Source organism: Nocardia sp. NPDC057353 (assembly GCF_042667085.1).
In the GTDB taxonomy this organism is placed as follows: domain Bacteria; phylum Actinomycetota; class Actinomycetes; order Mycobacteriales; family Mycobacteriaceae; genus Nocardia.
Map to the genome: position 1 here is coordinate 55,413 of NZ_JBHVAK010000009.1, position 54,852 is coordinate 110,264.

Genomic DNA, 54,852 nt, shown 5'->3' on the forward strand with positions numbered 1-54,852 from the left:
GCGGGACGGGTCATCGGGGCACCGCGGCCATCGACCAAGAACTCCTTCACTCCGCCGACGCCGCGGCGACAGCGGTCCTGCACGGCCCCGCGCAGAACCGACTTCAGTACGGGAAAGGTCAGGGTATGCGGCCCGGAAGTTCGGCGCATGCCGACCGTAAGGCCGGCGCGGGCGCGGCGCTCGCTAGGTGGTCGACATCACCGGTGTGCGGCGCCGCTTGAACCTGCGGGTAACCCGCCACATGAGGTAGAGGAGAGCGGCCAGCAGAACGGGGATGACTACCGGCAGCACCATGGCGAGCAGCGCCGTCCAGAAGGTCAGGACGTTCTCCACGATCGAGACGACGGGGTTGGTCAGGCCGCCGGTCGTCGCGGTGCTGGCTGCGCGCACGCCGGTCTGGGTGGCGCTGAAGGTGAGCGCGGTCGGGGCGCCGACGATGATCCCGGCGAGCGCGGCGGTGGCGGGGTCCGCGGCCTGGAACACCGAGCCGGCGGCGATGGCGCCCGCGATCGGCCCCGTGATATTTCCCACGATCGACAGCAGGTTGTCCACGTAGGGGATGAGATCCGCGAGCAGCTCGGCACCGGTCGCGATCGTGAGCGCGACCAGCGCGCCGGTCGAGCCGATCCAGGCGAAGGACTCGTTGAGGTCGAGGCCGAACAGGTCGAAACGCGCGGCGGCGCTGAGCATCAGCAGCGGAAGGAAGGCGCGGAAGCCGCAGGCGGCCGCCAGGCCCAGCCCGAGGAACAGCGGAAGCACCCAGCTACTCATGATTGCGAGTGTAGGTGCGGGTTTCGGGTGGTTGTCCGGATCGTTACTCCGGTGCCTCCGCCCGCCGGGCCCTGGCCCGGCGCTTGCCCTCGTGCATGGCGGCCACCCTGGCCACCGGGATGGTCCGGCCGTGCTCGATCAGCTCGGCGGGCAGCCGCTGCGGCGCGGGCATGGCGGCCGCCCAGGGGTCGCGCCCGGCCAGCGCGTCGAGCGCGCTGCGCACGGTGAAGTCGGCCGGGGTGACCCGGTCCAGGTCGGACCAGTCCAGGGGGAAGGAGACCGGGGTGCCCGCCCGGAAGCGGGGGCTGTAGGCGGCGACCACGGTCGCGCCGCCCGCCCGCGTCGAATCGACGAAGACCTTGCCCTTGCGGTCCTCGACGATGAAGGCCGTGGTGGCGAGCTCGGGGTCGAGCGCCTCGGCCCTGGCCGCGAGCGCCCTGGTCGCGGCCGCGACGTCGTCGACGGGTGCGCCGTCGTCGACCGGGACGAAGACGTGCACGCCCTTGGCGCCGCTGGTCTTCACCGCGCCCGCCAGCCCGCAGTCCGCCAGCGCCCGCCGGACCAGGTGCGCGACGGCGACGACGGCGGCGAAATCGCTGCCCGGCGGCGGGTCCAGATCGAGGATCAGGTGGGTGGGGCGGTAGATGTCGGCGGCCAGGCCGAGCGTGGGGTGGTACTCGATGGCGCGCTGGTTGGCGAACCAGAGCAGGGTGCGCCGGTCGTCGCAGAGGGCGTAGCGCACCTCGCGGTGCGAGGACTCGGCCCACATCGACACCGTGCGCACCCACTCCGGGGTGTACTTGGGGACGTTCTTCTGCATGAACGGCGCGCGCCCGCGCAGCACCCGGAGCACGGTGAGCGGGCGGTCGGCGAGGCCGGGGAGGATGCGGTCGGCGACGGCGTCCAGGTAGTCGATCAGGTCGCGCTTGGTCGCGCCCGCGTCCGCGCTCAGCGGCTGGTCCAGATTGGTCAGCTCGACCCCGTCGCGCTGTTCACCGGCGCCCATGCGCTCACCCTACCGTCACAATTCCCGCGCACCGGGCAGGTACCCCGTCACAAAGCCACCCGTTTCCGATGCCAATGCCGGGCGCGCGACATTCGTGAACCGTCCAGACAAGGGCACATTCGGCGCTCGCCGCGGTTCTGCCGCTCGACCATGGACGCATTCGTGCACGCGCTGACCCAGGGGAATTCCGTGGCCGGTAAACATCGCTCGCCCGCACCCCGTTCCCGGCGTCGGGTGGGCGGCGCACTGCTCGGGCTGGCCGCGGTATTCGCCGTTCCGGCCACCGCTTCCGCCGACAACGCGCCGGAATCGCTGCTCGCGGGGCTGATTCCGGCCGGGGCGACGGCGGTGGCCGGGCCGCCCGCGGTGCGCGGGCCGGAGACCGCGGTGGTCGTCCTCGGCTACGGCCTCCTTCCGGACGGAAGCATGCGGCCGGAATTGCTGGATCGGCTGCGGGCCGGTTATGTCCAGGCGCTGCTCGCGCCCGCCTCGCCGGTGATCGTCACCGGCGGAAATCCGCGGCAGGGCGTCACCGAGGCGGCGGTGATGGCGGAATGGCTGATCGCGCACGGAATCGCGCCTGGCCGCGTGCACATCGAATCGCGGGCCGGGTCCACGGTGCAGAATGCCGAATTCACCGCGCTGATCCTGCGCGACATCGGCGTCAGGGACGCCGTCGTGGTGACCTCGGCGGACCACATGGCCAGGGCCCGGCTGCAGTTCGACGCCGCGGGCATCGTGGTGATCGCCGGGCTGACCCCCGAGCAGCTCCCGGCCCTGGTCCGGCAGTTCGGCCCGTAGGACTCGGTGCGCGGCCCGCCCGCGTACGGTGGACCGGTGGCGCTGCGTGCGGTGATCTTCGACTTCGACGGCCTGATCCTGGATACCGAGACCCCCGCCTACACCTCGTGGCAGGAGACCTACCGCGGGCACGGGGCGGCGCTGGACCGGGAGCTCTGGACCGCGAACATCGGAACCCACGGGTGGGACGCCGCCCGGCACCTGGAGGAGCTGCTCGGGAGGCCCATCGATCACGCGGAGCTGCGTGCCGCCCGGCTGACCAGGCACTACGCGCTCATCGATGCGGAGGTGGTCCGGCCCGGTGTGGTCGGGTGGCTGAACGAGGCGAAGGAGCTCGGGCTCGCGGTCGGGCTGGCCTCCAGCTCCGGCGAGCAGTGGGTGGGGCCGCACCTGGAGCGGCTCGGGCTGCGCGAGCACTTCGCCGTGCTCGCCACCGGGGACCGGGTGCAGCGGGTCAAGCCCGATCCCGCCCTCTACCGGCTCGCCCTGGACAGCCTCGGTGTCGACCCGGGCGACGCCATCGCCGTCGAGGACTCCGCCAACGGCATCGCCGCGGCCAAGGCGGCCGGGCTGCCCGCCGTCGCGGTGCCGAACGCCATGACCGTCGAGCTCGACTTCTCCCGCGCCGACCTCGTGCTCGACTCGCTCACCGACGCCGGGATCGCCGAGGTCGCGGCCCGGCTCGGGCTCTAGCGGAGGGCCCGGCTCAGCCGGATCGCGCCGAGCAGGAAGGCGGCCTGGCCCGCGGTGTTGGTGAGCTGCTCGATCCACTGCAGCGTGACGGTCTGATCCGCCCTGGCGCCGAGCGGGCCGAGCACGAAGAACACCGCGATCTGGGCGCCGAACAGCACCGCGGCGAGCGTGTCGCCGCGGGCCCTGGCCAGGTTGATGAGCCGGACGGCGGTGAGCGTCGCGAAGATGGTGGTGCTCACCAGCATGGGCAGCACGTCGGCGACGAGCAGCGCGGTCGCGGCGCAGGCGCCGATGACCGCGGCGGTGATCGCTGCGCGGGTGCGCGAGATCCCCGGATTGCGGGTCAGTTCCAGGTAGAGCAGGGCGAAGCCGAGCGTCAGCAGCGGGAACAGCGCCGAGCGCAGCCAGATCAGGTCGGGGCCGTCGAGCGCGACCACGAGCTTCGCGGTGGCCTTCGCGAAGCCGCCCGCGCCGATCAGCGCGGCCGCCGCGATCGTCCCCGGCGTGCCGGTGACCCGGCGCAGGAAGAGCACGCCGACGGTGGTGCAGACGACCGGGACGAAATCCTCGACGGCCAGGGAGACGGGGTAGTCCAGCGCGGCGGTCATCGAGCGCGCGCCGCGGAGTCCGATCCGATGTGCTGCAACGAGCGCTCCTGTCCGTCCGGCGCCCGCGGGTGCGCTGGGCCGCGACCAGGGTAGCCAGCGGTGTGCCCGGAGATGAAGCGGAGGATGGATCCGTACGCTGAGAGGGGTGTTCCTCCTCTTCGGCTACGGCCGCAAGCAGAAGCTCCTCGGCCCCGGCGGCACCCGGACCTGCCCGCGCTGCCACAACACCACCCAGTGGACCCGCTTGAAGGAGTACACCCAACTCACCGTCTTCTTCATCCCGGTGCTGCGCTGGGGTCGCAAGCAGTTCGAGACCTGCGGGATCTGCGGCGCCGCCATCGCGGCCTGATGGGCGGCCCCGGCCGTCGGCATGGGTACACTCCTGCACCACGCCGACGACCGCTCGCGGTCCGGCTCGATCCACCTATCAGGTTCTGCCGCGTAGAGGGGTTCGGAGCATGAAGTTCGGAAAGACCACCGCCGCCGTCTTCGTGACGGCATCGGCCATGGCCGTCACCGCGGCCACCGCCAACGCGGAACCGGCAGCGGCCGGACCCGGGGAAGCGACGACGGTTTCGGGCGTCGATCACGGCATCGGCTACCGCATCGCCGTCGCACCGGTCGACGACGCCGTCACCGCCACCGTCGAGAACGGCAGGTTCGAGGCCGCGGGCGACGGCGCGGTCCTGCTGGCGACGAACGACGGCGCGTCGGTGCTCGAGGTGCCGCGCTGGTACGCGGCCGACGGCCGCTCGATCACCATGGCGCACACCATCGCCGACGACGGCCGCACCCTCATCCTGACCCCGCCCCCGCCCCCGGCCGCGGCCGAGGTCACCGCCGCGCGGGACATCAGCTCCTACGACCGGCTGGTGGACCAGATCAACAGGAACCTGCCCGGCGTCGTCGGCGGCGCCATCGTCGGCGGCCTGCTCGGCGCCTGCCTGTTCCTGATCTGGGGCGTCAGCATCCCGCTCGGCGTGCTGATCGGCGGGACCGTCGGCGGCTCGATCATGGGCGGCCCCGAGTTCCTCGCCGCCGTCCAGGCGTTCGTCACCGGTCAGCCCTGATCCACCAGCGCGCCGCGGCGCCACTCGGTCGGGCTCATGGCGTAGGCGGCGCGGAAGCGGCGGGCGAAGTGGGTGGCGTCGGTGAAGCCGTGCCGGTGCGCGACGGCGGCGACGGTGAGGTGGCGGTGGGTGCGCAGGGTCTCCCTGGCGCGGGCGAGGCGGAGCGCGATGATGTGGTCCGCGAGGCCGGTCCCGGTACCCGCCCACACCTTGTAGAGCTGCCGGACCGAGATATTGGCGGCGGCGGCGATGGTCTCGGCGCCGAGCGCGGGGTCGTCGAGGTGCTCGGCGATGTAGTCGCGGATCCGCCTGCTCGGGTCGGCGACGTCGGCGGCCGGGTCACCGGCGGCACCGAGCAGCAGGGCGCGGACCAGCTCCATCGTGCCGACGTGCAGTTCGGGCAGCAGCTCGGGGTCGGTGCTCGCGACGGTCGCGAGCTGCAGCAGGTACGCCCGCACCACCTCGGCGAGCGCGTCGCCGGGCCGGAGCCTGCGCACCGCCCGGTGCGGGACGTCGCGCGGCAGCGCCAGCCGTACCACGTCGACCTGTAGCAGCAGGACCGTCCCCGAGCCGGTTCTGCGGAAATCCAGCGGTGCGGTGCCGTCGATCAGGACCAGGGTCGGCTCGTCGGACGTCGGGGTGAGCACCCGGTGGTGCGCGAGCGTCCACTCGCCGGGCGAGAACACCGCGACCGCGATGCGCGCGACCGCCGCGGTGTCCGGCCTGGCCCGCACGGCGATCCCGGTGCTCTCCAGCCGGGCGAGCGCGGCGCCGTCGCCGAGGCGCCAGCGGTGCAGCCGCAGCCGAGGGGCGGTGCGGGGGAGCGGCGAGAGCGTGACGGTCGGGGGCAGCCCGGCGCGCCGCAGCGCCGACCGCAGCGCGGCCGGGTCGTGCGGCCGCGCCGGGGAGACGTCCAGGAGTAGTGCCATGTCGCGCTCCGCTCACCGTGATCGCGGAGTTCGGACTCTACTCCCGGCGCCGCGTTTCAGTCGGCCGCAGGCACCGGCCGCCCGGCCTGCGCGAGCGCCCACTCCAGCGCGTGGTCGGCGACCTCCTGCCAGCCCGGCTCCGCGCAGATCCAGTGCGAGCGGCCCTCGAACTCGTGGTACTCGGTCACCGCCTTCGACTTGTGGTAGAGCTTCGCGTTCGACTTGTTCACCGAGGGCGGCATGATGTGGTCCTCGGAGCCGCCGATGAAGAGCAGCGGCGCCCGGTCGTCGCGCGAGTAGTCGACCCAGGTCTCGTGGTGGCCCGGCCGGAAGTTCTCGAAGACGCCGTAGGTCCACACCCAGTTGCCCGGCGCCGGGATGTGGTAGCGCTCCCAGGCCGCGCGCGAGGCCGCCTCGTCGATCGTGTTGGTGAAGGCGTAGTGAAATTCCTCCGCCGTGAAGCCGACCGCCCTGTGCCGGTTCGAGATGCTCTTGAGCACCGGGAACAGCGACTTGGCCTGCGAGGGCGGCGTCACTCGCACCCCCTCGGTCGGCGCCGAGTCGATCGCCACCGCCGCAACGCCGAGCCCCCGGTCGACCAGCAGCTGGGTCAGCGTGCCGCCGAAGGAGTGGCCCATGATGATCGGCGCGCTCGGCAGCGCCTCGATCACCGCGGCCAGGTGGTCGACGGTCTCGCGGACGGTGAGCTCGGCGATCAGCGCCGGGTTCTCCCGCAGCGCCTCCACCTCGATCTCGAATCCCGGGTAGCCGGGGGTGACGACGGTGAAGCCCTTGGCTCCGTAGTACTCCACCCAGTGTTCCCAGCTGCGCGGGGTCATCCAGAGGCCGTGGACGAGGACGATGGTGTCGGGGCTGTTGCTCATGGCGCGTTCTCCGGTTCCGAGGGGTTCGACGGCGCAACGCTATGCCCGCTCGGACGCCCCGAACTGGCTCGCCGTGCACGGTTCTGTGCTCTGCGCGTTGCTCGCGGCCCGCCGCGCCTCGCGCGGCGAGAGCCCGTACGCCGCCCGGAAGCGCCTGCTGAAATGCGCGTGGTTGACGAACCCCCAGCGCCGGGCGACGGCGGCGACCGGGGCATCCCGGTCGCGGAGCAGTTCGTCGCGGGCCCCGGTCAGCCGCTCCTCGATGATCCACTGCTCCAGGCTGAACCCGGCCTCCGCGCAGAGCTGGAACAGCTTGCGCACCGAGATGTCGTGCGCCCGCGCGATCCGGGCCGGGGTGAGGTCGGGGTCGCCGAGGTGCCCGCGGACGTACCCGCGGATGCGCGGCAGCAGCACCTCCGCCATCAGCCCGCGCGCGTACTGCATGTCGTAGGCGGAGGCGAGCAGCGTGCGGACCAGGTCGGTCGCGGTGTTGCCGAGCGCGGCGGCGGACGGGTCGGCGGAGAGCTCCTCCGCGCGCCGGGTCAGCTCACCGATGTGGGTCATCATGAGCGTGTAGAGCGGGCTCGCGGTCAGCCGGGTCGCGGCATCGCGCACCACCTCGTGCGGCAGCCCGAGCGATTCGATCGGCACCTGCAGGCAGGCCGAGCTTCCGTAGGTCGGCTGCCCGTAGTCGTAGGGCGAGTTCAGGTCGGTGAGGAACAGCTCGCCGGGGCGCAGGACCTGCTGGTTCCCGTACTGCCCGAGCAGCCCGTTGCTCGCCTCCTGCACGGTCACCGACAGCATCTCGGCGGGCCCGCTGCGCACCTGCCGCGGCGAGCGCAGCAGCCGGAACGCGGTCATCTCGGCCCGGAAGATGCACGCCTGCCCGTACATCCAGACCTCCATCAGCGAGTCCACCGCGTCCGGGTCGGGGAGCACCACCCAGGACGGCACCGACTGCTCCTGCATCGCGACCCGCGTCGCGTCCGCCCGATCCTGCGGCGCGTAATCACTCGACCGGAATACGACGACCATCGCGGCCTCCTCACCTTTCCCAACCGTTCGGTTCTCGAATTTAAGGGGTCGCGGGGCGCCCGACGGCGCATCTGCAGTGTGAGCACAGACCGTGCAGCCTCATCCGGTTTGCTGCGGTTTCGCCCGCATGGTTGACACGTCTCGTGTTCCCGGTCACACTTCTCGAGTTGACATGACTGTCACGTCACACATCGCGATGCGGCGACCGTCCCGCCGCACCGGAATCTGCTTGGAGCGACTATGAAACGAACCCTCGCCGTCACCCTGGCCGCGCTCTGCGCCTCCGCCGTCCTCACCGCGTGCGCGGGCCGCGACACCGGCGCCGCGGCGGGCGGCTGCGATCCCGGCATCACCGACACCGAGATCCGCTTCGGCACCAGCCTGATCCAGTCCACCGCGGGGCCGCAGGCGGTCGCGACGCAGAAGCTGTTCGACGAGATCAACGCCGCGGGCGGGGTGCGGATGGGCGACGGCAAGTCCCGCACGATCACCTACACCGCGCTGGACGACGGCTACGACCCGGCGCGCACCGTCGGCAATGTGCGCAGGCTGGTCGAGCAGGACCAGGTCTTCGCCATCCAGAACCTGATCGGCACCCCCTCCACGCTCGCGGTCGTCGACTACCTGACCCAGAAGGACGTGCCCCTGGTCTTCCCGATGACCGGCACCGACGAACTGCTCGCCACGCTGGACGAGCGGCCGGTGGTGGCGGGCGCGGTGAACCCGCAGACCAGCTGGGAGGTCGAGGAGCGGGCGAAGCAGATCATCCGGGACCACCCGCAGGCCAGGATCGCCGTGCTCTACCCGAACGACAGCCTCGGCTTCGGCAGCATCACCGCGCTGAAGAAGGCGCTGGAGGGCAGCGACACCAGGATCGTCGCCGAGCAGTCCTACGAGCAGACCGCGCCGTCGGCGGACTCGCAGATCGTCAACCTCGCGAACTCCGGCGCCGACGTCTTCGTCAACTTCAGCACCGCGCGCTTCGTCACCCAGGCGCTGAAGAAGACCAACGAGCTGAACTGGAAGCCCGCCACCTACATCTACTCCAGCGCCACCGACACCAACTTCGTCCTGCTTCCCGCGGGGCCCGGCGCCGCCGAGGGCATCAAGTCCTTCTACTGGATCTACGACATCAGCAGCTCGGCGCACGACGCCCAGCCCGGCGTGCAGAAGTGGCGCGCCTTCGCCGCCAGGCACGCCGACGCCATCAAGTCCACCGACACCATCGCCGCCACCGGCTACAACACCGCCCAGCTGCTGGTCACCGCGCTGGAGCAGATGCAGGGGTGCACCCGCGCCGACCTGCTCGACGCCGTCCGCAACCTGCAGGGGGTGCGCACCGACCTCGCGCTCGACGGCGTCACCTTCAACAGCAGCCCGGACTACCCGTACCTGATCACCTCGATGGCGCCGATGACCTTCCGCGACGGTCGTTGGCAGTACGACGCCGTGGTCTCGCGCAGCGCGGGGGAGTGACGGCGCCGGGCGCGCGGGTCACCGCGCGGGTGGCCGGGAGGCGTCGAGGGCGCGCAGCTGGGCGGGTTCGACCGCGCGCAGCACCGCCAGCGAGGCGGTGACGGCGAGATCGCAGGCGACGCCGATATCGGCGCCGCCGACGATGACCGCGCGGTAGGCGATGTCGAGGCTGATGCCGAGCAGCATGGTGGCGAGCGTGTCGGCGCCGCCGTCGATGGGGGTGCCGCGCTCGGCGTAGTTGGCGCGCAGGCGCTCCGCGATCCGCGGTTCCAGGGTCGCGGAGAGCCTGCGCCCGGGATGGGTGTCGTCGTAGCGGTTGTCGAGCAGGACGCGGAAGCCGCGGGGGTGGCGGCGCGCGTAGTCGAACAGCGACTCGATCGAGTACTCGGCGCGCGGGCCGTAGTGCATCGTCTCGCCGTGGTCGTAGATCTCGAACATCCAGGTGGTGAGCTTGTCGAGCTCGCGTTCGATCACCGCGTCGACCAGGGCGTCCCTGGAGCCGAAGTGGGCGTAGAGCGTCACCCGCGAGGTGTCGGCGCGCTGGGCGATGGTGTCCATGGTGGCGCGGTCGACGCCGACCTCGGCCATCACCGCGCACGCCGCGTCGAGCAGCTGGGTGTCGGTGGGGCGGTTGCGGGTGCTGCGCCGCCTCGACTCGCGGCGCCCGCGCTGGCCGGTCTCGGTCACGCGCCCCTCCCTCGTTGCGTCGACGACTGACTCCGTTCCTGTCGTACCGGGCGGGTCGCGCCGCCCGGTACGACCGTCGGTGTCAGCCTCCGGCCGGGCTCGCCGCGTTGTCCTCGAGGGTACCGAAGTACGCCGCCTCCACCTTGTCGCGACGCCCGCGCAGCTCGGCCGCCGAGCCGGTGAGCGCGGCCCGCCCGTGGTGCAGCACCAGCGCCGAGTCGGCGATCGAGAGCGCCAGCTCGATGTGCTGCTCCACCAGGACGACGGCCATGTGCTGGTCGTCGGCGACCTCGCGGAGGCGGGGAAGCAGCTCCTCCACCGCGATGGGGGCGAGCCCGAGGCTGAGCTCGTCGATCAGCAGCACCTTCGGCGCGCAGAGCAGCGCCTTGGCCAGGGCCAGCATCTGCTGTTCCCCGCCGGAGAGGGTGCCGCAGCCGCGCGAGCGCATCGAGCGCAGCTTCGGGAAGTAGTCGAGGACGTCGTCGAGCGGCGGGCTGTTCCTGCGCCGCGCCAGCCGCAGGTTGTCCTCGACCGAGAGCCGGTGGAACACGCCGCGGCTGTCCGGGACGAGGACCACGCCGCGGCGGGCATTGCGCTCCACCCGCCGATCCAGCGGCGCCCCCAGCGCCGTGATGCTCCCCGCGATCAGCGGGAGCGCGCCGACGGCGGCCAGCAGCGTGGTGGTCTTGCCCGCGCCGTTCGGGCCGAGCAGCGCGAGGATCTCGCCGGGCCGCGCCTGCAGGTGCAGGTCGCGCACCGCGGGGACACCGCCGTAGCCGACGGTGATCGCCTGGATGTCCAGTGCGGGGGACGTGGTCACCGCCGGGCCGGTCATGCGCTCTCTCCTGCCGGTCGGGCGGCGGTCGCCGGGGGTTGCGCGTCGTCGCCGTGCGCGGTCGTACCCAGGTAGGCGGCGATCACCTCGGGGTCCTCCCGGATGACCGCGGGTTCGCCGCCCGCGATGACGACGCCGAAGTCCAGCACGTACAGCCGCGCGCAGATGTCGAGCACCAGCTGCATGTCGTGGTCGATCAGCAGGACCCCGATGCCGGAGGCCGCCACCCGGCGCAGGTGCTGCCCGAATTCGACGCTCTCGTGGGTGTCGAGGCCCGCGGCCGGTTCGTCGAGCAGCACCACCCGGGAGCCGCCGACGAGGGCGCGGGCGACGCCGACCAGCTTCTGCTGCCCGAGCGTCAGCTCGCTGGGGCGCCGGTCACCGACGCCGGGCACCCCCACCAGCTCCAGCGCCGCCTCGATGGTGTCGCGCGGCGGCGCGGAGCGGCCGAAGACGTCGGTGAACAGCGACCGCACGCCGGTCCGCTGCAGCGCGACGGCGAGGTTCTGCTCCACGGTGAGGTCACCGAACAGCTCGCCCGCCTGCCAGGTGCGGGCCAGCCCGGCGCGGCGGCGGCGGTGCGGGCCGAGCCGGTCGAGCCGGGCGCCCTCCAGGACGACCTTGCCGGTGGCCTGGGTGAACCCGGTGACCGCGTCGACGAAGGTGGTCTTGCCCGCGCCGTTGGGGCCGATCAGGCCGACGATCTCGCCGGAACCGACGGTGAGGTCGATGGCGGAGTTGGCGACGACGCCGCCGTAGTGCACCGAGAGCTGCTCGGTGCGCAACAGGGTCGTGGTGTCAGACATGGGCCGCTGCCTTCTCTTTCGCGTCGGCGACCGGTTCGGGCGCGGCGGCTCCGCGGCCGGATCGGCGTGCTCTCGCCTGTTGCAGATGGTGTCTCGCCTCGGCCATGGCGCCTGCCACGCCGACCGGGTTGAGCACCGCCATCAGCAGCAGCACCCCTGCGGCGATGAGTTCGTAGTACTCGCCCAGCTCGAGGGTCTGGTTGAGGAAGACGTAGCCGACTCCCAGCGGCCCCGCCGTGCCCGCGATGAACGCGCCGGAGACCGAGGTGATGCCGCCGACGTAGGTCATCGCCAGCACGGTCAGCCCGATCATGACGGTGAACGAGGCCGCCGAGAGCTGGCCGCGGCTGTACCCGATGAGGCAGCCGCCGATCCCGGCCAGGAAGGCCGAGACGGCGAAGCCGAGCAGCTTGGTCGAGGCCACGTCGATGCCGACCGAGGCGGCCGCGCGCTCGTTGGACCGCACGGCGAGCAGGGCCCGCCCGGTGGCGCCGCCCATGACCCGCATGACCGCGAGCGTGCAGATCGCCACCACGACCAGGACCATCAGCGCGAACCGCAAGGTGACCAGGTCGGTTCCCTCGCGGACGCCGAGGTCGATGCCGAAGAGCGTGGGGTCGGCGATGAGGTTGCCCTGCGCCGGGGTCAGCGACGGGTTGTTGAACACGAAGCTCTGGATGGCCAGCGCCGCGGCCAGCGTCACCACCGCCAGCTGCGCGCCGCGAATGCGCAGCGCTGGCACGCCGACCAGGATGCCGAGCGCCGTGGCGACCAGGGCCGCCGCGATCATTCCGAGCGGGAAGGGCACGTTCCAGCTGTCGGCCAGTTTGGACAGCGCGAACCCGGCGGCGCCCGCGAAAGCCATGCTGGCGAGCGAGATCTGCCCGAGGTAACCGGTGAGCAGCACCAGCGACAGCGCGATCAACGACAGGATGATCGAGGTGACGACGCCGAACCGCCAGGTCCCCGTTGTGCAGACGATCGCGGCGACCGCGATCGCGAGGACCAGGACCGTCGGGACCGCCCGGATGCGCGGGATCTGCACGGCGGGCATCTTCACCGCGCCGAGCGAACCGCGCGCCGGGATGCGCCCGCCGAGCAGGAACAGCGCGATGATGACGACGACGAACGGCACCGCGTCGCCGAGCCCGGCCTGCGCCCAGCTCGGGAAGACGTCCTTGGAGTCGGCCCACAGGATGACCGCCTGGAAGGAGCCGAGCAGCAGCCCGGCCGCGCAGGCGGTCCCGAAGGAGGCGAGCCGCCCGACCAGTGCCGCGGCCAGCGCGGGGATCACGTAGAAGGTGTAGCTCGTCTCGTTCAGCCCGATGGTGTAGGCGGCGAGAACCCCGATCAGGCCGCAGGCGGCGCCGGTCATCACCCAGACGATGGCGGCCAACCGGTCCGGCGAGTAGCCGGTGAGCCGGGCGGCGAGTTCGTCCTCCGAGCCCGCGCGGGTCGCGATCCCGGCGGTCGTGAAGCGGAAGTAGGCGTAGAGCAGGGCCGCGACGGCGATCGCCACACCGGCGAGGATCAGGTCCGAGACATTGACCAGCGCACCGGCGACGGTCAGGGTGCTGTCCGGCAGGATCGGCTCGGCGAACAGGTCCTCGGTGTCGAACCGCAGCCCGACCAGGGCCTGGATGAACAGCATCAGCCCGACCGAGGCCACCACCTGGGCCAGCACCGGAGCCTGGCGCAGCGGCCGGAACACCAGCAGGTGCGCGAGCAGCGCCCAGACGGCGGCCGAGCCGACGCCGAGGAGCGCGGCGAGCAGCATGCCGGGCGGCTCGTCCTCGCTGCCGAGCGCGAGGCTGCCGACGGGCAGGACGAAGGTGCCGTCGGTGCGCAGCGCGGCCACGACGTAGACCGCCCACAGCGCGAAGGCGCCCTGCGCGAAGTTGATGATCCCCGTCGCGGCGTGCACCGCGACCAGGGACGAGGCCAGGACCGCGTACACCGCGCCGGTCGACAGGCCGAGGAAGACGAACTGCAAGAACTGGGCCATGTGATGCCGATCTTCTCTGAGCTGACCGAGTCGGGAGGGGCGGGCCGCCCGTTGCCGAGCGGCCCGCCCCCACCGTCACCCGAAAGCGCTACGCGGCGCCCGGGATCAGCGCCATGACCTGGGGGTTCGGGGTGATGAAGCCACCGGAGACCGGGGCCTGCTTCTTGTCCGCGGTCACCTCGAACAGCAACATCTCGCTGGTGCAGGTCGGGGTGCTCGGCTTGCCGCAGTTCAGCTTCGGGCCGAGGAAGCTCTGGTAGTCGGTGAGCCCGCGCAGCGCGGTCAGGATCGCCGGGCCGGTGAACTCCGCCGGGGCCTTCGCGGTGAGCGCCTGCGCGAAGTCGACGAGGGTGGCGAAGGTGCCGTAGGCGTAGAAGCCCGCGGTGCCACCGGCGTTCTCGATGAACTTCTCGGCGGTCTGCAGGTTGGTCTTGGCCGGTTCGGGCGCGGCGTCGACGGCGGGCGGCAGCCACACCGGCGAGTACGACTGCGACCCGACGGCCTGGGCGCCCATCACGTCCACGTACTCCGTGCACGCCGCGAGGAAGACGGTGCCGCTGTAGTTGACCGACTTCAGCGCCTGCGCGAGCTTGTTGCAGGTGTTGTCGTTCGGGGCGGTCATCAGCCCACCGGCGGCCGGGTTGCCGTCGGCGATGGTGGAGGCCAGCGCGGTGAAGTTCGGCGAGGCGGGCGGGTAGTAGGCGCTCTTGACGTCCATCTGGAGCTGCGCGGCCAGCGGCGCGAGCAGGCTGTCGAAGACCTGGTGGGCCTGCGGGAGGTCCGCGTTCACCAGCGTCAGCGAGTTCTTGCCCGCCTGCTTCAGCGACTGCAGGAAGCCGACCAGGAAGCCCGCCGGGTGCGGCCCGAAGAACAGCCGGTTCTCGACGGACGCCGCGGTGGCGGTGTTGAACGGGATCTGCCCGACCAGCGGGATGCCCGCCGAGGTCAGGATCGGCATGGCGGCCAGCGATTCGGCGTTGTACCCGTCGATCGTGGCGACCACGCCCGCCTGGACGAACTGGTTCGCGCAGGAGATCGTGGACTCCGGCGAGGTGTTGTCGACCCCGCAGTCGACCACCTCGATCGGCCGACCGTTGATGCCGCCGATCTGCGTGTTGATGTACTCGACCGCGGCGTCCTTGCCGGTCGTCACGCCGGGCTGGGTGGCCGGGCCCTTCGACGGGTTGAACAGCCCGATCTTGATCGGCTCCCCGCTCGCCTCGATACCCGGCGCGATGGAGGTGCCCCCCGCGTCGGAACTGCTGTCGTCGCCGCACGAGACGACGGAGAACACACACGCCACAGCCAAAGCCGCCGCGGCGATTCGGCCGGTTCTGCTACCCATTCTGCAAGCCCTTCCAGGCCGGTAGGCCACGGCGATAGACGCCGGACCATCCCGTCGAGCCACCGATTCGACGCCGCATCGCGTAATCGACGATTCCGGCGGCCCAATCACCGATTGTGATCTGGGCCACCTGAAGCTAGCCCCGGCCTTACACGGGTGTCAAGCTTGAATTTGTCGGCCCGATGCGGGGCCGAGCAGGGGAGATGCGGGCGGGATCGATGCGGTCATGGCCGCTTTTCGCGTGCCCGCTCACGATCATCCCCGCTGCCCGACCCCGGGATGTTTCCCAGGATTCTTGCGGATCTGCTATTCCGAGGTCAGTCGGTGCGCCAGGTCGCGACGGCCCAGATGACGACGATGTCCACGGCGATGACGATGATCGACCACCACGGGTAGTACGGGAGCCAGAGGAAGTTGGCGATGATCGACAGGGACGCGATCACGATCGCCGCGATCCGCGCCCAGACCGCGCCGGTGAACATGCCGATCGCGATCAGCACGCCGAGGATGCCGAGGATCAGGACGACCCATCCCCACGTCGTGACGTCGAGCTGGTAGGTGTACTCCGGGCCCGCGACGAAGATCTCGTCCGCGGCCAGCGCCGAGATGCCGTGGAACACAGCGAGTACCGACACGGTGAGGAGCAGCATGGCGGCCGCGATGGTCGTGCCCGCGGCGACGCCCTGCTTGACCGGGTTCCGGTCGTATCCAGTGCTCATCGAATGCCCTTTCCTGGAATGGCGGTGCGCGCGCACCACTTCGGGGTGGTTGTCAGTAGGGGGTCGGGATCCAGTGCAGCGGTTGCGTCGGCGGGCGGTAACCGTCGGCCCGCTGTCTGGCGGGCAGCTCGATATCGCGGTGCGCGAGCGGCTCGTACGGGATCCGGGTCAGCAGGTGGTCGATGACATTGAGCCTGCCGCGCTTCTTGTCGTCGTTGGACACCACGAACCACGGCGCCCACCCGGTGTCGGTGTAGTGGAACATCAGGTCGCGGGCCCTGGAGTAGTCGTACCAGCGGCTGTAGGAGGCGAGGTCGAGGTCGGACAGCTTCCAGACCTTGCGCGGGTCGTCGATGCGGCTCTGCAGCCGCAGCGTCTGCTGCTCCTCGCTGAGCTCGAGCCAGTACTTGACCATGATCACGCCGGAATCGACGATGGCGCGCTCGACCACCGGGATGAGCTGCAGGAAGTGGTCGGCCTCCGCCTCGGTGCAGAACCCCATCACCCGCTCCACCCCGGCCCGGTTGTACCAGCTGCGGTCGAAGATCACGATCTCGCCCGCTGCGGGCAGGTGCGGCAGGTACCGCTGGATGTACATCTGCGACCGCTCGCGCTCGGTCGGCGCGGGGAGCGCGACCACCCGGAACACCCGCGGACTGACCCTGGCGGTGATCGCCTTGATCACCCCGCCCTTGCCCGCGGTGTCCCTGCCCTCGAAGACGATGCAGATCCGCGCGCCGGTCGCCTCGGCCCACTCCTGCACGGCGACGAGCTCGCCGTGCAGTGGGCGCAGCAGGCGCCGGTACTCCCTGTTGGTCATCGGATCCCGCGGGGCGGCGGCCGCCGGGTCGAGCAGTTCGCCGGAGCGGGCGCCGCGGTGCTTCTTCTTGCCCATGGGTGCCCCCTCCGGTCAGCGGTCCGGCTGCCAGGTGGCCACGGCCCAGATCACCGCGAGGCTCAGCGCGATCACCAGGATCGACCACAGCGGGTAGTAGGGCAGCGACAGGAAGTTGGCGATGATGACCAGGGCGGCGATCCCGATGGCGGTGTACCGGCCCCAGGTGGTCCCGAACAGCAGCCCCACGCCGCAGACGATGCCGATGATGCCGAGCACCACGTGCACCCAGCCCCACGTGGTGGTGTCGAAGGCATAGATGTACTCGGGACCGGCGACGTAGAGTTCGTCGCCCGCGATGGCGACGGTGCCCTCCAGTATCGACAGCGCGGCGACGACCAGCAGCATGACGGCCGCGACGGCCGAGATACCGAGGGCGAGGTTCTGCTTCTGCATCGGTTCGGCGGGCGGAACGCCGCGCGCGTCGGCCGTGGTTGTCATGACGGTCTCCCTCGCAGTTGGGCGGATGTCCCGATCCTCCGCCCGCCGGGTCGGCGTGGCCTCACCCCTTCCGGGTGATAACCACGGGTTCACCCGGATGAGGTGACCCGGCCGCCGCCCTCCGCCCCTAGCGTCGCTCGGCGGAAGCGTCGCGAGCGGGAAGGAGCCGCGTGTGGTGTCAGCCTCGGATCACCACGATGGGGGAGAGCTCCGGGGTGCGGGGGTGGACATCGACGGGCAGCCGCGCGGCGATCTCCCGCGCTGTCCGCTCGACCAGGAGCGGGACGAAATCGTGCACCCGACAGCCCGCGTAGCGGCGGTGGATGGTGTGCACGAGCAACTCCAGGTCGGCCGCGGGGATCAGCGGGTACCGGCGGTGCAGCCGGACGACCACCTGTTCGACCTGAGCTGCTTCTTCCTGCTCGGACATCGACATTTCACCCTCCCCTGTACGGGTCACAAAAGAGTTTCGGGGAAATTCCAGGAGGAAACGATGACGCATATCGTACCCGAGTATCTGGCGATCGCGGTGCCCTCGCGGATGCACCCCGATGACGTCCAGGCCTACCTCCGTTATCGAGCCAGGAAAGAACTCAGCGTGATCGGCGAGTGGCCGGGGCGCATCGAAAATCGGATCGAGCAGAAATCAACGGTCGCGGGCGTGACGGAATGGGGCGTGTTCTGCGCCGCCGATAACACGTCCGACGAGATCTGATGCGGGGCTGAGATCACTCGATTCGGGTGAGGTGCCCGCCTGCCCGGGCGGCGATCGTGGGACGAGGGCCGGGCCGCGGTGGCCGGGCGCGATCTCGGGGTGGTGATGGCGATGCCTGGTGAGTACCGATGGGGTGACTGCTTCGGCGACCGGCTGGGTGCCGGGGCGGTGCTCGCCCCGCGGCGCGGGGTGCGGGCCGATCGGTTCCGGTCGGTCGCGGAGCGGTGTGTCCTGAGCGGCCATCCCGGGTCGTCGTGGTCGGCGGCCCCGACGGTGGTGGTGACCCGGGAGGCCGCGCCGGGCCGATGGGAGCTCCTGCGCCGCCTTGTGGTGCCGGTGGGGCGGGGCTCGCTGGCGTTCCGGCTGTCCTCGCACTCCCCGGAGGCCGGACAGCTGTGGCGGGACCAGCGGGTGCTCGTGCAGGTTGGGGACCTGGGCGGCCGACCGGCGCTCGGCTCGCGCGAGCACGAGGGCAGCGTGGTGCTGTTCGGGCCGGGTCCCATGGCCGACGCCGTGGCCGAGGCGATGCGGGTGAAGTACGGGCCGCGGCTGGCCCTGGCCCGGCTCGGACACCGGGTGGCGCTCGGCTCTGCACCGTACGCCGACCTGACCGCGGTGATCACCGTGCGCGAGAGCACCGCCCCGCTCGCCCTGCCCGAGCCGCGCGCTCGGACACACCAGCACCGGCGGTACGCGCTCCGCGGCATCGTCTCGGATGGTCCGCCGCCGTCGCTCCGGGAGGGTGAGCTGCTGTGACCGCAGGACGAGCGGACGAATCGAGCGCGGAGACCGACGAGCGGATCGCCCTCGCGATCGCGCGCTGGCAGGGAGCGCACCGCGCCGCGCTCGACGACGGCGACACCAAGTCGGCCGAGATCATCGCCGCGGTACTCGACACCTTTCTCCGTGCAGCCCGTGACCGCGCCGCGGCGGTGCCCCGACAGGAGCCTGCCGCGGGCTGAGAGCGGCGGTTACGGACCAACGCCGCCCCTACGGTCAGGTGGGTGGGTCCGGGAGGGGGTGGTCGCGCGGTGCCTCGCGGTGCGACCACTGTCCGTAGCGCCGCGCCAGCGGTGCGGCGGTGAGCCCGTGCGCCAGCACCGAGAGCCCGACGGTGACGACCGCGGCGACGAGGAGCAGGTCCTGGTGCGGCAGCTCCCGTTCCTCCTCGAGGATCAGGATGACGAAGACGATGGTGGCCAGGCCGCGGGGTCCGAACCAGCCGACGAAGGCGGTGGTTGGGAGGCCGGGACCGGTTCCGACCAGCGCCAGCGCGACCGGGATCATCCGCACGGCGGTCAGGCTGAGCAGGGCGTACCCGACCACGCTCCAGGACAGGTGGCCGAGGGCGGGCCCGAGCAGAACGGCGCCGAAGACGACGAAGGTCACGGCGCTGAACACGTCGCCCGCTTCCTCGAGCATGCCCGCCGCGGCGGTGCCGGGGGTGTGGCGGTGGCGCAGTGCCCCGAAGACCAGACCGCCGACGAACGCGGCGATGAACCCCGACCCGCCGATCGGGACGGCGACGGTGTAGGCGAGCGCGGCGGCCGTGAGCGGCAGGATCTGCGCCCACGCCGGGTCGATCGTGCGGTGCCGTTCGGCGGCGATCAGGACGGCGGCGGCGAGCGCGCCCGCCCCCGCGCCCGCCGCGCAGCCGTAGCCGATCTGCTCGGCGACGAGCCGGGCGGCGGCGCCCTCGCCGATGGCACCGGCCTCGGCCTGGGCGAGCGCGAGCACGATCAGGAACAGGGGCACGCAGATGCCGTCGTTGAGGCCGCTCTCGACGTTCAGGCCCTGCCGCACGCGCGAGGGCAGGGCGGGGAGCATGACCACCGCCTGCCCCAGGGCGGCGTCGGTCGGCGCGAGGATCACCGCGAGCAGCAGCGCCTCGGGCCAGCCGAGCTCGCCGAGCAGCAGGAGCGCGGTGGCGAACCCGGCGACGATCGTCAGGGGGAGACCGATGCCGAGCAACCGGGCGGGCAGCGCGATCTCGGCGCGGAGCGCGGCGAGGTTCACCTGGGAGGCGTCGGAGAACAGCACCAGCGCGAGCGTGACCTCGGCGAGGAGTTTGACCGTCTCGGCGGCGGTCTCCGCCTCGATCACACCCGCCGTCGCGCCGCCGAGCGCGAGACCGCCCGCCGTGAAGATGATGGGCGCGGTGATCGGCGTGCCCGCGATGCGTCCGGACATCGAGGCGAAGGCGAGCAGCACCGCGGCGATCGCGGGTAGGGCCCACATCACGGCGTCCCTCCGAAAGGGCGGACAGGTAGGCATTCAGCCTGACCGCGGTACCCGACCTTCGCCTCACCCATTTCAGGTGAATTGACGCGTCCGGGTAATTCGGGTGGGGACTTGCACGGGGTAGGGCTATTCGGACGCTGTCGCAGCACTTCTCGCCTGTGTTTGAATTGCGGCATGTGCCGATGGATGGCGTACTCGGGCGAGCCGATTCTCGCCGACGATCTCCTGTTCCGGCCCGAACATTCCCTGATCGATCAGAGCAGGAATTCCCGGCTGGGGGAGAGCACCACCAACGGCGACGGCTTCGGAATGGGTTGGTACGGCGAGGGTAGCGAGCCCGCGGTGTACAAGAGCATCGAGCCCGCGTGGAACGACAGCAATCTGCGCGAGATCGCGCGGCAGGTGCGAACGCCGATGTTGCTCGCGCATGTCCGGTACTCGACCGGGACCGCTGTGCAACGCAGCAATTGCCATCCGTTCCGGCACGGCCGGTGGCTGTGGGTGCACAACGGCCTGCTGCGCGGTTTCCGGGACATGCGGCGCGACCTGTTGATGGCGGTCGATCCGGCGCTGTTCCCCGATATCGAGGGCTCCACCGACACCGAGGCGCTGTTCTACCTCGCCCTGACCTTCGGCCTCGTCGACGACCCCTTCGGGGCCGTCGCCCGCGCCGTCGGCTTCGTCGAGGACGTCGGCCGCGCCACGGGGATCGAGCGGCCGGTGCAGATGACCGTGGCGACGACCGATGGCGAATCGCTCTACGTATTCCGGTATTCCAGCGAGCGGAGTTCGCGCTCGCTCTTCTTCTCCACCGAGATCTCCCAGCTCCGTGCACTGCACCCCGAGGTCGAGGTGCTGCGCGAACTGGGCGACAGCACCCGCTTCGTGGTGTCCGAGCCGCTGCGCGATCTGCCGGGGGCATGGAACGAGGTGCCGGAATCCTCGGCAGCGATCGTGGGCGCCGGTGCGGACGCCATCCGGCCCTTCACGCCGATTTCACCGTCCTGAGGGACCGGAGTCCTTTCACGAGCCGAGAATCCTGGCCTTCTCCGCCTCGAATTCGGCATCGGTGAGCACCCCCTGGTCCTTGAGCTGGGCGAGCTCCTTCAAAGCGGCGATCCGGTCCGTCCCCGCGTCACTGTGGGAGGGCGGGGCGGATTGCGCGTCCTGTGCGGCCCACCGCTGTCCCTGCCTGCGGGAAATGCGGTTGGAGACGGCGGTCGCGGTTCCGGCGACCACGGCGGTGCGGGCTACGCCGCGAAGCAGTCCGGGCATGACATTCTCCTCGATCGGTGCGACTGATACAGCGAATAGTGTTGTGGCTCGGCTCAATCGATGTCGAGAGACGTCAGGATGCTCTGCATCGGAATACGTCCGGCGGCGACCAGTTCGGCGCCGTTGCGGCGCAGCGCGGTCGCGAACGGCGCCGCCCACCTGTTCTCGTAGACCAGGATCGCCGCGGAGCACCCCGGCTCCAGCGCCCGGCCCGCTTCCAGGCGGTCCGCGTCGTCGAGCAACCCCGATTCCGCCTCCGCGAACAGGGTGATGTCGACGCCGTCGCCGAAGCCGACGTCGGCCACATCCACGCCGACGAGCGACCCGGCGGCGTCCTTGTGCACGAAGGCCAGGTCGAGTACGCGGATGACGCCGCGCTCGACCAGATCGCGCAGCAGCGGCAGCGCCGAGCCGTCCGGGGGAAGCACTCCGGCCCGCCGCCCTCACCCGTTTCGGGTGATATGCGGGTCCCGCTCTCGACACCCGACGCGCCGCGGGAGTTTGCTGGGGTGCGAGGTCGTCCACAACCCCGGAGGTGTGCCGTGAATCCGTACCCGCCGATCGCCGACCACGGCCTGGTAGGCGACCTGCAGACCGCGGCTCTGGTCAGCGCCACCGGCACCGTCGACTGGTGGTGCACGCCGCGGTTCGACTCGCCGAGCATCTTCGCCGCACTGCTGGACAGCGAGCAGGGCGGGCACTGCCAGCTGATCGCCGACCTGCCCGCGGACCGGATGACGATCCGCCAGCTCTACCTGTCCGACACCGCGGTCCTGATCACCAGGTTCATGGCCGAGGACGGCGTCGGCGAGGTCGTCGACTTCATGGAGCCGATCCTGGACTCGGCGCCGAGCGGCGTGCACCGGCTGACCCGGATCGCGCGGGTGGTCCGCGGCAGGCTGCCGTTCGCGCTGACCTGCCGCCCCCGCTTCGACTACGCGCGCGCCGAGCACACGCTGACCCTGCACGACGAGCACCGCGCGGTGTTCGCAGGCCCCGGCGTCGACCTGCACCTGCAGGTGTCGGGGACGCCTGCGCTGCGCGCGAGCGGCGACGACGTCGAGGCGCGGTTCACCCTGAGCAGCGGCGAGAGCGCGGCCTTCGTGCTGACCAGCACCGATCCCGGCGCCGCGGCACCGCCGCAGCCGAGCCGGGATGCGGTGCTCGACGGGTTCGAGGAGTGCCGCGAGTTCTGGTTGTCGTGGCTGCGCGCCTCCACCTACCGGGGCCGCTGGCACGAGATGGTCAACCGCTCGGCGATCACGCTGAAGCTGCTGACCTACGCCCCCACCGGCGCGCCGATCGCGGCGGCCACCATGGGGCTGCCCGAGCAGGTGGGCGGCGAGCGCAACTGGGACTACCGCTACACCTGGATCCGGGACGGCTCGCTGGCCGTGCGGGCGCTGGTCGACCTCGGCTTCACCGAGGAGGCGGCCGCGTTCCGGCGGTGGCTGCGCGACCGGCTCGACGCGGGGGACACCGCCTCCGGCGAGCCGCTGCAGATCATGTACCGGATCGACGGCGAGCCCCGGCTCGAGGAGGAGGTGCTGACCCACCTCGAGGGGTACCGGCAGTCGGCGCCGGTCCGGGTGGGCAATGCCGCCGCCGACCAGATCCAGCTCGACATCTACGGCGAGGCCGCCGACGCGCTCGCCCGGACCTCCGACATCGGCGGCATCGCGGGCTGGCGGGTCTTCGCGAACCTGCTCGACTGGCTCGTCGACCACTGGGACCGCCCGGACGAGGGGATCTGGGAGACGCGCGGCGGCCGCAAGGACTTCACCTACAGCAGGCTGATGACGTGGGTGGCCTTCGATCGCGGGATCAAGCTCGCCACCGCGTACTCGCGCCCGGCCGACGTCGCCGGGTGGACGAAGGCGCGGGACGCGGTGTTCACCCAGATCACCGAGCGGGGCTGGAGCGAGAAGCGCATGGCCTTCGTCCAGCACTACGACAGCGAGGTCCTCGACGCCTCGCTGCTGCTCATGCCGCGGATGGGTTTCCTCGCCCCGAACGATCCGGCGTGGCTCAGCACGCTGGACGCGATGGGTGAGGAGCTGGTCAGCGACAGCCTCGTCTACCGCTACGACCCGGCCTCCTCCCCGGACGGCCTGCGCGGCTCGGAGGGCACCTTCAATCTGTGCAGCTTCCTCTACGTGGAGGCGCTGGCGCGGTCGGGCAGGCTGGCGGAGGCCAGGTACGCGTTCGACAAGATGCTCACCTACGCCAACCACGTCGGGCTGTTCGCCGAGGAGATCGGCCCCTCGGGCGAACAGCTCGGCAACTTCCCGCAGGCCTTCACCCACCTGGCGCTGGTCGCCGCGGCGATGGCACTGGACGAGCAGCTCGACCGCGCCGAGTCGCGGGCCGACCGCGTCGGCTAGGAGAGCCGGATGAGCGAGTCGATCGGCACGGGCCGCCCCCGCGGGGTGCTGGTCCCGCTGGCGCTGGCCCAGTTCATCTGCAGCTTCGCCGGCTCGAACATGAACGTGATGATCTCCGACATCAGCACCGACCTGAACACCACCGTGCAGGGTGTCCAGGTCGCGATCACGATCTTCCTGCTGGTGATGGCGGCGCTGATGATTCCGTGCGGCGTGCTCACCGACAAGTTCGGCCGGAAGCGGTGTTTCGTGCTCGGGCTGGCCGTCTACGGCATCGGCGCGGTGCTCAGCGCGGTCTCGCCCAACCTCGGCGTGCTGATCCTGGGCAACTCGATCCTGGAGGGGGTCGGCACCGCCCTGCTCATCCCGCCGGTCTACATCCTGACCACCCTGCTGTTCACCGAGCCGGTCGGCCGCGCGAAGGCATTCGGGATGATCATGGCGCTGGGCGGGGTCGGCGCCGCGGCCGGGCCGCTGATCGGCGGGCTGATCACCTCGGCGCTGAGCTGGCGCGCGGCCTTCGCGTTCCAGGCGCTGGTCATCGTCTTCATCATCGTCTCCAGCCGCCGGGTCCTCGACCCGCTGCCCGCGGATCGCACCCGTCCTTTCGACCTGCTCGGCGCGGTGCTGTCGGCGGGCGGGCTGGTCCTGCTCGTCACCGGGATCATGGTCGTCGACGACGACATCGTGCTGAGCGTGGTGCTGCTCGTGCTCGCGGCGGCGGTGCTGACCGCCTTCTTCCTGTCCATCCGGGCGAAGGAGCGGAGCGGGGGTGAACCGCTCCTGCGGATCGCGCTGTTCCGCAACCGCACCTCGAACCTGGGACTGATCACCCAGAATCTGCAGTGGCTGCTGCTCATGGGGACCTCGTTCGTGGTCGCGACCTACCTGCAGGTCGTGCGCGGCTACAACGCCGTCGAGACCGGCGTGATCTTCACCGCCGCCACCGTGGGGGTGCTGGTGACCTCGCTCTCGGCGGAGCGCTTCGCCACCCGGCGCAGCCCGCGCACGCTCATCCGGGCCGGTTTCGCCATCGCCGTCGTCGGGATCGCCGTGCTGGTGGCGCTCGCGGGAAACTCGGTGAATCCCTGGGCCTTCGCGCCGGGGCTGCTCCTCATCGGGTCGGGGCTGGGCATGATGCTGACCCCCTCCGTCACGGTCGTGCAGTCCAGCTTCAGCGAGGACGAACAGGGGGAGATCTCCGGGCTGTCGCGCAGCGTGTCGAACCTCGGCTCCTCGCTCGGCACGGCGGTCGCGGGCACCATCCTGGTCGCCGGGCTGAGCGGGCACGCCTACGCCGCCGCCATGCTCACCCTCGCCGCGATCGGGGTCGGCGGTTTCGTCGCGGCGTCGCTGCTGCCCGCCCGGATCACCACAGGAAGGACGAGCGCGTGACCTCCTCCAGCACGGCGGCCGCACCGCCGCAGGACGACGCACCGGGGCCCGACTGGTTCGCCCGCGACGCCGCCGCCGCGGTCTCGGCCCTGGACACCGACGCCGACGCGGGGCTCTCCGCGGACGAGGCACAGGCCAGGCGGCAACGGTACGGCCGCAACGAGATCGCGTCCGCGCCCGCGCCCTCGCTCACCGCGATCGCGATGCGGCAGATCCGGGATCTGATGAACCTGATGCTCGTCGCGGTCGCGGTGGTGAGCGTGGTCATCGGGGAGGTCGCCACCGCGATCGTGGTGGCCGTGCTGGTGCTGCTGAACGTCGTGCTCGGCACCCGCCAGGAGCTCCGCGCGCGGGCCAGCGTCGACGCGCTGGCGACGCTGCAGACACCGCAGGCGCAGGTCGTCCGCGGCGGGACGCTCGCCAGGGTGGACGCGACGGACCTCGTGCCCGGTGACATCGTCCGGCTGGAGGCCGGTGACATCGTCCCCGCCGACGGACGGCTGCTCGCCTCGGTCACCCTCGAGGCCCAGGAGGCGGCGCTCACCGGCGAGAGCGCGCCGGTCGCGAAGAGCCCGGCGGTGCTGACGGCGCCCGACACCACCCTGGGCGACCACACCAACATGCTCTTCCAGAACACCTCGATCACCCGCGGCACCGCCACGATGGTGGTGACCGAGACCGGGATGCGCACCGAGATGGGGCGGATCGCCTCGATGCTCTCGGCGGTGCAGCCCGCACGCTCGCCGCTGCAGCGGGAGCTGGACTCGCTGACCACGCTCCTCGGTGTCATCGCGTGGACGGCGGTCGCGGTCATCGTGGTCATCGGGCTGCTGCGCGGCCAGACCCTGAGCACCCTGCTGCTGCTGGGGATCTCGATGGGCGTCTCCGCCATTCCGACCGGCCTGCCCACCTTCGTCCAGGCGATGCTCGCCTTCGGCGCCAGGCAGCTGGCCGACGCGAAGGCCGTGGTCAAGAACCTGACCGATGTCGAGACGCTGGGCGCGACCAGTGCGATCAACTCCGACAAGACCGGCACGCTGACGATGAACCAGATGACCGTGCGGAAGCTGTACTTCCACGGCCAGTGGTACACCGTCGACGGCGAGGGGTACAGCACGACCGGCGCGATCTTCCGCGCCGCCGGTGCGCCGCTGCCGGACTTCACCCTGCTCGCCTACGGGCTCTGCCTCGACAGCGACGCCACCGTCTCCGCCTCCGGCACGGTCGTCGGCGACCCCACCGAGGCGGCGCTGGTCGTGCTCGCGGCCAAGATGGGGGTGGACGCCGACCTCACCCGGCGGTCCTACCCGCGCGTCGCCACGGTCCCCTTCGACTCGGCCTACAAGTTCATGGCGACCTTCCACGACCTCGAGGTCGACGGCAGCGTCCGGCTCGTCGAGCTGGTCAAGGGCGCGCCGGACATGGTGCTGGCCCGGTGCGGCAGCGCGTTCCGCGACGACGGGCAGCGCGTCCCGATCGCGGAGCTGCGGGAGGAGCTGACGGCGGCGAATCGGAGCATGTCGGAGCAGGGGCTCCGGGTGCTCGGCTTCGCCGCCCGCATCGTGGATGCCGACCGGGCCGCGGTGCGATCGGAGCCGATGGCCTTCGTCGACGAGCTCACCTTCGTCGGGATGGCCGGGATCATCGACCCGCTGCGGCCGGAGGCGATCGCCGCGGTGCGCACCGCGCGGGAGGCGGGGATCGAGGTCAGAATGATCACCGGGGACCACGCCGTCACCGCCTCGGCCATCGGGGCGGAGCTGAACCTCGGGCCGGGGGCGATCAGCGGCGCCGAACTGCAGGCGATGAGCGATGACGAGCTCTCCGCCGCGCTGCCGGAGCTGCACGTCTTCGGCCGGGTCACCCCGCAGGACAAGCTGCGCCTGGCCGGCGTCATGCAGCGCGGCGGCGCAGTCGTCGCCATGACCGGCGACGCGGTCAACGACGCCGCGGCGCTGAAGAAGGCCGATATCGGCGTCGCGATGGGCTCGGGCAGCGAGGTGACCAAGCAGGCGGGCAAGATGGTGCTCACCGACGACAACTTCGGCACCCTCATCACCGCGATCCGACTGGGCCGCACCATCTACGACAAGATCGTCTGCTACATCCGCTACCAGATGTCGAAGCTGTTCTCGCTGGTGCTGCTGTTCCTGGCCGCCAGCGTGTTCGACATCAACGACGGCGTGGCGCTCACCCCGCTGATGGTGCTGTTCCAGCACTTCTTCATCACGCTCTTCCCGGTGGCGGTCATCATGCTCGACCCACCGGCGCCGGGGTTGATGAGCCAACCGCCGCGCGATCCCGGTACGCCGATCGCCAACCGCGGCGCCTTCCTGCAGTGGCTGGCCTACGGCGTCCTGCAGTTCGCGGTCGCGCTGGCGGCGATGCTGCTCGCGCCCGGCGAGCTGAGCACCGACACCGCGAATGTCCCGATGACCACCACCTTCGTCGTGCTGTCGTTCGGTTCGATCCTGGCCGGGCTGGTGATGCGGCGCGATCCCGAGTCCGGGTTGAGCCCGCCGCTGCTCGGCGCGCTGAAGATCCTGGTGATCCCGGTCGTGGTCACCGTGTGCGCGGTCGAGCTGGGGTTCCTGCAGGAGCTGCTGATGACCAGCGGGTTGAGCGGCGGGCAGTGGCTGGCCTGCCTCGGCTGGTCGCTGGTGATCCCGGTCGTCGTCGAAGCGGAGAAGGCGCTGCGGCGCCGTCGGCGCTTCGTGCCCGCGGCGCCGCTCGCCGCCGACGTCGCGCTGGGCCCGAGCCGCGCCCGAGCCTTGCCGCCCGCGCGCACCCCGTCGTAAAATGAGACCCCCATCACACTCCGTGCTGGATCCGGAACAGGGGGCACAGGGACCGAGGAGAACGGTCATGTCCCGTTTGGTACGCAAGAATTTCGATTCACCCGAGGAGACCCGCCCCTTCGAGGGGGATACGGGCCAACTCGATCTGGTCAATCTCGACAGCGGTCCGGTGGGCCGGGCCGTCTTCCGGCCCGGCTGGCACTGGTCGGAACATGTCGCTCCCATCGCGGGCACCGACAGCTGCCAGGCGCCGCACATGGGGTACTGCGTCTCGGGGCACCTGGCGGTGGTCATGGACGACGGCGAGAAGCAGGAGTACGGGCCCGGCGACTTCATGGTCGTCCCGCCCGGGCACGACGCATGGACCGTCGGGGACGAACCCTGCGTCATGATCGACTGGCAGGGAGTCGCCGACTACGCCAAGCGGTGATCTATCAACCGATTGACAGAAAACTGGAACACGTGTCACCGTATCCGGGGCCGACCGGCCCGGAGGCGTGACGCGGAGGTTCCGATGGGGTTTCGTACACCCGACCTGCCGGTTGTCGACCTGGAGGCCTGGCGTGCGGGGAGCCGCGCCGAGCGCATCCGCCCCATGGCCAGGCACTGGGCCGAGGTCGGGTTCGGGACGCCGGTCGTGATGTACCTCTTCTACGTCGGCAAGATCCTGGCCTACCTGCTCGCCCTGTATCTGATCGCGGTGTCGACCGCGGGGGTCGACGGCCCGATCTCGCAGTGGTGGACCGAGCCGATCGTCTTCCAGAAGGTCGTCCTGTTCACCCTGCTGTTCGAGGTGGTCGGGCTCGGCTGCGGCTTCGGGCCGCTGAACAACCGGTACAACCCGCCCATGGGGTCGATCCTGTACTGGCTGCGCCCGCGCACCATCCGGCTGCCGCCCTGGCCCGGCGTGGTGCCGCTGACCAGCGGGACGACCAGGACGCCGCTGGACATCGCGCTGTACGCGGCGCTGCTGATCGCGGTGGTGATCGCGCTGTTCAGCGACGGCACGCGCAGCAACCCGGGGTACCAGGCGGGGCTGCTGCCGGTCTGGCAGATCGCCCTGATCCTGGCCCTGCTCGCGGTGCTCGGGCTGCGCGACAAGGTGATCTTCCTGGCCGCGCGCGGCGAGGTGTACGGAACCCTCACCGTCACCTTCCTGTTCGCGGGCGCCGACCTGATCGTGGCCGCGAAACTGATCTTCGTGGTGATCTGGATGGGCGCCGCCACTTCGAAGCTGAACAAGCACTTCCCGTTCGTCGTGGCGACCATGATGTCGAACAGCCCGATGGTCCGCTCCAAGCGGCTCAAGCGGTCGTTCTTCGAGAATTACCCGGACGATCTGCGGCCGGGGCGGCGCGCACGGTTCTTCGCGCACGGCGGGACGGCGGTGGAGCTGCTGGCGCCGGTGGTGCTGTTCTTCGCGACCGGGAGCTGGCCGACCGCGCTGGCGGCCGCGATCCTGGTGACCTTCCACCTGGTGATCCTCACGGCCATCCCGATGGGGGTGCCGCTGGAGTGGAACGTGTTCATGATCATCGGGATCTTCGCGCTGTTCGTGGCGCACGCCGACGTGGGGCTCGGCGATCTGGAGCACCCGGCGGTGCTGCTGCTCCCCGCGGCGAGCGCGGCGGTGGTGATCTACGGGAACCTCTTCCCGCGGCGGGTCTCGTTCCTGCCGGGGATGCGGTACTACGCCGGGAACTGGGACACCACGGTGTGGTGCATCAAGCCGTCGGGGGCGGCGAAGATCGGCGAGCACGTGGTCGCCGTCGCGGCCATGCCGCAGGCGCAGCTGGAGAAGTTCTACGGCGAGGGAAGGGCCGAGATCCTGCAGTATCTCGGCTACGCCTTCCGCTCGATGAACACGCACGGCCGCGCGCTCTTCACGCTGGTGAACCGGGCCATGCCTGCGGGGCGCCAGGACGAGTACGTGATCACCGACGGCGAGCGGATCTGCAGCACCGCGCTGGGCTGGAACTTCGGTGACGGCCACATGCACAACGAGCAGCTCATCGCGGCGCTGCAGGAGCGGTGCGGGTTCGAACCGGGCGAGGTCAGGGTGGTGCTGCTGGATGCGCAGCCGATCCAGCGGCAGACCCAGGCCTACCGGCTGGTCGATGCCGCGACCGGTGAGTTCGAGCGCGGCGAGGTGCACGTGGCCGACATGGTGACGCGGCAGCCGTGGGAGCACGATGTTCCCGTCACGGTGACGTTCAGCGCGAACTAGCCGCCACCCGCTCCGCGATCCGCACGGCAGCCGCGGTCATGAGATCGAGGCTGCCCGCGTGCACCGGCAGGTGCGCGCCCGCGCCGGTGAGTTCCAACCCGATCGTCACCTCGGCGGTGCCCGCCGGGGGCGATTCGATTCCGATCTCGTCGGCGAGCCGGAAGCCGGGGGAGTACTCGGCGACCCTGCTCGCCGCCGCCCGGACGGCCGCGGTGACGGCGGCGCGGCCGCGGCCGTCGAGCTCGCCGACGACGGCGCGCAGGGTGGCGCGGGCGGCGGGCGGCGGCTGGCTGCGGTCCAGGCTGAGCGAGGCGCGGCCGCGGAGCGCGCCGCCGACGGTGGTCAGGGCGGCGGCGGTGGTGTCGGTGAGCGCGGTGACCCGCTCCAGGGTGATCGTCTCGGTCGGGGCGCCCGCGACGACGGCCGCGACCGACGCCTCCAGCACCGGGGTCACCGTGGCGATGGCGGCGACCAGCGGGACGGTGGCCTGGGCGCTGCCGGTGAGCACATTGATGTTCCCGGCGCCGACGTGCGCGTCCAGGTTGACGCCGGGCACCACCCTGGCGCCGAGCGCGGACTGGGTCAGGTGCACGATCCGCTTGCCGTGCCCGGCCATGGCGTTGACGTTCGCGCGGTGCGCCCCGGCGGTGGTGGCGTCGAAGACCAGCGCGATCTCGGCGAAGTGCGGCATGGCGAGCAGCCCGGCCAGGCCGCGCGCCGAGGTGGGGATGCCGAGCCCGGCGGCGTGCGCGAGGCCGGGGGAGGCCGGGTCGATGCCGATCAGGGCGGCCATCTCCAGTGCTCCGGTCCCGTGCAGCACCTTCATCATCAGGTCGGTGCCGACGGCACCGGAGCCGATGACGGCGACCTTGGTGGGCTGCATGCGGTCTTTTCCTCCGAGACACCTCGTACCTCAGGTGAACCTAAGCCGGTCCGAAGCCGGGCAGAAGGATAGTGCCGGACAACGAATTGATGAAACCGGACATTCGGTTGCGGAAGAGTCGCTAGGGTTGCCATCCATGCCGACCGGAAGAGCGCGGTACCGGGCGACCGAGGTGCTCGCCCACGAGATCCCGCGGCCCGGGCTCGGTATCGCCATCATCGTCGAGTTCGCGCTGGAGCGCGGCCTTTCGCCCGCCGCCGTGCTCGCGGGCACCGGGGTGCGAACGCCGGAGCTGCTCGGCCCGGACTCGGTGGTCTCGGCCAGGCAGGAGCTGACGGCGCTGCGCAACCTGGCCGCCGGGCTCGGCGACCCGCCCGCGCTGGGGTTGACGCTGGGCCGCTACTACGGGGTGAGCACGCTCGGGGTGTACGGCTACGCGTGTCTGTCCAGCGCGACGGTCGGGGCGGCGCTGCGGGTCGCGGTGGAGTTCTGGGAGCTCAGCTACAGCTTCGGCGGGGCGCGGTTGGAGATCGACGGCGAGCTGCTCCGGGTGCACTACCTCGACCACGGCATCCCGGAGGACGTGCGCCCGCTGGTGATCGAGCGGGACCTGCTGGCCGGGTTCTCGGTGATCGCGGAGATGGCGGGTGCGGCGGAGTTGCCGACCGCGGTCCGGCTCTCCTTTCCGGAGCCGCCGCACGCGGCGGCGCTGGAGCGGCTCATGGGCCGCCCGCTGCACTTCGACCAGCCGGGCAGCTCGGTGGACTTCCCGGTCGCGGTATTGGACCGGCCGCTGCCGCACGCCGACGCCGAGACGCACGCGCGCTGCGTGGAGCAGTGCCGGGCGCTGCTGGCCCGGCGTCGCGACCCGCACACCGCCGCGCTGGCCCGCGAGCTCAGGGCCAGGCTGGCCGGGCCCGGTGGCGGGGCGCCCTCGTTCGAGGATCTGGCGGCGCGGGCCAATATCAGTCCGCGCACACTGCGCCGCCGCCTGGCCGCGGCCGGGACCAGCTACCGGGTGCTGCTGGATCAGGCCAGGCACGCCACCGCGGACCGGCTGCTCGCCGAGACCGCGGACTCGGTGGAGGAGATCGCGGTGCGGCTCGGCTACGCCGAGGCGGCGAGCTTCATCCACGCCTACAAGCGCTGGACCGGCACCACCCCGGCGCGGCGCCGGGCGGAGTTCGCCGCCCGGCGGCACCGGCTGCGCTGACCCTCACCAGTGCGTGCCTGCGAGACCCCAGGAGTCCAGCTCGGTGGCGATCGCCTTGCGCAGCTGCTCGGCATCGCCGAAGTGGTCCGGGTCGATGCCGAAGAAGGTGAGCGTGATCTTGTCGTCGTACTCGACCGCCCACGCCGCGATGCCAGGTCCCTGCCTGCGCCGCTCGGCGGCGGACTGGCCCTGCATGATGGCGCGGATGGCGAAGGACTCGGCGCGCTGCCCGCCGATCTCCAACGCGCTGTCCGGTGCGGAGCCGAGGTTGGAGACGGTGGTGTCCGGGCCGGGGACGGCGCGCATGAGCGTGCGGACGACCGCCTTGGGCAGCAGCCGGACCACGGGCTGCAGGTTCTCGGTGAGCTTGTCGTCGCGGTTCCGGTACTCGATGAAGGCCTGCTTGCTGAGCGCGCGGATCTCGGCGAGCCCGGTCTCGGGGCCGATCTCGCCGGGTACCCGGATCCAGACGCCGCCGGAGGCATTGGCGCGGTCGTCGCCGTCCTCCCGGTTGCTCACGGCGATGCAGACCTTGAGCAGCCCGTCGGGGGCGAGCGGGTAGCCGGAGCGACGAACGAGGCCGCCGAGCAGCGCGGTGAACAGGCTGGCGCCGGTGCCGCCCGCGGCGGTGGCGGCCGCGGTCCAGGCATGCCGGTCGACGTCGACGATGGCCAGGGTGGAGCCGGACTCCGCGGTGCCGGAGCGCGGCGGCGCCTTCGGCGCGGCGGCCTGCTTCGGGGCCTTGCGCTGCCGCCACAGCTCGGTGCCGATCACCCGCGCCGAGGCGGCCGCCTCGGCGAGCGCGGTGCGCGAATCCTTCAGGTCGGCGCGGACCCTCGGCCAGCCGCGCACCTCGTCCTCGGTGGGCAGCCCGCTCACGGAGGTGCCCGCGTGCGCGGCGGCGAAGGCGTTGTAGAGCCCCTGGCCGTCGGTGACCATGTGCGAGATGAGCAGGGAGAGCACGAATTTCCCGGATACCGTGTGGGTGCCGACGAGCTGCCAGCCGCGGCCCGCGGCGGGGTCGAGGTCGGCGGTGCGCAGGGTGCGGTCGGCCCAGGCGCCGATCTCGGCGTCCGGCACCGGCTCCGGCTCGACCCGCAGCACCGGCGGGTGCGGCGAGCGCACCCAGCGGTGTCTGGCGAACGGCACCACCGCGGGAACCACCTTGCGGCTCAGTAGCCCGGCGGCCAGCTGGTCTCCGAATCCGGCCAGCGCGGCGGGGTCGGGCTCGGCGGGGAAGATCCAGGCGTACTGGATCGGCGCCGACATCCCGAAAAGCCGTTCGGCGAGGAGGTATGACTCGTCTGCTCCGGCAACACGGTCCATTCCCGCAGGGTAGTGGCTCTGCGGCGGGAATGCATCTCGGCCGGTCGAGCCCGGATCGGGGCGGTTCACCACAGTCGGTGGGGGACGCCCCAGCGGTCGAGTTCGGCCCCGAGCAGGGTGCGCAGGGTGCCGTCGGAGAAGTGTTGCTCGTCGAATGCCGCGACCGAGAAGGTGATTCCGTCGCCGGTGCGCAGCAGCCAGGACTGCACCCCGTCGCCGAAGCGGTAGGGGAGCGCGGGGTCGACGCCCTGCGCGGTGCCGCGGAAGGCGACGGCGCTCGCGATGACGCCGCCGATATCGGCCAGCTCGGCCGGGAAATCGCCGAGGTTGGAGGCGACGGCGTCCGGCATGCCGGAGCCGGAGCTGACCGCCTTCACCACGGCCTTGGTCGGCAGCAGCCCGAGCAGCGGGGTGAGATGCACCATCGGCGTGCGGTTTCCGGCCGCGAGCCGGGTGAAGGCCTCCTTGCAGGCGCGGCGCAGCGCGGTGAGGTCGTCGCCGGGGGCGGGGTCGCCCGCCAGCGGCACCGAGACCCCGGCGGTGGCGTTGGCGCGCTCGTCGCCGTCCTCGGCGCGGGTGCTCACGGGGATGCCGAGTTTGAGCATGCCGGTGTAGCCCGCGGCGCGCAGGGCGCCCGCGAGCACCGCGACGAAGAGCGTGTTCGGGGTGCCGCCGTGCGCGCGGGCCGCCTTCTCCCAGGGTTCGGCGCCGACGGTGACGGTGGTCCAGGCGGGGCGGGCCAGCGGGGCGCGCAGGTGCGCCGGGATCCGGTCGCGCACGATCTCCGGTGCGGTGGACCGGGTTCGGGTGGCGGCGGCCGCCGCGCGGGCGACGCCGCGGCCTGCGGCGCCGAGCACGCCGATGCCGTCGACGGTGTCGGCGAGCCCGCGCGGCTCGGGGCGGCGGTGCAGCGGGTCGGCGGCGGTTCCGGCCAGCGCGTCGAGCGCGGCGGTGACCATGGTGCGGCCGTCGGCGACCAGGTGCAGGGTGGTGAGTGAGAGCGCGTAGCCGCCGTCGTCGAGCTCGGTGCCGCGCAGCCGCCAGGTCGGGCCGCGCTCGGGATCGAGCGGGGCGGTGTCGAGTTCGGCGCAGGCCCACGCCTCGACGGTGTCGGCGGGGACGGTGCCCGGGTCGGTCAGCAGCACGGCGGGGTGCGGTTCGTGCTGCCAGCGCGGCCGCGCCAGCGGAGCGCGCGGCACGATGATGCGGCGGGAGAGCACGCCGTCGGCGAGCCCCGCGGCGAAGCTGCGCAGCGCCTCCTGCTCGGGCACGCGCGGGAAGTGCCAGACCAGCTGTAGCACCACCGACCAGCCGAAGGCCTCGCGGACGAACCAGTAGGTGCTGTCCTCCGGCTGCATCCTGGCCGCGCGCAGCGTCCTCATGCGCGGGCTCCCGCCGCCGTGCGGGACAGGCTCGCCTCGAGCGCGTCGGCGCAGCGGGTGCGGGCCTCGTCGGGGGCGAGCAGCCGGGCACCGAGCGCCCTGGCGCCCGCCGCGGTCTCGGGGGCGAGGACGATGCGCAGCTTGTCGATGAGGTTCCCGGTGGTGAGCCCCTCGGCCCTGGTCGCGGCGCCCGCGCCGAACCGCTCCAGCACCGACCCCCAGAACGGCTGGTCGGAGCCGATCCAGGCGACCAGGCTCGGCACTCCGGCGCGCAGCGCCGCCGCCGTCGTGCCCGCGCCGCCGTGGTGCAGCACCGCCCGGCAGCGCGGGAAGATCAGTTCGTGGTCGACGGCGCCGACCGGGCGGATCGTCTCGGTGGCGGCGACCGGGAGCTCGTGCCAGCCCCCGCTGACCAGCGCCCTGACCCCGAAGTGCGCGCAGGCGGCGGCCACCGCGGCGACGGTGGCGGCCGGATCGGCGATCGGCATGCTGCCGAAGCCGACGAAGAGCGGCGGGTCGCCGCGCTCGATCCACTCCAGCAGCTCGGGGCCGGTATCGGTGCCGATCCGGGCGCGCTGCTCGGCGGCGAGCGCGAGGAAGCCGGTGAAGGGGCGGTTCGTGGCCGCCCACTCGCGCGTCAGCTCGGGGCAGAGCGCGGGGTCGTACACCTGGATCTCGGCGGTGGCGCGGGGAGATCGGGGGGCGCGGCCGGGGGCGCCGAGCGCGCGGCGCAGTGCGTTCTGCCGGTTGCGCGTCAGCGCCCACATGGCGGTCTCGGCGGCCCACCAGCCCGCGGCCTTCGCCGGGCCGGGCAGCGTGGGCGAGACGCCGGGAACCGGGAAGGTGCTGCGGTTCGGTCGGATGGGGGCGTGCTGGAGCAGGATCGCGGGGATTCCGCGCGCATCGGCGTAGGCGAGCCCGATCTGCTCGGTGACGAAGCCGGTGACGATGGCGTCCGCGCCCGCGGCGAGCGTGCCCATGTCCCGCACGGCCTGGGCCCACCCCAGGTCGCGCACCTCGGCGAAGGCGCGCAGCCGCTGCCTCGGGCCGCCGCCGCGCAGCGCGGCCCGCACCGGTTCGGAGTTCATGTGCGCCCTGGTGTCGTAGCCGAAGGGGCGCGTCTCCAACCCGGCCGCCGCGGCGAACTCGACCAGGTTGGGCGGGACCCCGAGCACCACGTCGTGCCCGCGCCGCTGCAGCTCCGCACCGGCCACAACGGCGGGCTGGACGTCGCCGCGGGTCCCGTTGAACGCGAGCAGAAACTTCACCGGATCTCCCTGCTGTCGGATCGACCGCACTGTAGGGGGTATTCGTTGCGGGGGCGTTGCGCGGTTGGGCGGATGTGACGGGCGCCATGCGAGCCGGGGGCGAGCTCGGAAAACAGGAGATTCGCGCCGCCTCCCGGCCGGTATGGGTGGCTGTGAGAAGGCGCACCGGGATCTGTTCCCGCCGCGCCCGCCCGTCGGACCCCTGGTTACGCTGACGGTTCTTCCGTCCCGGTTCCGAGGTGCCAGGAGGGCCTTCGATGACTTTCGTGCTCGCGTTCTCCGGGAGCCGGGGCGATGTCCAGCCCGCGGTGGCGCTCGGCGCCGCGCTGGCCCGCGCGGGCCACGCGGTGCGGCTCGCGGTCCCGCCCAACCTGGTCGAGTTCGGCCGCGGCGCCGGGCTGGAGACGCACCCCTTCGGCCCGGACACCGGCGCGCTGCTCGGCTCGGAACTGGTGGGACGGCAGCTCAAGTCCGCGAATCCGCGGACCCGGCTGCGGGCGATCGCGGAGCTCACGCTGCGCGACGGCAGGCGCACGCAGCGCGAGCTGGCCGCGCTCGCCGACGGCGCCGACGTGCTGATCGGCGGCAGTGCCGGGCAGGAGCGGGCGCTGAACGTCGCCACCGCGCTCGGCATCCCATACCTACCGGTCCACTACTGCCCGCTGCGCCGCAACGGGGTGGTCTCGCTGCTGCCCGCGGCCTGGCTCCCCGCGGGGGTGCACCGGGCGAGCTGGGCGGGGCTGGAGCAGCTGCTCTGGCTCGGAATCCGCGGCGCGGAGCGGACGCTCGCGGCCGATCTCGACCTGCCTGCGCCGGTCGGCCCGGCGGCGGGCCGGATCGCGCGCACCGGGGTCCCGGAGATCCAGGCCTACGACCCGCTGCTCTTCCCCGGTCTGACGGCGGAGTGGGGTGCGGCCCGGCCGCTCACCGGCTTCCTCGGGCTCGCTCCCGAGACCCGCGCGCTGGTCGACCCCGGCACCGGCGACGACGGCCTGGACGCGTGGCTGGCCGCCGGTCCCGCGCCGCTCTACGTCGGCTTCGGCAGCATGAAGGTCGCCGATCCCGCCGAATTCGCCCGCACGCTCGCCGTGGTCACCGCGGAGCTGGGGTTGCGCGTGCTGGTGGTCTCCGGCTGGGGCGGGCTCGTGGCCGCCGAGTTCGCGGCGCACGGCGACCGGATCCGGGTGCTGCGCAGCGTCGACCACGCCGCGGTGCTGCCGCGCTGCGTCGCGCTGGTGCACCACGGCGGCGCCGGGACGGTGGCGGCCGGGCTGCGCGCCGGGCGGCCCGCGCTGGTCTGCTGGCACGGCGCCGACCAGCCGCTCTGGGGGCGCAGGCTGCGGGCGCTCGGCGCCGGGACGGCCATCCCGGTCGCCGGGCTGACGCCGCAGCGGCTACAGTCCGCGCTCGTCGAGGTGCTGCGCCCGGAGCGGGCCGCGGCCGCGGAGCGCGCGGCGGCGGCGTTGATCCCGCCCGCGGCGGCGGCGGAGCGGGCGGTGCGGATCGCCGAACGGGTGGCCGAGGCGGCCATTCGCCGATCGAGAGGGGATGCGGTGCAGGCGGGCACGTTGTCGGTGGTCGTACCGGCGTACAACGAGGAGGAGGTGATCGGCGAGTGTCTCGACCGGCTCACCGCCCAGCTCGGGGCGATCACCGAGATCGTGGTGGTCGACAACAACTCGACCGACAAGACCGCCGATATCGTGCGCGGCTACGCGGAGCGCTTCCCGCAGGTCGTGCTGGTCCGGGAAGCGGCGCAGGGGCTGGTGCACGCGCGCAACCGCGGGCTCGACGCCGCCACCGGCGCGCTGCTCGCCAGGATCGACGCCGACACCAGGATTCCGGAGCACTGGGCCCGCACCGTGGTGGAGTTCTTCGCCGCGGACACCGCCGGGCACTGGGCGGCGGCCTGCGGGCGCGGCGAGGCGTACGGCCTGCCCTACGGCGACCGGCTGGGCCGGGCCAAGAAGCGGCTGCGCGAGCGGGACCCGAACGGCGTCAAGCAGGTCCCGGTGCTCTACGGCTCGAACATGGTCCTGCGCGCCGAGACCTGGGCCGCCATCCGGGCGTCGGTCGCCATGCGGCGCGACGTCTTCGAGGATGTCGACATGGGGCTCTGCGTCACCGAGATCGGCGGCCGCAACGCCTTCCTCAACAACCTGACCGTCGGGGTCGCCCCGCGCCGGATGGAGACCGGGCTCCCGGCCTTCGTCCGGTACATGGCCTGCCTGCCGCGCACCCTGCTGCTGCACCGGCGCTGGGGGCTCGCGGCAGGCGCGGCGTTCGTCTACGTGCCGTCCATCGTGGTCCTGCACGCTGCGCGGCTGCTGCTCATCCGCGCCTACGACCGCCGCACCGGGACCTACGGGCTGCGCAACATGCTGCGCAGCACCGAGGACCGCCCCGCCCCCTGATCAGGCCTTGCGCATGTAGACCCGAACGGTGAGCGGGGCCATCACCGCGAGCACCAGCACCGCGCCGAGCAGCGAGGTCGCGATCTCGCTGCTCGCCCGGCCGGTGTCCGCCAGGTTGCGCACCGCGGAGACCAGGTGCGAGACCGGGTTCACGTGCGCGAAGGCCTGCATCCAGCCCGGCATGGTGTCCACCGGGACCAGCGCGTTGGAGACGAAGGTCAGCGGCATCAGCACCAGCATCGAGACCCCCTGCACCGTCGACGGCTTGTCCATCAGGACGCCCATCAGCGCGAAGATCCAGCTCAGCGCGAAGGCCACCACCATCACCAGCAGGCAGGCCACCAGCAGCCCGGCCAGGCTGGCCGGGCGGTACCCCATCACCAGCCCGACCGAGACCGTCATCAGCGCGGCCACCGCGTAGCGCACCATGTCGGCGAGCAGCGACCCGGCCAGCGGCGCGATCCGCGCGATCGGCAGCGAGCGGAACCGGTCGAAGACGCCCTTGTTCATGTCCTCACGCAGCTTGACGCCGGTGCCGACCGAGGCCGCCACCGCCACCTGGACCAGGACGCCGGGGATCAGCGTCGGCAGGTAGCCGGTCACGGTGCCCGCGATGGCGCCGCCGAAGATGCTGGAGAACATGACCGCGAAGACCACCGGCAGCGCGATGACGTCGAAGAGCTCCTGCGGGTTGTGTCTGATCTTGAGCAGCCCGCGGCGCGCCATGATCAGCGCGTGGTCGACCGAGGCGCGCACCGAGATGCGGGTGGCGACGACCGGGCGCCCGTCGATGCTCGCCGGTGCGAGCGGCGCGGCGGTCACACCGGCTCCGCGACGCCCGCGCGCCTGCTGCCGGTGATGGCGAAGAAGACCTCGTCCAGGCTGGGTTTGGCCAGCGCCACCTCCAGCACCTCGACGTCGCTGTCGCGCAGCGCGATCAGCAGCTCGGGCAGTCTGGCGTTGTCCATCGCGGGCACCGCCAGCCTGCCCTCGCCCGCCGAGACCGCGGCGGTATCGCCGAGGAAGCGGTGCACGACGCCGATCGCGACGGTGAGGTCGGGGTCGGGGACCCGCAGCGTCAGGGTGGCGGTGCCGATGCCCGCCTTGAGTTCGTCGGCGGTGCCGTCGGCGACCAGCCTGCCGTGGTCGATGACCACGATTCGGTCGGCCAATTCATCGGCCTCGTCCAGATACTGCGTCGTCAGCAAGACGGTGGTTCCCTCTCGTACCAGATCGCGGACGGTCTGCCACATCTGCGCGCGGGTTCGGGGATCGAGTCCGGTCGTCGGCTCGTCCAGGAAGAGCAGCGGCGGCCGGGCGACCAGGCTCGCGGCCAGGTCGAGGCGGCGCCGCATGCCGCCCGAGAAGTGTTTCAGCGCGCGGTTTCCCGCCTCGACGAGGCCGAACTCGTCGAGCAGGTCGTCGGCGCGGCGCTGCGCCTCCCGACCGGAGCGGCCGAGCAGCCTGCCGAAGATGGTCAGGTTCTCCCGTGCGGTCAGATCCTCGTCCACCGAGGCGTACTGCCCGGTGAGCCCGATCAGCGCCCGCACGGCGGTGGCCTCGCGCACCACGTCGTAGCCGAAGACCGCCGCGCGACCGGCGTCCGGCCGGAGCAGCGTCGCGATCATCCGCACGGTGGTGGTCTTCCCGGCGCCGTTGGGGCCGAGCACCGCACAGACACTTCCGGCCGGGACCGTCAGGTCGATGCCGTCCACGGCCCGGAAAGCGCCGAATGATTTGGACAGCCCCGTTGTTTCGATGGCGGGAACCGGGTCCCCGGACATGATTACCCCCTGTTCGCTCGAGTCGCGGAATAAAAGTACTTCATTGCTCGAAATAGCTCGCGACACTGCGAACCGCTGCGCCAGCATATGATCCGCTACGGGCTGGAGCAATGTGATGAGCAATCCGTGATTCGATACGCCACCCACCCCGGATGGGTGAAACCGCAAGTTCACACAAAAGAAATTTTCGAACAGCCGCCAATAGCCACTCGGTGGGTGCTCGAAACGTCTACCAGGCAGTATGTCCGAAAATATTGATGGTGATGAAGGCCACTCGGGGTCGGTGAGAGGGTTCCAGGGTGCTCCCCCTACTCTGACAACGGTGTGCGGATCTTGGGCCGGCACAGGGGCCGCGGAGTAGCGAGTTTCGAAACACAGGGTTTTTACGTACATTCTCGTCGTTGTCAGCTTGCGGTCAGCAAAATGAATGGGGCGCCGTCCAGATGGAATTCACCGAGCTTGCCGACTACCCGCTGCCCGCGGGCACCCTCACCGAATGGGTGCCCGCGGTACCGGGTGATCCGTGGCGTCCGGACAACCGGCCGCTGAGCTGGATCCACGAGGAACACTGCGCCCGAAGACAGGCCGATTCCGGGCCCGGTTCCTGGCTCGGCACCATCTTCGAGATCCCGGACCGCTACGACGAGCAGGCGCTGCGGGAGACGCTGCGGCGCTGGATCGCCCGGCACGAGACCTTCCACACCACGGTGCGCGCGGGCGGCGCCGGCGACCCGCTGTGGAACCGGCTCAGCGTCCGCGCGGACGAGATCGACGTCGAGCCGCGCCACGTCGGCGCGCTGCGCACCGGAACCAGGGTCTACCAGCACATCACCGACTTCTTCGAGGCCAGGCTGGCGCCGACGCGCTGGCCGCACTGCCTGCTCGCCACCGTCACCGACCCGGTGCCCGCCCGCCAGGGCGATGGCTTCCTGCTGGTCTTCGGCGCCGACCACTCGGTCATGGACGCGTACTCGATGATGCTCGCCATCAGCGAGATCCAGCGCCTCTACCGCGAAGTCCGCACCGGCGAGCCCGCCGTGCTGCCCGAGGTGAACAGCTGCGTCGACTACGGCGGCGTCGAGCGCGCCTTCGGCGACGAGCTGACCCCGGCGCACCCGGCCGTGCTCGGCTGGCGGGAGTTCCTGCGCCGCTGCGGCGATCGGTTCCCGAGCTTCCCGCTCGACATCGTCTCGCCGCGCAGGCCGACGCCGGGCAGGCACCAGAGCGGCCTCTCCGCCTGGTCGCTCACGGCCGAGAAGGCCGCCGCCTTCGAGCAGCGCTGCCGCGCCGCGGGCCACTCGGTGCAGACCGGCGTGCTCGCGACCGTCGCGGAGGCGACCCGCACGCTCGCGGGCACCGGCACCCTCGACTTCGCCATGCCCATGCACACCAGGCAGCAGCCGGGCGACGTGCACGCCATGGGCTGGTACGTCGGGCTGGCGCCGGTGCGGATCGAAACCGAGGGCGCCGACGGCTTCGACGCCGTCATGGACCGCTCCGCCACCGCGGTGCGCGCGGCCCGCCCGCTGGCCCGCTACCCGTACCCGCGGGTCGCGCACCTGCTCGGCAACGGGTCGACCCCGCGCTTCGTCGTCTCCTACCTGGATGTGCGCGCCGTCCCGGACTCCGCCGAGTGGCGCCGCTGGGCGGTGCGCCCGCTGCGCAGCGGCGAGACCTCCGACGACGAGGTGTACTTCTGGATCGCGCGCTCGCCGGACGGCCTCGCCATCTCCGCCCGCTTCCCGAGCAACGAGGTCGCGGCGGCCAACGTGCACCGCTTCATCCACACCGTCTCGCAGCTGCTCGGCGCCGTCGCCACCACCGGTGAGCTGCCGGTCTCCGCCATGGCGGTGCACGGGTGATCATCACCGCACTGGCGAACTGGAACCCGCCCGCGGGCAGTGTCTTCGAGTGGCACCCGGTAGGGTCGCCGGAGGCCGAGCAGGATCCGGGGCGCGCCTCGTTCCTGCAGGAGAACCACGTGCGCGGGGTGGCGGCCGGGCAGCAGGCCGGTCGCGAGCACCACGCCTACCTGGCCACCGCCACCGAGGTGCCGGGCGAGCTGGCCCCCGCGGCCATGAGCCGCGCCGTCGAGCGATTCACCCTGCGGCACGGCGGGCTGCGCACCTGGCTCGCGGTCGACGGCGGCGCCGTCACCAGGATGCGGGTGCCGGAGCGAGCGGTCGCCTTCGAAGCCCGCCCGGCGGGGGAGACCGTCGGCGGCGCCGCGTTCCGGGAGTACGCGCTCGCCCGCTTCTCCCGCGAGGCGATCGTGACCTCGTACCCCGGCTTCGTCGTCGGCGCGATCCGCAGACCGGGTTCGTTCACCCTGTACTACGGCTGCGATCACGCGCTCAGCGACGGGATCTCGCAGGCGCTGGTGCTGCCCGAGCTGCTCGAGCTGTATCGGGCCGAGGCGGGCGGCGCCGAACTCGGCCCGTTCACCAGCACCCCGACCGGCGGCTTCCCGGAGTACGCCGCGGCGGAGCACGAACTCGCCGCGGAGTTCGGGCCTGCGAGTCCGGAGATCGCCGAGTGGCTGGAGATCGTGCGCCGCAACGACGGCGCGCTGCCCAGCTGCCCGGTCGACCTCGGGCTCGCCCCCGGCGAGACCGCGCCCATGCGGCCGATCGAGTTCGACCTGCTCGACGCCGACGGCACCGCCGCCTTCGACGCGGTGTGCAAGGCCGAGGGCGTCCGCTTCATCGCCGGGGTGCTCGCCGCGGTGGCCGTGGCCGACCTGGAGATCGCGGGCAAGCCCGACTACTACGGCATGATCGTCACCAGCACCAGGGACCGCGGGAACTACCTGCTGTCCCAGGGCTGGTTCTGCAACTTCGCGCCGGTCGCCTTCCCGGTGCGGTCCGCGGGCACCTTCCGCGAGCTGCTCGCGCACGCGCACGCGGGCTACGAGCGCGCACTGCGGCTGGCGGCGGCGCCGGTGCAGTCGGTGATCACCGCGCTGCTCATGTCCGGCGCCGACCCCGCCAAGGTCGCGGCCAGCCCGAACATGCTCTCCTACATCGACTTCCGCCGCTTCCCCGGCGCGGGCACGCCGGAGTACGAGCACGGGCAGCTCTTCACCGGCGAGGGCGCGACCGGCAATGCCTCGCTCTGGATCAACCGCGACCGACACCACCTCTACCTCGGCTGCCAGAGCCCGGGCAGCCCCGCCGCCCAGGCGGCGCTCGCGCCCTACCACGCGCGGCTGCGCGAGATCTTCGCCGCGGTGGCCGCGGACGGTGATCGCGCGATCGGCCCGCGGGAGGTGATCGGTGCGGGTCACCACCGCTGACCGCTTCGCCCCCGCACCCGGCACCTTCGTCGAGTACCGACCGGAGTCCGGGATCGGCGAGCCCTCGCCGATCCCGCCCTCGTTCAACCAGGCGGTGCACCTCGCCGGAGGCGGGAACATCTGGCTCGCCGCGGTCTTCGACGTGCCCGGTCCGGTCGACCACGCCCGGCTGGCCGCCGCCTACCGTGCCCTGATCGCCAGGCACGGCACGCTGCGCAGCTCGTTCGAGCCGGGGCCTGCGCGGCTGCGGCACCCGGTGCCCGCGGTGCTGCACCGGCTGCCCGGCGTGCCGGTGGCGGCGCTGCCCGCGCTGCTGGACGAGCGCTGCGGCGCCTTCGGCCACCCCTCCTACCTGCTCGGGGTGATCGACCGGCCGGATGTGGCGACGGTGCTCTGCGCCTTCGACCACGCGCACGTGGACGGCTACTCCATCGCGCTCGTCATCGACGACCTGCGCAGGCTCTACGCGGGCGAGACCCTGCCGCCCACCGGCGACTTCGTCGACCACTGCGCCGAACAGGCGCGGCTCCGGGTGGTCGCCGACGACCCGCGGCTGCACGGGTGGCGCTCCTTCTTCGGCTCCGACGGGGTGCGCCCGCCGGAGTTCCCCCTGGATCTGGGGGTCGCGCCGGGCGAGACCGCCGCGCAGGCGGTGGAGCTGCGCATGCTGCTCGACGGCGCGGGGGCCGACCACTTCGACGACCGGTGCCGCGAGCTCGGCGCCCGCCCCTTCGCCGGGGCGCTGGCCGCGCTGGCGCACGCCGTCCACCTCGGCGGCGGCCCGGACCGGCTGCGCCTGGTCTTCCCCATGCACACCAGGCACGACGAGCGCTGGCGCGCCGCGCTCGGCTGGTTCACCACCAACGTCCCGGTGTCGATCCCGGCCCTGCCCGACCCCGCCGCGGCCACCCGCGAAGCCGCCGCCGCCGTGCGCGCCGCCATTCCGCTCGGCACGCTGCCGCTCGGCACCGTGCTGCCGCACCTCGGCGGGCTCGCGCTGCGCCGCGGCGACGTCTTCATGGTGTCCTGGATCGACTACCGCACGCTGCCCGGCGCCGCGCACCACGACGCGATCAATGCCAGGCATATCTCGGCGGTGGGCCGGGCCGACGATGCCCAGTTCTGGTTCTCGCGCACGGAACACGGGCTGGCGCTGCGCATCAGATACCCGGACACCGCGACCGCGCGCGCCACCATAGCCCGCCTCACCGACGACCTCGCGCTGGCGCTGACCGAGCGAGCCCGCCTGCTCACGGTCATCTGATCCCCGGCGCTGCCCGCCCGTTCAGTCCAGCGTGAGCTCGGGCGCCTGGAGCGCGAGCACGGCGGCCAGCTCGGTGGCGGCGTCGGCGATGACCGCGTGCTCGGCGCGCAGGGCGCCGTCCTCCTGGATGCGCGGCGCGAAGCTGTAGACGGTGTCGTGCGCGGTGCGCCCCAGCCGCTCGACGATCCGCTCGAACAAGTCCTCCTGCGGGTCGTCGCCCTCGGTCGGGTGGTCGGCGTCGACCAGGAACTGGTCGTCCGGGAAGGTCAGGAGGTCGGTGATGCCCCTACCGATCCACTCCTGCCCGGCCAGTACTTCGGGCCGGAACAGGTGGACGCCGGAGAGGAGCGGCTCGATCTCGATCTTCTGTCCCAGTCCGGGCCGGAAGCAGTAGATCTTGCCGTAGGCGGTCCGGAGTATCGGAATCTGATCGCCCGCGTACTCGGCGGGCAGCTCGACGCTCGCCAGCCAGGCGTCCACGATCGGCTGCCAGCGATAGGGATCGCAGAACCACAGCAGCCCGTTCCCGAGCCCACTGAACCCGAGCTCACGCCACAGGTCGAGCACGAGTTCGGGGAGCCGCCCCGCGTACTCGGCGAAGTAGTTCTCCGGCACCGGGATCGGGTCGATCGGTGCGCCGCGCCTGGCGAGCAGGTCGAGCAGTTCGATACGCACCGCCCGCATCCTGCCAGTCACCGATGCCGCAGCGCCGCCCTGGCCGCCATGAGCGCGAACCCGAGCAGGTTCAGCCCGCGCCAGCTCGCGGGGTCGTCGGAGCGCGGGTCGTCGGCGGCGAGGCCGATGCCCCAGACCCGGTCCACCGGGCTCGCCTCCACCAGCACTCGATCGGCGGTGCCGAGCAGGTAGGCGCGCAGCTCCGGGTGCGCGCCGAACTTGGCGGTGCTGCCCGCGACCACGACGGCGTACCGGTGCTCGTCCCAGATCGCTTCGTCGAAGCCGGGCACCGTGCGGCCGAGGTCCTTGGCCTGCTTGGGGTGTCCGGCGGCGAGTACCTGCTCGGCCACCTCGGCGGCGCCGAAAAGCGTTGCCTTGCGCCACATCATGTAGTGCTCGGCGGTCGGGAAGGTGCGCCCGTCGAGGTCGAAGGCGGCGGGCCACCACTGGCTCAGGCAGCTCGCGCCGATCCGGCCGTCGGCGCGCGGGCGGTGCCCCCAGAACTTCAGGTACTTCACCCGCTCGCCCGCCGCAACGGCAGCGGTCAACTCCTGCACCGATCGCATCCGTGCAGTGTGCCGCCACCACCCGCGGCTGTCACTCGATATTCACGCGCCCGACCCGGTTCCCGGCCGCCACCTCCAGGTAAGCCCCCAGCTCGGCACGCAGCACCTGCTCCAAAGCCTGGGCGAAGGTGCTCTGCACGACGCTCATCCCGAGCTCGCGCAGGTGCTCGAGCAGCGCCGTGGTCGCGGCGATCTCGGCGGCGGACTCGGGGAGCCAGCCGGGCCCGTTCTGCGCGACGATCTGCTCCTCGGCGGTGGTGATCATGAGCCGGGCGATCTCCTCGACCTTCGGCATCATGGCGGCGAAGACGTCGACCAGGCGGTGCAGGTCGAAGCCGTACCCGTGCAGGGCGGCGAAGGTCTCCAGCAGCTCCGGGCGGGTGAACTCGACCAGGTCGTCATCGATCCGGGCCAGCCCGAGCTCGGCGAGCCGGTCCAGGTCGTGGTCGGCGACCGGGCGGTCCTCGTCGCCGCCGAGGAAGGCGTGCACGAGTTCGCGCGGCACCGTCACCGGGTCGCCCGCCTTGCCCCAGGTGGCGGTGACGGCGTGCTGGAGTCCGAGGATCTCGGTGAGGTCCTTGCCGGTCTCCCAGCTGGTGATGAAGTCGGCGATGTGCCCGGTGGTGAAGCCGCGCTGCAGCAGCGCGTCGATGATCTTGAGCCGGGCCAGGTGCGAGTCGTCGTAGATGAGCGCGCGCCCGCTGCGCCGGGCGGGCGTCGGCAGCAGGCCGCGCTCCTGGTACGCGCGCACGTTCCTGGAGGTGGTGCCCGCGGCCCTGGCGAGATCGTCGATGCGGTACTCCGCCATCGCCCGCCGTCCTTCCGTCGCCCCGCTGCCCGGCCTCGACCTTAGCCGAACGGCACCGCGATCCCGGGCGCGGCGCGAACCGGTTGCCGCGGGGTGAGCACGTAGTCGTCCAGATCCACGGTCGCCAGCTCGCGCACGTACTGGGTGCCGAAGCCGGGGTACATGGTGGCGTTGAAGCCGTCCTCGGTCAGGTACCAGCTGCGGCAGCCGGAGTTCCAGGTGGTCGCGGCGAGCCTGCGCTGCAGCCGGGCGTTGTACCGGTCCTGCACCTCGCGGCGCACCTCCAGCCCGCGCAGGTCGCGGCGGAGCAGCTCGCCGATGGCCTCCGAGAGGTACTCGAGCTGCGCCTCCATGTAGACCAGCGCGGAGTTGTGCCCCGGCCCGGAATTCGGCCCGAAGGTGAGGAACAGGTTCGGGTAGCCGGCCACCGTGATGCTCTTGTACGCGTAGGCGCCGCCGCTCCACTCGGCCGCAAGCTCGCGGCCGCCGCGTCCGCGCACCGGGATCGGCGTCCCCTGCTTGGATACCTCGAACCCGGTGGCGAGAACCAGGCAATCGGCCCGGTGCTCGATCCCCTCGGCGGTGCGGATGCCGTTGGCGTGGATCCCGGCGATCGGCCAGGTGACCAGCTTGCAGTTCGGTCGCTGCAGCGCCGGGTAGTACTCGCTGCTCATGAGCAGCCGCTTGCACCCGGCCCTGAAGTCGGGGGTGAGCTGACGCCGCAGCCACGGGTCGCGCACCTGGCTGCGCAGGTGCGCCCGCGCCACCGTCTCCACCACCCTGGTCAGCGGCGAGTTCCAGACCACGCCGAGCGCCACCGACTCGTGCCCCCAGAACCAGGTCTCCCTGGCCAGCCGCTCGCTCGCCGGAACCTGCCGGTAGAGCTCGCGCAGCAGCGGCGGGGTCCGGTGGTTGAGCCGGGGCAGCACCCAGCCCGCGGTGCGCTGGAAGACCCGCACCGACTCCGCCCGCCGCACCAGCTCCGGCACGATCTGCACGGCGCTGGCGCCGGTGCCGACCACCGCGACCCGCTTGCCGGTGAAGTCGTACTCGTGATCCCAGCGCGCGCTGTGCACCACCGTGCCCTCGAACCGGTCCAGCCCGGGGATGTTCGGGTAGCCGGGCTCGGCGAGCGGTCCCGACGCCAGCACCACGCTGCGCGCCCACAGCGCGTGCCGGTCGGCGAGCGAGACCTCCCACAGCCCGCTGACCTCGTCCCAGGTGAGCCCGGTGACGGTGTGGCCGAAGCGGATGAGCGGCCGCACCCCGAACTCGTCGGCCATGTGCTCGATGTAGCGCAGGATCTCGGCGCTGCCGGAGTAGGTCTGCGACCAGTCCGGGTTCGGCGCGAAGCTGTAGGAGTAGAGCCGGGACGGGATGTCGCAGGCGGCGCCGGGGTAGGTGTTGTCCCGCCAGGTGCCGCCGAGCCTGGTGTCCCGCTCCAGCACCGCGATGTTCGTGGTGCCCTTCTGCCGCAGCCGGATCGCGGCGCCGATGCCCGCGAACCCGGCGCCGATCACCACCGCGTCCAGCGGGGAGCCGCCGCGCCCCGGCAGCGCCGTCACGCCGCTCACGCGACCGGCTCGTAGGTGAGCTCCTGCGACCAGCTGGGCTGCTTGGCGAGGAACCGCTCCGGGATGCGGGCGGTGATCTTGACCATGGCGTCGGCGAAGAGGTGGTAGGGGTGGCCGCGGTCGATCACCCAGTCGCCGTGCATCTTCACGATCCGGTACATGGGCACCCGGTTCGCCTGCGGCATCCGCTCGCCGACCTGCTTGAACTTGCGCATGGCCGCGTACAGCTTCTCCTCGTCGACGCCCATGGCGACGATGTTGTCGCGCATCTTGTTGAGCAGCGGCACGTAGCTGAGCACCCCGACGATGAACGACGGCTTGGCCCAGCCGCCGACCAGTTCGATGGCGAGCTTGCGCGCGCCCGAGTGCCCGAGCAGCTCCATGACGGCGTAGTCGGTGGCCAGGTGTCTGGACTCGTCGGCATTGATCTTCTTGAAGACCTGCTGCGCCACCGGGTCCTCGATCTCGTCGGTGACGAACTTGATCAGCGCACCGTCCAGCGCCACCTCCAGCATGGGGATGACGGTGCCGAGGAAGGAGAGCGACATCTCGTCGGCGTGCTTGTCCAGGAAGTCGATCACCAGTTTGACGTTGATGTTCGGCTCCGGGATCTCGTCGCCGTCGAGCATGCCCCAGCGCCGCATGAGCGCCAGCTCGGCATTGGCGTGCCGCTGCTCCTCGGCGTGGAAGTAGCGGTAGATCTGCTTGAGCGTGTCGGTGGGCGCCTTGGTGGCCATGGCGGCGAAGCCGCGCGCGCCGACGTTCTCGATCCACATGAGGTCGGCCATGAAGGGCTTGAGCTTGGCGTGCAGGGCGGGGTCGATGAGCTCGGCGCCGGGTGCGTCCCAGTCGAACTCGGCCAGCGCCCACTGCTTGGCCTTGATCTTGGCGAGCATGGTGTCGAAGTCCACGACGGTTCTCCTGTCGGTGCGGGGTCAGGCGGGCCTGGCGACCGGGGTGTCGGCCTCGGCCAGGGCGGCGGCGACGAAGGTCGCGGTGTGGTGCAGCGCGGCACCGGCCTCGGGGACCAGCAGCGGCAGCGCCTGGAAGACGTGGATGCGGCCGGGCCACAGCTGCAGTTCGCAGCGCTGCCCGGCGGCGGTGAGCATGGTGTGCAGGTACTCGGCGTCGCCCGCGAGCATCTCCTCGGCGGCCGCCTGCACGAAGACCGGCGGCAGCACCGCCCCCTGCCTGGCCGTGAGCCGCAGCCGCGGCGAATCGACCTGCTGCCCCGCGGTGTACAGCGCCACCATGGGGCGCCCGGTGGCGACCGGGGCCATCGGGTCGGGTCGGGCGCGGTCGCGCTCCTCGGCGAGCGCGAAGGTCAGGTCCATGAGCGGCGAGTAGCAGAAGACGCCCGCGGGCTGCGGCGCGCCCTGCTCGGCGAGCTGCAGCACCAGGTCGAGCGCGAGGTGCCCGCCCGCCGAGTCGCCGCCGAGCACGAGATCGCCCGGCCGGTAGCCGGATTCGAGCAGGTAGGTGTACCCGGCGGCGATGTCGTCGGCGGCGGCGGGGAAGCGGTGCTCCGGCGCGAGCCGGTAGTCGACCACGAAGACCGGGAGCCCGGTCGCGGCGGAGATCCGCGAGGCCAGGCCGCGGTGCGTGCGCGCCGAGCAGATGACGTAGCCGCTGCCGTGGATGTAGTAGACGGCCCGCGGGCCGTCGGCGACGCCCGCGGCGCGCACCCACTCCCCGCGCACGCCAGGCTCGCGCACCCGCCGCACCCCGGTGCCCGGCAGGACCGGCCCGAACGCCGCCATCACCCCGGCGATGATCTGCCTGCCCGCGAAGATCCCGGCGGCATTGAGCGGCAGCGCGCCGTTCAGGTGCCGCAGGCTGCGGGCGGAGAGCTCGGCCGCGAGCCTGCTGCGCAGCGATGCCGCGGTGGGGACCGGCCGGGCCCGCGAGGTCACCGTTGACCGTGGGGTTGTCATGGTCAACAGCATCAGCCCCCTATGTGCCATTTGTCAATGGCACATAGGGGAGAGGTGGTCAGGCGAGGCGGACCTCGGCGGTGGCGAGGCCGAAGATCTTGCGGCCCGCCGACTTGGCGACGATGACGACGACCGCCGTCCCGGCCTCGGTGTCGACCGACTTCACCCGCCCGGTGAACTCCACCGTCCCGGCTTCGAGCGCCTCGATGACCGTGTAGTTCGACAGCCGGACCCCGTAGCGGAGCACCGCGCCGGGGTCGCCGAGCCAGCCGGTGACGAAGCCCGCGCCGAGCCCCATGGTGAGCATGCCGTGCGCGATCACGTCCGGCAGCCCGGCCAGCGCGGCGATACCGTCGTGCCAGTGGATGGGGTTCGCGTCGCCGGAGACCCCGGCGTAGTTCACCAGGTCGCCGCGGGTCAGGTGCACGGTGCGGGCGGGGAGCTCGTCCCCGGCGGCGATCTCCGCCAGGCGGACCGCGGTGCGCGGCACGCGGGTGCGCGACTCCGGCGAGCGGCGCCGCTCGACCGCGGGTTCGGTCGTCGGCTGCTCGTCGGGCACGGTGCCGGTCGTGCCGAGTCCGGTCATGATGACCCGCTCGATCGTCGCGCTGATGTCGCCCGCGACGTCCTCACTGGTGAGGCCGACGACGGTGGTATGCATGACCTGCGCGACCTCGTCCGCCTGGTCGCTGAACGTATTGGTGATGGTCAGCAGGTCCTTGCCGCCGATCCGGCGCACCGAGGCGAACTCGACGTCGCTGACCAGCCGGTCGCCGGTGCACACCGGCTTGTACATCTCGAAGACCTGGTCGGTCTGCACGATCACGTCGTACCCGGCCAGCACCGTCTCCAGCAGCCTGCGGTTGGCGAGCATGGCGACGGTGGAGATGAACGTGGTCGGCGCGACCAGCCCCCGGTAGCCGAGCTCGGCCGCGGCGTCCTCGCTCCAGTGCGCCGGGTGGTAGTCCTGCACCGCCCGCGCGTACTCGCGGATCTTCTCCCGCCCGACCTCGTAGAAGTCGTCCGCGCGGTAGCGATACCCCACCAGCCCGGCCACGTCGAATGCCGCTTCCACCACAGTTCTCCTCCGAGAGCACCGATTTCACGAGTGAACGGACACCCTCTCACATTCCCCGGAATGGTCGATCGGGCAGCAGGCGCCGAATCTCCCCGTCCGGGTACGGGGTCTCCCGGCTGTCCTGCCGGAAGGCGCGGAAGAACTGTGACAGCGTCGCGGCGACGGGAGCGTTCCGGAGCAGGACCGCCGCGGTCTCCTCGGGAATGCCCTCCGGGCTCTTCCCCGCGGCGAAGGCGCGGACCAGGGCGGCATGGTCCTCCCGCTGCGGCTGGTACACCGCGGTGACCAGCCAGTTCGCCAGGTAGCTCGCGATGTAGGCGCGGTCGTAGCTCCGGTTGCGCTCGAAGAACGCTGTCTCCGCCGGTGATAGGTCGAACCCGGCGCTGAGCGCGAGGCCGTAGTCGGCGAAGTAGAGGCGGTGACCGTCGGTCAGGATGTTCTCGAAGTGCGCGTCGAAGTGCAGCAGCCCGCGGCTGTTCAGGAACGCGGCGCCCGCGGCCAGTTCCCGCTCCGCCATCACGCAGGCGCGGCCGTCGGTGGCTATCCGAGCGCCGAGCCATTCGTGCAGGTTCTGCGGGATGTACTCCAGGAACAGCGTCAGGCTCGCCGCGGAGTCGCGCAGAGCCTCGATCCGGCGGCGCACCTGCGGACGGTCGTCCCAGTAGGCGACGGCCCGGTCGATGTCGGCGAGTTCCTCGGGCAGCGGCGTCGTGTCCGGCAGGACCCGCCAGTGGTACAGCAGCGGGAAACCCGCGTACTCCCCGGCTAGTACCCAGTCCGTCGCCATGGTGTGCACGGCGAGTTCGCGCCAGGCCCCGAAGCCCGGTGACCCGATCAGCCCCGCGCCGTAGTGGCAGAACGTCGGCAGGTCGAACAGGTTCGCCGTGGACCGGACCTGCGCCTCCACATCGGTGAGCGGCACCCGCTTGACGAAGACCGGGATTCCCGCGACCTCGAGCAGCGCCGATCTCCCACCGATCCCGGTGCCGACCGGCGTGGCTGCGTCCACGAGGTCGCGCAGCGCACGATTGCCGTGCGATGCCAATGCCGCGGACGCGGCGCTGTAGGCGTGCGGGCGCACCGAGTCCATCATGCCGACCCCGGTGCCACGGGACGCCGCGGCAGGAGCAGAGCGGGGATCACGGCCAGCGCCATGAGGACCGGAGCCACCAGGTAGGCGTCCTGGAAAGCCTGCGCCAGCGCGGGTGCCAGCTCGGCGTGCTCGTCCGGCCCCATGCGGTGCAGCGCCTGCAACCCGCCCTCGACCGGGAGCAACGCGGCGAGCACAACGGAGGTGACGGCCGTGCCGATGGCGAGCGCGGCGGTGTTGACCATGTTCACCGTGGTGGTGCCGCCCGCCTGCTGCTCCGGCGCGAGGCCGCGGGTGGCGGTGGTGATGGCGGGCATGAGCGTCCCGCCGCCGCCCGCGCCCATGAGCAGCATGGCCGCGCAGAGCCCCCAGTAGGAGGCATCCGCGTCGAGCTGTGCCCGGAAGAGCAGGAAGCCGAGCAGCCCGACCCCGATGGATACCGGCAGGTAGCGCCCCGGCGGCACCCGGTCGATGAGCCGCCCCGCCACCTGCATGGCCCCGCCGGAGGCCAGCGCGAACGGAATGCCGAGCGCCCCCGCCACCATCGCCGACTCCCCGCGCACCACCTGGAAATACAGCGGCAGCAACAGCATCGAGCCGAAGTACCCGGCCGCGAACAACCCCAGCACCGCCGCGGCCGCAGCCACCGATCGGTTGCGCAGCACCCGCAGGTCGAGCAGCGGATCCTCGGCGGTGAACCCGCGGTACCCGAACGCCGCCACCAGCGCCGCCCCGACGAGCAGCGGCGCCAGCACCGCGGCCGAGCCGAAGCCGCCGCGCTCGCCCGCGGCGGTGACGCCGTAGATGAGCAGCGCCAACCCCGGCGACATGAGCGCGAGCCCGATCAGGTCGAGCCGCTTGCGCGGTTCGGCGACGTCGGCGGGGAAGACCCGGATCGCGAGCAGCACCACCAGCGCGGCCACCGGAACGTTCACGAAGAACATCCAGCGCCATGAGACCTCGTCGATCAGGTACCCGCCGAGCACCGGCCCGGCGAGCGGCCCGACCAGGATGGCCAGCCCCAGCGTGCTCATCAACCGACCCAGCCGCTCCGGGGTGGCCGCGGCGGCGCGCAGCAGGATCGTCATGCCGACCGGCATGAGCAGCCCGCCGCCCGCGCCCTGCAGCACCCGGAAGGCGATGAGCGAGCCGATGTCCCAGGCCAGCCCGGCCAGCAGCGAGCCGAGCGCGAAGACCAGGACCGCGACCAGGTAGAGCCGCTTGGCCCCGAACCGCCCGATGGCCCAGGCCGAGGCGGGCACCACCGCGCCGAGCGCCAGCGCGTAGCCGGTGGCGACCCACTGGATGGTGGCGAGGGGAGCGTCGAAGTCGACGGAGAGCCGGTGGATGGCGACATTGACGATGGTCTGGTCCAGCGTCGCCATGATCGAGCCGACCACGAGGACCAGCGCGACGGTCATCGGGTTACGGTCGACGGCAACAGATTTCGTGAGGGTATCGGTCACGGGAGCGCCCTCAGCTGCCGTAGGGGCGGTGGGCGCGGGCGGTGCGCAGCGCCTCGCCCCACCAGGTGAGCTGGTCGAGCAGGGTGCCCGCGGCGGCGTCGGACTCCGGGTCGGCGGCGAGGCTGCCGCCGTCGGCCCGGCCCCACGGATTGTGGAAGCTCACCGTGTCCCGCACGGTGACGGCGTGCAGCTCGGCGAAGACGCCGCGCAGGTGCTCGACCGCGCGCAGCCCGCCGGAGATGCCGCCGTAGCTGACGAAGGCGACCGGCTTGGCGCGCCACTCGGCCGAGTGCAGGTCGATGAGGTTCTTCAGGGCGCCGGGGTAGCTGTGGTTGTACTCCGGGGTGACGACGACGAAAGCGTCGGCGGCGGCCAGCGCGGCCGCGGCCGGAGCCAGCGCGGGCGCGGGGGCGCCGAAGGCGTGCGGTAACTCGGTGTCGCCGACGTCGACGACCGCGGGGGACAGCTCATGGCGTGCGCGGGCGCGCTCCAGGAACCACTCGGCCACGGCCGGGCCGAGCCTGCCCGGCCTGGTGCTGCCGACGACGACGGCGATCTGCAATGGTTCGGTCACGGTGGAGTTCATGGCTCCACCGTGACTCCTCAACCATTGTTGAGGTCAAGCGGAGACTTCGCTCCGGTCCCCGCTCCACAGGGTGTGGAACTTGCCCTCGGCGTCGGTGCGCTCGTAGGTGTGCGCGCCGAAGAAGTCGCGCTGGCCCTGGGTGAGCGCGGCGGGCAGGCGTTCGGCGCGCAGCGCGTCGTAGTAGGCGAGGGAGGAGCCGAAGGCG

General features: G+C 71.9%; 55 protein-coding genes (2 of these 55 running past the window's edge). 19 read left to right on the forward strand and 36 right to left on the reverse strand.

The annotated features are described in order from the left end of the window. The 3 genes from ACFUUZ_RS06675 to ACFUUZ_RS06685 form a co-directional block, all read right to left on the reverse strand. Positions 1-14, reverse strand: partial view of an amino acid adenylation domain-containing protein gene (locus tag ACFUUZ_RS06675; protein WP_378693246.1) — the 5' portion only. It extends 2,572 nt beyond the left edge of the window; only the first 14 of its 2,586 coding nucleotides appear in the window; its start codon is at positions 12-14; the stop codon falls past the left edge of the window. 169 nt (positions 15-183) lie between these two features. Then, positions 184-771 (reverse strand): DUF4126 domain-containing protein, encoded by a 588-nt coding sequence (locus ACFUUZ_RS06680; RefSeq protein ID WP_378693248.1) that lies wholly within the window; start codon positions 769-771, stop codon positions 184-186. 43 nt (positions 772-814) lie between these two features. Further along, positions 815-1,777: a DNA polymerase domain-containing protein gene (locus ACFUUZ_RS06685; RefSeq protein WP_378693250.1), complete on the reverse strand. Its 963-nt coding sequence runs from the start codon at positions 1,775-1,777 to the stop codon at positions 815-817. Between the two features lie 150 nt (positions 1,778-1,927). Here ACFUUZ_RS06685 and ACFUUZ_RS06690 point away from each other — a divergent pair, with 150 nt between their 5' ends. Further along, positions 1,928-2,578 carry a YdcF family protein gene (locus ACFUUZ_RS06690; RefSeq protein ID WP_378693251.1) on the forward strand — a complete coding sequence of 217 codons (651 nt, stop codon included), beginning with the start codon at positions 1,928-1,930 and terminating at the stop codon, positions 2,576-2,578. Between the two features lie 36 nt (positions 2,579-2,614). After that, a complete protein-coding gene (locus tag ACFUUZ_RS06695; protein ID WP_378693252.1) occupies positions 2,615-3,271 on the forward strand; it encodes an HAD family hydrolase in 657 nt (218 codons plus the stop codon). Here the strand turns inward: ACFUUZ_RS06695 and ACFUUZ_RS06700 are convergent. Further along, a complete protein-coding gene (locus tag ACFUUZ_RS06700; RefSeq protein WP_378693254.1) occupies positions 3,268-3,879 on the reverse strand; it encodes a hypothetical protein in 612 nt (203 codons plus the stop codon). The genes ACFUUZ_RS06695 and ACFUUZ_RS06700 overlap by 4 nt on opposite strands. A gap of 145 nt (positions 3,880-4,024) precedes the next feature. Here ACFUUZ_RS06700 and ACFUUZ_RS06705 point away from each other — a divergent pair, with 145 nt between their 5' ends. Further along, the gene (locus ACFUUZ_RS06705) at positions 4,025-4,228 is read left to right on the forward strand and encodes a zinc-ribbon domain-containing protein (protein ID WP_378693255.1); all 204 of its coding nucleotides are present in this window, start codon (positions 4,025-4,027) and stop codon (positions 4,226-4,228) included. A gap of 109 nt (positions 4,229-4,337) precedes the next feature. Next, positions 4,338-4,949, forward strand: a complete 612-nt coding sequence (locus ACFUUZ_RS06710; protein ID WP_378693257.1) for a hypothetical protein — start codon at positions 4,338-4,340, stop codon at positions 4,947-4,949. On the opposite strand, the gene ACFUUZ_RS06715 is transcribed toward ACFUUZ_RS06710, so the two are convergent. Genes ACFUUZ_RS06715 through ACFUUZ_RS06725 form a run of 3 tightly spaced genes read right to left on the reverse strand, consistent with a single transcriptional unit; the run spans position 4,940 to position 7,797 of the window. Further along, a complete protein-coding gene (locus ACFUUZ_RS06715; RefSeq protein WP_378693259.1) occupies positions 4,940-5,878 on the reverse strand; it encodes a helix-turn-helix domain-containing protein in 939 nt (312 codons plus the stop codon). The two genes, ACFUUZ_RS06710 and ACFUUZ_RS06715, sit on opposite strands and share 10 nt — an antisense overlap. 56 nt (positions 5,879-5,934) lie before the next feature. Next, positions 5,935-6,762: an alpha/beta hydrolase gene (locus ACFUUZ_RS06720; RefSeq protein WP_378693261.1), complete on the reverse strand. Its 828-nt coding sequence runs from the start codon at positions 6,760-6,762 to the stop codon at positions 5,935-5,937. A gap of 39 nt (positions 6,763-6,801) precedes the next feature. After that, entirely contained in the window at positions 6,802-7,797 is a 996-nt protein-coding gene (locus tag ACFUUZ_RS06725; RefSeq protein ID WP_378693263.1) for a helix-turn-helix domain-containing protein, read from the reverse strand. Positions 7,798-8,037: 240 nt separating this feature from the next. Here ACFUUZ_RS06725 and ACFUUZ_RS06730 point away from each other — a divergent pair, with 240 nt between their 5' ends. Next, a complete protein-coding gene (locus ACFUUZ_RS06730; RefSeq protein WP_378693265.1) occupies positions 8,038-9,273 on the forward strand; it encodes an ABC transporter substrate-binding protein in 1,236 nt (411 codons plus the stop codon). A gap of 18 nt (positions 9,274-9,291) precedes the next feature. On the opposite strand, the gene ACFUUZ_RS06735 is transcribed toward ACFUUZ_RS06730, so the two are convergent. The 9 genes from ACFUUZ_RS06735 to ACFUUZ_RS06775 all read right to left on the reverse strand — a co-directional run bounded on the left by ACFUUZ_RS06735 (position 9,292) and on the right by ACFUUZ_RS06775 (position 17,436). Then, positions 9,292-9,960, reverse strand: a complete 669-nt coding sequence (locus ACFUUZ_RS06735; RefSeq protein ID WP_378693267.1) for a TetR/AcrR family transcriptional regulator — start codon at positions 9,958-9,960, stop codon at positions 9,292-9,294. 82 nt (positions 9,961-10,042) lie between these two features. Further along, positions 10,043-10,795 (reverse strand): ABC transporter ATP-binding protein, encoded by a 753-nt coding sequence (locus ACFUUZ_RS06740; RefSeq protein WP_378693269.1) that lies wholly within the window; start codon positions 10,793-10,795, stop codon positions 10,043-10,045. Beyond that, positions 10,792-11,601 (reverse strand): ABC transporter ATP-binding protein, encoded by an 810-nt coding sequence (locus ACFUUZ_RS06745; RefSeq protein ID WP_378693271.1) that lies wholly within the window; start codon positions 11,599-11,601, stop codon positions 10,792-10,794. The genes ACFUUZ_RS06740 and ACFUUZ_RS06745 overlap by 4 nt, the downstream gene beginning before the upstream one ends. Next, positions 11,594-13,606 (reverse strand): ABC transporter permease, encoded by a 2,013-nt coding sequence (locus ACFUUZ_RS06750; RefSeq protein WP_378693273.1) that lies wholly within the window; start codon positions 13,604-13,606, stop codon positions 11,594-11,596. The genes ACFUUZ_RS06745 and ACFUUZ_RS06750 overlap by 8 nt, the downstream gene beginning before the upstream one ends. An 88-nt stretch (positions 13,607-13,694) precedes the next feature. Further along, on the reverse strand, positions 13,695-14,951 hold the full coding sequence (locus ACFUUZ_RS06755) for an ABC transporter substrate-binding protein (RefSeq protein ID WP_378693275.1): 1,257 nt from the start codon (positions 14,949-14,951) through the stop codon (positions 13,695-13,697). 317 nt (positions 14,952-15,268) lie between these two features. Further along, the gene (locus ACFUUZ_RS06760; RefSeq protein WP_378693277.1) at positions 15,269-15,670 is read right to left on the reverse strand and encodes a hypothetical protein; all 402 of its coding nucleotides are present in this window, start codon (positions 15,668-15,670) and stop codon (positions 15,269-15,271) included. A 52-nt stretch (positions 15,671-15,722) separates the two neighbouring features. Then, positions 15,723-16,565, reverse strand: a complete 843-nt coding sequence (gene ppk2, locus ACFUUZ_RS06765) for a polyphosphate kinase 2 (protein ID WP_378693279.1) — start codon at positions 16,563-16,565, stop codon at positions 15,723-15,725. Between the two features lie 15 nt (positions 16,566-16,580). Further along, positions 16,581-17,006, reverse strand: a complete 426-nt coding sequence (locus ACFUUZ_RS06770; protein WP_378693281.1) for an acetyltransferase — start codon at positions 17,004-17,006, stop codon at positions 16,581-16,583. A gap of 178 nt (positions 17,007-17,184) precedes the next feature. Next, positions 17,185-17,436, reverse strand: coding sequence for a three-helix bundle dimerization domain-containing protein (locus ACFUUZ_RS06775; RefSeq protein WP_378693282.1), 252 nt, complete (start codon positions 17,434-17,436; stop codon positions 17,185-17,187). Positions 17,437-17,499: 63 nt separating this feature from the next. On the opposite strand from ACFUUZ_RS06775, the gene ACFUUZ_RS06780 reads away from it, so the two are divergent. The 3 genes from ACFUUZ_RS06780 (at position 17,500) to ACFUUZ_RS06790 (ending at position 18,683) form a co-directional block, all read left to right on the forward strand. Next, complete coding sequence (locus ACFUUZ_RS06780; protein WP_378693284.1) at positions 17,500-17,721, forward strand: hypothetical protein; 222 nt, start codon at positions 17,500-17,502, stop codon at positions 17,719-17,721. Positions 17,722-17,832: 111 nt separating this feature from the next. After that, positions 17,833-18,477: a hypothetical protein gene (locus tag ACFUUZ_RS06785; RefSeq protein ID WP_378693285.1), complete on the forward strand. Its 645-nt coding sequence runs from the start codon at positions 17,833-17,835 to the stop codon at positions 18,475-18,477. Beyond that, positions 18,474-18,683 carry a hypothetical protein gene (locus tag ACFUUZ_RS06790; protein ID WP_378693287.1) on the forward strand — a complete coding sequence of 70 codons (210 nt, stop codon included), beginning with the start codon at positions 18,474-18,476 and terminating at the stop codon, positions 18,681-18,683. The genes ACFUUZ_RS06785 and ACFUUZ_RS06790 overlap by 4 nt, the downstream gene beginning before the upstream one ends. Positions 18,684-18,717: 34 nt before the next feature. On the opposite strand, the gene ACFUUZ_RS06795 is transcribed toward ACFUUZ_RS06790, so the two are convergent. Continuing rightward, positions 18,718-19,959, reverse strand: a complete 1,242-nt coding sequence (locus ACFUUZ_RS06795) for a cation:proton antiporter (protein ID WP_378693289.1) — start codon at positions 19,957-19,959, stop codon at positions 18,718-18,720. 189 nt (positions 19,960-20,148) lie between these two features. On the opposite strand from ACFUUZ_RS06795, the gene ACFUUZ_RS06800 reads away from it, so the two are divergent. Then, positions 20,149-20,970 (forward strand): class II glutamine amidotransferase, encoded by an 822-nt coding sequence (locus tag ACFUUZ_RS06800; protein WP_378693291.1) that lies wholly within the window; start codon positions 20,149-20,151, stop codon positions 20,968-20,970. A 15-nt stretch (positions 20,971-20,985) separates the two neighbouring features. On the opposite strand, the gene ACFUUZ_RS06805 is transcribed toward ACFUUZ_RS06800, so the two are convergent. Next, positions 20,986-21,237: an SHOCT domain-containing protein gene (locus ACFUUZ_RS06805; protein ID WP_378693293.1), complete on the reverse strand. Its 252-nt coding sequence runs from the start codon at positions 21,235-21,237 to the stop codon at positions 20,986-20,988. Between the two features lie 53 nt (positions 21,238-21,290). After that, positions 21,291-21,665 carry a DUF6325 family protein gene (locus tag ACFUUZ_RS06810; protein WP_378693295.1) on the reverse strand — a complete coding sequence of 125 codons (375 nt, stop codon included), beginning with the start codon at positions 21,663-21,665 and terminating at the stop codon, positions 21,291-21,293. Positions 21,666-21,779: 114 nt separating this feature from the next. Between ACFUUZ_RS06810 and ACFUUZ_RS06815 the strand changes: the two genes are divergently transcribed. The 5 genes from ACFUUZ_RS06815 (at position 21,780) to ACFUUZ_RS06835 (ending at position 30,041) form a co-directional block, all read left to right on the forward strand. Beyond that, the gene (locus ACFUUZ_RS06815; RefSeq protein ID WP_378693297.1) at positions 21,780-23,621 is read left to right on the forward strand and encodes a glycoside hydrolase family 15 protein; all 1,842 of its coding nucleotides are present in this window, start codon (positions 21,780-21,782) and stop codon (positions 23,619-23,621) included. A 9-nt stretch (positions 23,622-23,630) separates the two neighbouring features. Beyond that, entirely contained in the window at positions 23,631-25,016 is a 1,386-nt protein-coding gene (locus tag ACFUUZ_RS06820; protein ID WP_378693299.1) for an MFS transporter, read from the forward strand. Continuing rightward, positions 25,013-27,814, forward strand: a complete 2,802-nt coding sequence (locus ACFUUZ_RS06825; RefSeq protein ID WP_378693301.1) for a cation-translocating P-type ATPase — start codon at positions 25,013-25,015, stop codon at positions 27,812-27,814. The genes ACFUUZ_RS06820 and ACFUUZ_RS06825 overlap by 4 nt, the downstream gene beginning before the upstream one ends. Positions 27,815-27,881: 67 nt before the next feature. Beyond that, positions 27,882-28,244, forward strand: coding sequence for a cupin domain-containing protein (locus ACFUUZ_RS06830; protein ID WP_378693303.1), 363 nt, complete (start codon positions 27,882-27,884; stop codon positions 28,242-28,244). 84 nt (positions 28,245-28,328) lie between these two features. Further along, positions 28,329-30,041, forward strand: a complete 1,713-nt coding sequence (locus ACFUUZ_RS06835; RefSeq protein ID WP_378693305.1) for a DUF3556 domain-containing protein — start codon at positions 28,329-28,331, stop codon at positions 30,039-30,041. Here ACFUUZ_RS06835 and ACFUUZ_RS06840 read toward each other — a convergent pair. Next, positions 30,028-30,924, reverse strand: a complete 897-nt coding sequence (locus ACFUUZ_RS06840) for an acetaldehyde dehydrogenase (RefSeq protein WP_378693307.1) — start codon at positions 30,922-30,924, stop codon at positions 30,028-30,030. The two genes, ACFUUZ_RS06835 and ACFUUZ_RS06840, sit on opposite strands and share 14 nt — an antisense overlap. Positions 30,925-31,060: 136 nt before the next feature. Here ACFUUZ_RS06840 and ACFUUZ_RS06845 point away from each other — a divergent pair, with 136 nt between their 5' ends. Next, positions 31,061-32,137, forward strand: coding sequence for an AraC family transcriptional regulator (locus ACFUUZ_RS06845; RefSeq protein WP_378693309.1), 1,077 nt, complete (start codon positions 31,061-31,063; stop codon positions 32,135-32,137). Between the two features lie 3 nt (positions 32,138-32,140). On the opposite strand, the gene ACFUUZ_RS06850 is transcribed toward ACFUUZ_RS06845, so the two are convergent. From ACFUUZ_RS06850 to ACFUUZ_RS06860, 3 genes are all read right to left on the reverse strand, one after another. Next, a complete protein-coding gene (locus ACFUUZ_RS06850) occupies positions 32,141-33,406 on the reverse strand; it encodes a hypothetical protein (RefSeq protein WP_378693311.1) in 1,266 nt (421 codons plus the stop codon). Positions 33,407-33,528: 122 nt separating this feature from the next. Then, positions 33,529-34,845, reverse strand: a complete 1,317-nt coding sequence (locus ACFUUZ_RS06855) for a hypothetical protein (RefSeq protein ID WP_378693313.1) — start codon at positions 34,843-34,845, stop codon at positions 33,529-33,531. After that, positions 34,842-36,113, reverse strand: a complete 1,272-nt coding sequence (locus ACFUUZ_RS06860) for a glycosyltransferase (RefSeq protein ID WP_378693315.1) — start codon at positions 36,111-36,113, stop codon at positions 34,842-34,844. Before ACFUUZ_RS06860 ends, ACFUUZ_RS06855 begins: the two co-directional genes overlap by 4 nt. Positions 36,114-36,370: 257 nt before the next feature. Here ACFUUZ_RS06860 and ACFUUZ_RS06865 point away from each other — a divergent pair, with 257 nt between their 5' ends. Beyond that, positions 36,371-38,527 carry a glycosyltransferase gene (locus ACFUUZ_RS06865; protein ID WP_378693317.1) on the forward strand — a complete coding sequence of 719 codons (2,157 nt, stop codon included), beginning with the start codon at positions 36,371-36,373 and terminating at the stop codon, positions 38,525-38,527. Here ACFUUZ_RS06865 and ACFUUZ_RS06870 read toward each other — a convergent pair whose 3' ends face one another. Together ACFUUZ_RS06870 and ACFUUZ_RS06875 are read right to left on the reverse strand one after the other, a co-directional pair. Then, entirely contained in the window at positions 38,528-39,349 is an 822-nt protein-coding gene (locus ACFUUZ_RS06870; RefSeq protein ID WP_378693319.1) for an ABC transporter permease, read from the reverse strand. It lies immediately after the preceding gene. Then, positions 39,346-40,311, reverse strand: coding sequence for an ATP-binding cassette domain-containing protein (locus tag ACFUUZ_RS06875; RefSeq protein WP_378693321.1), 966 nt, complete (start codon positions 40,309-40,311; stop codon positions 39,346-39,348). The genes ACFUUZ_RS06870 and ACFUUZ_RS06875 overlap by 4 nt, the downstream gene beginning before the upstream one ends. A gap of 443 nt (positions 40,312-40,754) precedes the next feature. Here ACFUUZ_RS06875 and ACFUUZ_RS06880 point away from each other — a divergent pair, with 443 nt between their 5' ends. From ACFUUZ_RS06880 to ACFUUZ_RS06890, 3 genes are read left to right on the forward strand one after another with little or no spacing between them, the layout of a single operon-like run. Beyond that, positions 40,755-42,173: a condensation domain-containing protein gene (locus ACFUUZ_RS06880; RefSeq protein WP_378693323.1), complete on the forward strand. Its 1,419-nt coding sequence runs from the start codon at positions 40,755-40,757 to the stop codon at positions 42,171-42,173. Beyond that, positions 42,170-43,606, forward strand: a complete 1,437-nt coding sequence (locus tag ACFUUZ_RS06885; RefSeq protein ID WP_378693325.1) for a condensation domain-containing protein — start codon at positions 42,170-42,172, stop codon at positions 43,604-43,606. The genes ACFUUZ_RS06880 and ACFUUZ_RS06885 overlap by 4 nt, the downstream gene beginning before the upstream one ends. After that, positions 43,587-44,870, forward strand: coding sequence for a peptide synthase (locus ACFUUZ_RS06890; RefSeq protein WP_378693327.1), 1,284 nt, complete (start codon positions 43,587-43,589; stop codon positions 44,868-44,870). Before ACFUUZ_RS06885 ends, ACFUUZ_RS06890 begins: the two co-directional genes overlap by 20 nt. Before the next feature lie 21 nt (positions 44,871-44,891). Here ACFUUZ_RS06890 and ACFUUZ_RS06895 read toward each other — a convergent pair whose 3' ends face one another. The 11 genes in view from ACFUUZ_RS06895 to gndA are tightly spaced (at most 58 nt apart) and all read right to left on the reverse strand, a layout consistent with a single transcriptional unit that may run on beyond the window. Beyond that, on the reverse strand, positions 44,892-45,545 hold the full coding sequence (locus ACFUUZ_RS06895; RefSeq protein WP_378693328.1) for a GAD-like domain-containing protein: 654 nt from the start codon (positions 45,543-45,545) through the stop codon (positions 44,892-44,894). Positions 45,546-45,562: 17 nt separating this feature from the next. Next, entirely contained in the window at positions 45,563-46,111 is a 549-nt protein-coding gene (locus tag ACFUUZ_RS06900; RefSeq protein ID WP_378693330.1) for an NADAR family protein, read from the reverse strand. A gap of 31 nt (positions 46,112-46,142) precedes the next feature. After that, a complete protein-coding gene (locus ACFUUZ_RS06905) occupies positions 46,143-46,919 on the reverse strand; it encodes a MerR family transcriptional regulator (protein WP_378693332.1) in 777 nt (258 codons plus the stop codon). A 41-nt stretch (positions 46,920-46,960) separates the two neighbouring features. After that, complete coding sequence (locus tag ACFUUZ_RS06910) at positions 46,961-48,493, reverse strand: flavin-containing monooxygenase (protein ID WP_378693333.1); 1,533 nt, start codon at positions 48,491-48,493, stop codon at positions 46,961-46,963. Further along, complete coding sequence (locus ACFUUZ_RS06915; protein WP_378693412.1) at positions 48,490-49,389, reverse strand: ferritin-like domain-containing protein; 900 nt, start codon at positions 49,387-49,389, stop codon at positions 48,490-48,492. The genes ACFUUZ_RS06910 and ACFUUZ_RS06915 overlap by 4 nt, the downstream gene beginning before the upstream one ends. Before the next feature lie 39 nt (positions 49,390-49,428). Continuing rightward, positions 49,429-50,427 (reverse strand): alpha/beta hydrolase, encoded by a 999-nt coding sequence (locus ACFUUZ_RS06920; protein WP_378693335.1) that lies wholly within the window; start codon positions 50,425-50,427, stop codon positions 49,429-49,431. Positions 50,428-50,485: 58 nt separating this feature from the next. Next, positions 50,486-51,505 (reverse strand): fused (3R)-hydroxyacyl-ACP dehydratase subunits HadA/HadB, encoded by a 1,020-nt coding sequence (locus ACFUUZ_RS06925; RefSeq protein WP_378693336.1) that lies wholly within the window; start codon positions 51,503-51,505, stop codon positions 50,486-50,488. A gap of 46 nt (positions 51,506-51,551) precedes the next feature. Beyond that, positions 51,552-52,598: a protein kinase family protein gene (locus ACFUUZ_RS06930; protein WP_378693338.1), complete on the reverse strand. Its 1,047-nt coding sequence runs from the start codon at positions 52,596-52,598 to the stop codon at positions 51,552-51,554. Continuing rightward, entirely contained in the window at positions 52,595-54,016 is a 1,422-nt protein-coding gene (locus ACFUUZ_RS06935; protein ID WP_378693340.1) for a DHA2 family efflux MFS transporter permease subunit, read from the reverse strand. The genes ACFUUZ_RS06930 and ACFUUZ_RS06935 overlap by 4 nt, the downstream gene beginning before the upstream one ends. Positions 54,017-54,071: 55 nt before the next feature. Next, on the reverse strand, positions 54,072-54,647 hold the full coding sequence (locus ACFUUZ_RS06940) for an NADPH-dependent FMN reductase (protein ID WP_378693342.1): 576 nt from the start codon (positions 54,645-54,647) through the stop codon (positions 54,072-54,074). Positions 54,648-54,680: 33 nt separating this feature from the next. After that, positions 54,681-54,852, reverse strand: partial view of an NADP-dependent phosphogluconate dehydrogenase gene (gene gndA, locus ACFUUZ_RS06945; RefSeq protein WP_378693344.1) — the 3' end only. It continues 1,271 nt past the right edge of the window; the window shows 172 of its 1,443 coding nt (coding positions 1,272-1,443); its start codon lies beyond the right edge, outside the window; its stop codon occupies positions 54,681-54,683.

What these genes read in the sequence shown, in the direction of transcription:
- ACFUUZ_RS06900 (WP_378693330.1), bottom strand. Translation starts at nt 46,111, where the DNA reads ATGCGATCGGTGCAGGAGTTGACCGCTGCCGTTGCGGCGGGCGAGCGG.
- ACFUUZ_RS06905 (WP_378693332.1), bottom strand. Translation starts at nt 46,919, where the DNA reads ATGGCGGAGTACCGCATCGACGATCTCGCCAGGGCCGCGGGCACCACC.
- ACFUUZ_RS06805 (WP_378693293.1), bottom strand. Translation starts at nt 21,237, where the DNA reads ATGCCCGGACTGCTTCGCGGCGTAGCCCGCACCGCCGTGGTCGCCGGA.
- ACFUUZ_RS06780 (WP_378693284.1), top strand. Translation starts at nt 17,500, where the DNA reads ATGACGCATATCGTACCCGAGTATCTGGCGATCGCGGTGCCCTCGCGG.
- ACFUUZ_RS06775 (WP_378693282.1), bottom strand. Translation starts at nt 17,436, where the DNA reads ATGTCCGAGCAGGAAGAAGCAGCTCAGGTCGAACAGGTGGTCGTCCGG.
- ACFUUZ_RS06835 (WP_378693305.1), top strand. Translation starts at nt 28,329, where the DNA reads ATGGGGTTTCGTACACCCGACCTGCCGGTTGTCGACCTGGAGGCCTGG.
- ppk2 (WP_378693279.1), bottom strand. Translation starts at nt 16,565, where the DNA reads ATGGGCAAGAAGAAGCACCGCGGCGCCCGCTCCGGCGAACTGCTCGAC.
- ACFUUZ_RS06865 (WP_378693317.1), top strand. Translation starts at nt 36,371, where the DNA reads ATGACTTTCGTGCTCGCGTTCTCCGGGAGCCGGGGCGATGTCCAGCCC.
- ACFUUZ_RS06715 (WP_378693259.1), bottom strand. Translation starts at nt 5,878, where the DNA reads ATGGCACTACTCCTGGACGTCTCCCCGGCGCGGCCGCACGACCCGGCC.
- ACFUUZ_RS06750 (WP_378693273.1), bottom strand. Translation starts at nt 13,606, where the DNA reads ATGGCCCAGTTCTTGCAGTTCGTCTTCCTCGGCCTGTCGACCGGCGCG.
- ACFUUZ_RS06770 (WP_378693281.1), bottom strand. Translation starts at nt 17,006, where the DNA reads ATGACAACCACGGCCGACGCGCGCGGCGTTCCGCCCGCCGAACCGATG.
- ACFUUZ_RS06755 (WP_378693275.1), bottom strand. Translation starts at nt 14,951, where the DNA reads ATGGGTAGCAGAACCGGCCGAATCGCCGCGGCGGCTTTGGCTGTGGCG.
- ACFUUZ_RS06720 (WP_378693261.1), bottom strand. Translation starts at nt 6,762, where the DNA reads ATGAGCAACAGCCCCGACACCATCGTCCTCGTCCACGGCCTCTGGATG.
- ACFUUZ_RS06915 (WP_378693412.1), bottom strand. Translation starts at nt 49,389, where the DNA reads ATGCTCGCCAAGATCAAGGCCAAGCAGTGGGCGCTGGCCGAGTTCGAC.
- ACFUUZ_RS06795 (WP_378693289.1), bottom strand. Translation starts at nt 19,959, where the DNA reads ATGTGGGCCCTACCCGCGATCGCCGCGGTGCTGCTCGCCTTCGCCTCG.
- ACFUUZ_RS06740 (WP_378693269.1), bottom strand. Translation starts at nt 10,795, where the DNA reads ATGACCGGCCCGGCGGTGACCACGTCCCCCGCACTGGACATCCAGGCG.
- ACFUUZ_RS06690 (WP_378693251.1), top strand. Translation starts at nt 1,928, where the DNA reads ATGGACGCATTCGTGCACGCGCTGACCCAGGGGAATTCCGTGGCCGGT.
- ACFUUZ_RS06830 (WP_378693303.1), top strand. Translation starts at nt 27,882, where the DNA reads ATGTCCCGTTTGGTACGCAAGAATTTCGATTCACCCGAGGAGACCCGC.
- ACFUUZ_RS06880 (WP_378693323.1), top strand. Translation starts at nt 40,755, where the DNA reads ATGGAATTCACCGAGCTTGCCGACTACCCGCTGCCCGCGGGCACCCTC.
- ACFUUZ_RS06820 (WP_378693299.1), top strand. Translation starts at nt 23,631, where the DNA reads ATGAGCGAGTCGATCGGCACGGGCCGCCCCCGCGGGGTGCTGGTCCCG.
- ACFUUZ_RS06700 (WP_378693254.1), bottom strand. Translation starts at nt 3,879, where the DNA reads ATGACCGCCGCGCTGGACTACCCCGTCTCCCTGGCCGTCGAGGATTTC.
- ACFUUZ_RS06725 (WP_378693263.1), bottom strand. Translation starts at nt 7,797, where the DNA reads ATGGTCGTCGTATTCCGGTCGAGTGATTACGCGCCGCAGGATCGGGCG.
- ACFUUZ_RS06760 (WP_378693277.1), bottom strand. Translation starts at nt 15,670, where the DNA reads ATGAGCACTGGATACGACCGGAACCCGGTCAAGCAGGGCGTCGCCGCG.
- ACFUUZ_RS06710 (WP_378693257.1), top strand. Translation starts at nt 4,338, where the DNA reads ATGAAGTTCGGAAAGACCACCGCCGCCGTCTTCGTGACGGCATCGGCC.
- ACFUUZ_RS06800 (WP_378693291.1), top strand. Translation starts at nt 20,149, where the DNA reads ATGGCGTACTCGGGCGAGCCGATTCTCGCCGACGATCTCCTGTTCCGG.
- ACFUUZ_RS06845 (WP_378693309.1), top strand. Translation starts at nt 31,061, where the DNA reads ATGCCGACCGGAAGAGCGCGGTACCGGGCGACCGAGGTGCTCGCCCAC.
- ACFUUZ_RS06680 (WP_378693248.1), bottom strand. Translation starts at nt 771, where the DNA reads ATGAGTAGCTGGGTGCTTCCGCTGTTCCTCGGGCTGGGCCTGGCGGCC.
- ACFUUZ_RS06920 (WP_378693335.1), bottom strand. Translation starts at nt 50,427, where the DNA reads ATGACAACCCCACGGTCAACGGTGACCTCGCGGGCCCGGCCGGTCCCC.
- ACFUUZ_RS06940 (WP_378693342.1), bottom strand. Translation starts at nt 54,647, where the DNA reads ATGAACTCCACCGTGACCGAACCATTGCAGATCGCCGTCGTCGTCGGC.
- ACFUUZ_RS06850 (WP_378693311.1), bottom strand. Translation starts at nt 33,406, where the DNA reads ATGTCGGCGCCGATCCAGTACGCCTGGATCTTCCCCGCCGAGCCCGAC.
- ACFUUZ_RS06745 (WP_378693271.1), bottom strand. Translation starts at nt 11,601, where the DNA reads ATGTCTGACACCACGACCCTGTTGCGCACCGAGCAGCTCTCGGTGCAC.
- ACFUUZ_RS06930 (WP_378693338.1), bottom strand. Translation starts at nt 52,598, where the DNA reads ATGATGGACTCGGTGCGCCCGCACGCCTACAGCGCCGCGTCCGCGGCA.
- ACFUUZ_RS06730 (WP_378693265.1), top strand. Translation starts at nt 8,038, where the DNA reads ATGAAACGAACCCTCGCCGTCACCCTGGCCGCGCTCTGCGCCTCCGCC.
- ACFUUZ_RS06840 (WP_378693307.1), bottom strand. Translation starts at nt 30,924, where the DNA reads ATGCAGCCCACCAAGGTCGCCGTCATCGGCTCCGGTGCCGTCGGCACC.
- ACFUUZ_RS06875 (WP_378693321.1), bottom strand. Translation starts at nt 40,311, where the DNA reads ATGTCCGGGGACCCGGTTCCCGCCATCGAAACAACGGGGCTGTCCAAA.
- ACFUUZ_RS06855 (WP_378693313.1), bottom strand. Translation starts at nt 34,845, where the DNA reads ATGAGGACGCTGCGCGCGGCCAGGATGCAGCCGGAGGACAGCACCTAC.
- ACFUUZ_RS06935 (WP_378693340.1), bottom strand. Translation starts at nt 54,016, where the DNA reads ATGACCGTCGCGCTGGTCCTCGTGGTCGGCTCGATCATGGCGACGCTG.
- ACFUUZ_RS06785 (WP_378693285.1), top strand. Translation starts at nt 17,833, where the DNA reads ATGCCTGGTGAGTACCGATGGGGTGACTGCTTCGGCGACCGGCTGGGT.
- ACFUUZ_RS06685 (WP_378693250.1), bottom strand. Translation starts at nt 1,777, where the DNA reads ATGGGCGCCGGTGAACAGCGCGACGGGGTCGAGCTGACCAATCTGGAC.